40 protein-coding genes, 3 tRNA genes and 1 CRISPR repeat array are annotated in these 47047 nt (G+C 36.0%); of the genes, 24 read left to right on the forward strand and 19 right to left on the reverse strand.

Annotated features, from left to right (window positions below):
• Nucleotides 1-94: 94 nt before the first annotated feature.
• The 8 genes from ACFFHT_RS04150 to ACFFHT_RS04185 form a co-directional block, all read right to left on the reverse strand.
• Nucleotides 95-874, reverse strand: coding sequence for a glycosyltransferase family 32 protein (locus ACFFHT_RS04150; RefSeq protein WP_382373753.1), 780 nt, complete (start codon nt 872-874; stop codon nt 95-97).
• Between the two features lie 23 nt (nt 875-897).
• Entirely contained in the window at nt 898-1698 is an 801-nt protein-coding gene (murI, locus tag ACFFHT_RS04155; protein WP_382373755.1) for a glutamate racemase, read from the reverse strand.
• A 53-nt stretch (nt 1699-1751) separates the two neighbouring features.
• Nucleotides 1752-2243 carry a chorismate--pyruvate lyase family protein gene (locus tag ACFFHT_RS04160; RefSeq protein WP_382373757.1) on the reverse strand — a complete coding sequence of 164 codons (492 nt, stop codon included), beginning with the start codon at nt 2241-2243 and terminating at the stop codon, nt 1752-1754.
• Nucleotides 2236-4320: an ATP-dependent DNA helicase RecG gene (recG, locus tag ACFFHT_RS04165; RefSeq protein WP_382373759.1), complete on the reverse strand. Its 2085-nt coding sequence runs from the start codon at nt 4318-4320 to the stop codon at nt 2236-2238. The genes ACFFHT_RS04160 and recG overlap by 8 nt, the downstream gene beginning before the upstream one ends.
• A 6-nt stretch (nt 4321-4326) precedes the next feature.
• Nucleotides 4327-6468, reverse strand: a complete 2142-nt coding sequence (gene spoT / locus ACFFHT_RS04170) for a bifunctional GTP diphosphokinase/guanosine-3',5'-bis pyrophosphate 3'-pyrophosphohydrolase (protein ID WP_382369923.1) — start codon at nt 6466-6468, stop codon at nt 4327-4329.
• A gap of 28 nt (nt 6469-6496) precedes the next feature.
• Nucleotides 6497-6769 carry a DNA-directed RNA polymerase subunit omega gene (gene rpoZ, locus ACFFHT_RS04175; protein WP_065234884.1) on the reverse strand — a complete coding sequence of 91 codons (273 nt, stop codon included), beginning with the start codon at nt 6767-6769 and terminating at the stop codon, nt 6497-6499.
• Between the two features lie 71 nt (nt 6770-6840).
• Entirely contained in the window at nt 6841-7470 is a 630-nt protein-coding gene (gene gmk / locus ACFFHT_RS04180; RefSeq protein WP_382369921.1) for a guanylate kinase, read from the reverse strand.
• 86 nt (nt 7471-7556) lie between these two features.
• A complete protein-coding gene (locus ACFFHT_RS04185; protein WP_382369920.1) occupies nt 7557-8186 on the reverse strand; it encodes a MarC family protein in 630 nt (209 codons plus the stop codon).
• A gap of 53 nt (nt 8187-8239) precedes the next feature.
• Here ACFFHT_RS04185 and ACFFHT_RS04190 point away from each other — a divergent pair, with 53 nt between their 5' ends.
• The gene (locus ACFFHT_RS04190) at nt 8240-10144 is read left to right on the forward strand and encodes an ABC transporter ATP-binding protein (protein ID WP_382369918.1); all 1905 of its coding nucleotides are present in this window, start codon (nt 8240-8242) and stop codon (nt 10142-10144) included.
• Between the two features lie 46 nt (nt 10145-10190).
• Here the strand turns inward: ACFFHT_RS04190 and tsaD are convergent, their stop codons facing one another.
• The gene (gene tsaD / locus ACFFHT_RS04195) at nt 10191-11207 is read right to left on the reverse strand and encodes a tRNA (adenosine(37)-N6)-threonylcarbamoyltransferase complex transferase subunit TsaD (RefSeq protein ID WP_382369916.1); all 1017 of its coding nucleotides are present in this window, start codon (nt 11205-11207) and stop codon (nt 10191-10193) included.
• A gap of 206 nt (nt 11208-11413) precedes the next feature.
• On the opposite strand from tsaD, the gene rpsU reads away from it, so the two are divergent.
• The 3 genes from rpsU to rpoD all read left to right on the forward strand — a co-directional run bounded on the left by rpsU (nt 11414) and on the right by rpoD (nt 15461).
• On the forward strand, nt 11414-11629 hold the full coding sequence (gene rpsU / locus ACFFHT_RS04200; RefSeq protein ID WP_013745715.1) for a 30S ribosomal protein S21: 216 nt from the start codon (nt 11414-11416) through the stop codon (nt 11627-11629).
• 111 nt (nt 11630-11740) lie between these two features.
• Entirely contained in the window at nt 11741-13534 is a 1794-nt protein-coding gene (gene dnaG, locus ACFFHT_RS04205) for a DNA primase (RefSeq protein ID WP_382373761.1), read from the forward strand.
• A 49-nt stretch (nt 13535-13583) separates the two neighbouring features.
• The gene (rpoD, locus tag ACFFHT_RS04210) at nt 13584-15461 is read left to right on the forward strand and encodes an RNA polymerase sigma factor RpoD (RefSeq protein ID WP_382373763.1); all 1878 of its coding nucleotides are present in this window, start codon (nt 13584-13586) and stop codon (nt 15459-15461) included.
• Between the two features lie 140 nt (nt 15462-15601).
• On the opposite strand, the gene ACFFHT_RS04215 is transcribed toward rpoD, so the two are convergent.
• Nucleotides 15602-15871, reverse strand: a complete 270-nt coding sequence (locus ACFFHT_RS04215) for a hypothetical protein (protein ID WP_382373765.1) — start codon at nt 15869-15871, stop codon at nt 15602-15604.
• Between the two features lie 370 nt (nt 15872-16241).
• On the opposite strand from ACFFHT_RS04215, the gene ACFFHT_RS04220 reads away from it, so the two are divergent.
• From ACFFHT_RS04220 to cas2 (ACFFHT_RS04305), 18 genes are all read left to right on the forward strand, one after another.
• A complete protein-coding gene (locus ACFFHT_RS04220; protein WP_382373767.1) occupies nt 16242-18113 on the forward strand; it encodes a PTS mannitol transporter subunit IICBA in 1872 nt (623 codons plus the stop codon).
• A 56-nt stretch (nt 18114-18169) separates the two neighbouring features.
• The gene (locus ACFFHT_RS04225) at nt 18170-19324 is read left to right on the forward strand and encodes a mannitol-1-phosphate 5-dehydrogenase (RefSeq protein ID WP_382373769.1); all 1155 of its coding nucleotides are present in this window, start codon (nt 18170-18172) and stop codon (nt 19322-19324) included.
• 25 nt (nt 19325-19349) lie between these two features.
• Nucleotides 19350-19853, forward strand: a complete 504-nt coding sequence (locus tag ACFFHT_RS04230; protein WP_382373771.1) for an MltR family transcriptional regulator — start codon at nt 19350-19352, stop codon at nt 19851-19853.
• A gap of 130 nt (nt 19854-19983) precedes the next feature.
• Nucleotides 19984-22257: a type III-A CRISPR-associated protein Cas10/Csm1 gene (cas10, locus tag ACFFHT_RS04235; protein WP_382373773.1), complete on the forward strand. Its 2274-nt coding sequence runs from the start codon at nt 19984-19986 to the stop codon at nt 22255-22257.
• A gap of 9 nt (nt 22258-22266) precedes the next feature.
• Entirely contained in the window at nt 22267-22650 is a 384-nt protein-coding gene (gene csm2, locus ACFFHT_RS04240; protein ID WP_382373775.1) for a type III-A CRISPR-associated protein Csm2, read from the forward strand.
• A 27-nt stretch (nt 22651-22677) separates the two neighbouring features.
• On the forward strand, nt 22678-23373 hold the full coding sequence (gene csm3, locus ACFFHT_RS04245; RefSeq protein WP_382373777.1) for a type III-A CRISPR-associated RAMP protein Csm3: 696 nt from the start codon (nt 22678-22680) through the stop codon (nt 23371-23373).
• 15 nt (nt 23374-23388) lie between these two features.
• On the forward strand, nt 23389-24372 hold the full coding sequence (gene csm4 / locus ACFFHT_RS04250) for a type III-A CRISPR-associated RAMP protein Csm4 (RefSeq protein WP_382373779.1): 984 nt from the start codon (nt 23389-23391) through the stop codon (nt 24370-24372).
• A gap of 3 nt (nt 24373-24375) precedes the next feature.
• Nucleotides 24376-25929, forward strand: a complete 1554-nt coding sequence (csm5, locus tag ACFFHT_RS04255) for a type III-A CRISPR-associated RAMP protein Csm5 (protein ID WP_382373780.1) — start codon at nt 24376-24378, stop codon at nt 25927-25929.
• A 3-nt stretch (nt 25930-25932) separates the two neighbouring features.
• Nucleotides 25933-26856, forward strand: coding sequence for a CRISPR system precrRNA processing endoribonuclease RAMP protein Cas6 (gene cas6, locus ACFFHT_RS04260; protein WP_382373782.1), 924 nt, complete (start codon nt 25933-25935; stop codon nt 26854-26856).
• 65 nt (nt 26857-26921) lie between these two features.
• Nucleotides 26922-27212, forward strand: coding sequence for a CRISPR-associated protein Csx16 (gene csx16 / locus ACFFHT_RS04265; RefSeq protein ID WP_382373784.1), 291 nt, complete (start codon nt 26922-26924; stop codon nt 27210-27212).
• A gap of 13 nt (nt 27213-27225) precedes the next feature.
• Nucleotides 27226-28380: a Card1-like endonuclease domain-containing protein gene (locus ACFFHT_RS04270; RefSeq protein WP_382373786.1), complete on the forward strand. Its 1155-nt coding sequence runs from the start codon at nt 27226-27228 to the stop codon at nt 28378-28380.
• A 2-nt stretch (nt 28381-28382) separates the two neighbouring features.
• Nucleotides 28383-29558 (forward strand): CRISPR-associated ring nuclease Csm6, encoded by a 1176-nt coding sequence (gene csm6, locus ACFFHT_RS04275; protein ID WP_382373788.1) that lies wholly within the window; start codon nt 28383-28385, stop codon nt 29556-29558.
• Between the two features lie 114 nt (nt 29559-29672).
• Nucleotides 29673-30029 (forward strand): hypothetical protein, encoded by a 357-nt coding sequence (locus ACFFHT_RS04280; protein ID WP_382373790.1) that lies wholly within the window; start codon nt 29673-29675, stop codon nt 30027-30029.
• Nucleotides 30030-30115: 86 nt separating this feature from the next.
• Nucleotides 30116-30250 (forward strand): hypothetical protein, encoded by a 135-nt coding sequence (locus tag ACFFHT_RS04285; RefSeq protein WP_382373792.1) that lies wholly within the window; start codon nt 30116-30118, stop codon nt 30248-30250.
• A 91-nt stretch (nt 30251-30341) separates the two neighbouring features.
• The gene (locus ACFFHT_RS04290) at nt 30342-30482 is read left to right on the forward strand and encodes a hypothetical protein (protein WP_382373794.1); all 141 of its coding nucleotides are present in this window, start codon (nt 30342-30344) and stop codon (nt 30480-30482) included.
• Between the two features lie 8 nt (nt 30483-30490).
• Entirely contained in the window at nt 30491-30775 is a 285-nt protein-coding gene (gene cas2, locus ACFFHT_RS04295; protein WP_382373796.1) for a CRISPR-associated endonuclease Cas2, read from the forward strand.
• Nucleotides 30776-30784: 9 nt separating this feature from the next.
• Nucleotides 30785-31858, forward strand: a complete 1074-nt coding sequence (gene cas1 / locus ACFFHT_RS04300; RefSeq protein WP_382373798.1) for a CRISPR-associated endonuclease Cas1 — start codon at nt 30785-30787, stop codon at nt 31856-31858.
• Nucleotides 31859-31870: 12 nt separating this feature from the next.
• The gene (cas2, locus tag ACFFHT_RS04305) at nt 31871-32167 is read left to right on the forward strand and encodes a CRISPR-associated endonuclease Cas2 (RefSeq protein WP_382373800.1); all 297 of its coding nucleotides are present in this window, start codon (nt 31871-31873) and stop codon (nt 32165-32167) included.
• A 169-nt stretch (nt 32168-32336) separates the two neighbouring features.
• Nucleotides 32337-34226: direct repeats of the CRISPR family, unit length 37 nt; unit sequence GTTGAAAAACATTGCCCTGTATAAAAGGGATTAAGAC.
• Nucleotides 34227-34301: 75 nt separating this feature from the next.
• On the opposite strand, the gene ilvY is transcribed toward cas2 (ACFFHT_RS04305), so the two are convergent.
• On the reverse strand, nt 34302-35183 hold the full coding sequence (gene ilvY / locus ACFFHT_RS04310; RefSeq protein WP_382373802.1) for an HTH-type transcriptional activator IlvY: 882 nt from the start codon (nt 35181-35183) through the stop codon (nt 34302-34304).
• Between the two features lie 155 nt (nt 35184-35338).
• On the opposite strand from ilvY, the gene ilvC reads away from it, so the two are divergent.
• Nucleotides 35339-36817 carry a ketol-acid reductoisomerase gene (gene ilvC / locus ACFFHT_RS04315; RefSeq protein WP_382373804.1) on the forward strand — a complete coding sequence of 493 codons (1479 nt, stop codon included), beginning with the start codon at nt 35339-35341 and terminating at the stop codon, nt 36815-36817.
• 57 nt (nt 36818-36874) lie between these two features.
• Here the strand turns inward: ilvC and recC are convergent, their stop codons facing one another.
• The 4 genes from recC to efeO form a co-directional block, all read right to left on the reverse strand.
• The gene (gene recC, locus ACFFHT_RS04320) at nt 36875-40171 is read right to left on the reverse strand and encodes an exodeoxyribonuclease V subunit gamma (RefSeq protein WP_382373806.1); all 3297 of its coding nucleotides are present in this window, start codon (nt 40169-40171) and stop codon (nt 36875-36877) included.
• A 98-nt stretch (nt 40172-40269) separates the two neighbouring features.
• Nucleotides 40270-42003: an FTR1 family iron permease gene (locus tag ACFFHT_RS04325; protein ID WP_382373808.1), complete on the reverse strand. Its 1734-nt coding sequence runs from the start codon at nt 42001-42003 to the stop codon at nt 40270-40272.
• 1 nt (nt 42004) lies between these two features.
• On the reverse strand, nt 42005-43240 hold the full coding sequence (efeB, locus tag ACFFHT_RS04330) for an iron uptake transporter deferrochelatase/peroxidase subunit (protein WP_382373810.1): 1236 nt from the start codon (nt 43238-43240) through the stop codon (nt 42005-42007).
• Between the two features lie 72 nt (nt 43241-43312).
• Nucleotides 43313-44131: an iron uptake system protein EfeO gene (gene efeO, locus ACFFHT_RS04335; RefSeq protein WP_382373812.1), complete on the reverse strand. Its 819-nt coding sequence runs from the start codon at nt 44129-44131 to the stop codon at nt 43313-43315.
• Between the two features lie 74 nt (nt 44132-44205).
• Between efeO and ACFFHT_RS04340 the strand changes: the two genes are divergently transcribed.
• On the forward strand, nt 44206-44328 hold the full coding sequence (locus ACFFHT_RS04340; protein WP_382373814.1) for a hypothetical protein: 123 nt from the start codon (nt 44206-44208) through the stop codon (nt 44326-44328).
• Nucleotides 44329-44359: 31 nt separating this feature from the next.
• Here the strand turns inward: ACFFHT_RS04340 and ACFFHT_RS04345 are convergent.
• From ACFFHT_RS04345 to rep, 4 genes are all read right to left on the reverse strand, one after another.
• A tRNA-Arg gene (locus tag ACFFHT_RS04345) sits at nt 44360-44436 on the reverse strand.
• A gap of 66 nt (nt 44437-44502) precedes the next feature.
• Nucleotides 44503-44579: transfer RNA gene (locus tag ACFFHT_RS04350), tRNA-Arg, on the reverse strand.
• Between the two features lie 10 nt (nt 44580-44589).
• Nucleotides 44590-44682 (reverse strand) — tRNA-Ser (locus ACFFHT_RS04355).
• Nucleotides 44683-44832: 150 nt separating this feature from the next.
• Nucleotides 44833-46848, reverse strand: coding sequence for a DNA helicase Rep (rep, locus tag ACFFHT_RS04360; protein ID WP_382373816.1), 2016 nt, complete (start codon nt 46846-46848; stop codon nt 44833-44835).
• Nucleotides 46849-47047: the final 199 nt, after the last annotated feature.

A 47047-nucleotide genomic window follows, 5' to 3' on the forward strand; every position in this document is an offset into this window, starting at 1 on the left:
AGGTGCATTATAGTGATTTAAATACACCTTGCAAGTAGTTTTTTTAATTTTTTTTAAATTTTTTATTATTTGCTTATTTTTCTATCAATTACCTCTACCAAAGCCCAGTACCATGATGAATAGCAATCGTATTATCTGTAATAATAAATTCACCTTTATCATTTTTTCTTGGCAAAAAACTGTCATATGGAAAAAAATACATTCCATCATTTAATCTAAAGGGTTGACCATTTAACTTTACCCCATAGTGTAACTCTGTCATTCTAGATATTATTCGAGTATTAGCTATAATATGATAAATATCTCGAAAAGGTGTCAGCTTATACCAAGATAATGCTTTACCAATCCATGGATGAAATACTCTAGCACCAACTAATCCAATTGAAATTAATCTTTTCGACTCTACACATCCAAAAGCTTGACAGTTTAGTAATGGCTCTAATGGCTTAATTAATTCCATATCAGTATCTAAATAAATACCACCTTCATAATAAAGAGCATGTAGTCTAGCTACATCAGACACCATTGCCCATTTCTTTTGCCTTAAAGCCTCTTTCGCGAAAGGATACAAATCAATAGGAAAATTATCTTCATTCCATAATTTTATCCTAAATCCATTTTGAGTATGCCAACTATCCATACAATATTTTACTAAATCAGGATATATTCCCTTTCCAAACCAACAATAATGTAAAACTTTGGGGATTTGCTCCTGTTCAAATGATTTTATTTCATGATTAAAATCAGAGGCTTGCAAATATGATAATGGCTTAAGCAATTGTTCCACTTGCTCAGATTTTCTGCACCGTAAAAAATGTCGGTACAAATCAAAATAAAACTTTCTTTGCTGATGAAATGTATCTAAATTTACCATTTGCTCCCCTACTATAATTACAATTACAAAATACTGGTTAATAAATATATATTATGAAATCCCCATTCCCTAAACATTTTCCTTACATTTTCTTCATCAACAAAGGAAGCTGTACAATAAGCTATCTGTTCTTTATTTATTATTGTTGGAGTAAAAGGGGGCAATAAAGATGCTACACGTTTAGCAATCGCCTTTCCTGAATCAATAAAAAAACTCACTTGTGGTAAACAAGCTTTGAGTTCTGCTTTTAATAATGGAAAATGCGTACATCCCAAAATTACAGTATCCAACTCATATTCATATCGCCATTCTGCTACCGCTCGCATTACAGCAAAATGATCCGCTGGCTTACCATGTAATTTCTGTTCAGCAATTTGCACTAATTCCGTTGAACCTAAACGTTTAACTTCACAGTCTTGTGCATATTCATTAATTAAATCATCTACATAAGATCTAGTAATTGTTCCCTTAGTCGCTAATAAACCAATGACTTTTGTTACTGTTTTCTGAGCTGCAGGTTTAATCGCTGGAACAGTTCCCACGATAGGACAAGCAAAATTTGCTCGCATAGCAGGTAAAACAATAGTACTTGCCGTATTGCAAGCAATAACAATCAGATCTAACTCTTGTGTTTCAGCGATTTTTTTACAAATTGCTACACATCGCTGTTCAATAAATTGTTCTGGTTTCTCTGAATAAGGAAAGCAAGCATTATCTAGACAATACAAATAGTGGCAATGTGGTAATAAGGCTTTGACTTCTCGATAGACACTTAACCCACCTACCCCAGAATCAAAGAAAAGAATTGTTGGTATCTTTGCCATAAAATCATCAAAAATAGTATCATTTTATCTTGAAAGTGGTGATCTTATGCCTTTCACCAAAAATCCTCAAGAAAAAGCTCGCTAACTAACAAAGGATAATCTGCAACGGTTAATATAGAACGGCGAGCATATTTGTTTTCTATTTTTCCCCAAGCTAAGTCAGAACGTACTGCTGCCTGTTGAAATAACCATTCTCCTATTGGTTGATTACCTAATTGTTGAAATGCTTGGCGATATTGCTGGAAGGTATTGGTTGGAATAACCGTTCTTGCGAAGATCCATGCTTGATTATCTCCTGCCAAGATCACTTCTCGTAGCCAATATTGCTTATACCCAGCGAGTTCATCTAGATAAAATGGATGATGTTCTGTAATCCATCCTTCAAATAATGGGATAACAGTAAAAATCTTACAATGTTGTTTTAGTGCAGCTGTTAAAGATCCTGAAATTGAAAGCCATTGTTGCTGTGGATTTGACAATTTTTTAAAATCAGTCTGCCAATATATATTTTGCAGACAATCCCGATAATGTTGATAGTTAGGCATTGGAGTAAACCGTCCTTTGATCTAACCAACGCTTAATTAAACGTTCTACATCACTCGTTCCCAGACTCATTAATTCACTCGCACAACGCTGCACAGCAGGTAATAACCTTCTATCTCTCACTAAATCAGCGACGCGAAATTCTGCTGCTCCCGTTTGTTTTACCCCTAGCACCTCTCCTGGTCCGCGAATTTCTAAATCTTTTTCGGCAATCGCAAACCCATCATTACTGGTTCGCATAATTTCTAAACGTTGGCGAGAAATCTTACCTAGTGGTGTTTTATAGAGCAAGACACAAAATGATTCAATTTGCCCTCGACCTACTCGCCCACGTAATTGATGTAATTGTGATAAGCCTAATCGCTCCGCATTTTCAATAATCATTAAACTGGCATTCGGTACATCTACCCCAACTTCAATCACCGTTGTGGCAACTAACACATCTATCTCTCCAGCTTTAAAAATAGCCATGACCTCTTGTTTTTCTTGCGGCTTCATTCTTCCATGTACCAATCCTATCCGTAAACTTGGTAATGCTTTTTTCAGATCTTCAGCAAGCGCTTCGGCAGCTTGTGCTTCCAACACTTCAGATTCATCAATCAAGGTACAGACCCAATACACTTGCCTTTTATCGACTATACACGCGCGATAGACTCGTTGCACCAGTTCATCACGTCGATCTTCTGCTATCGCTACTGTTTTAATTGGCGTCCTACCTGGCGGTAACTCATCAATAATAGAAATATCTAAATCAGCATAAACGGTCATCGCAAGAGTTCGTGGAATCGGGGTAGCCGTCATAATCAGTTGGTGTGGATAAACGCCATTTTTTGCCCCCTTTTCTCGTAACATCAAACGCTGCTCAACACCAAAGCGATGTTGTTCATCAATAATGACTAATGACAACGAAGAAAACTCAACCTGTTCTTGGAATAACGCGTGTGTTCCTATGACAACCTGTACTGTACCAGTTTGGATCTGTTCTAAGATCTGTTGGCGTTTTTTCCCTTTGACTTTACTCGCTAACCAACCAACTTGAATACCAAAAGGCTCTAACCATTGTGAAAAATTATAAAAATGTTGTTCCGCCAAAATTTCTGTTGGCGCCATAATGGCAACTTGTTGTTGATTATCCAATGCTACTAAAGCAGCCAATAGTGCAACTAATGTCTTTCCAGATCCAACATCTCCTTGGATCAATCTCATCATAGGCTGTGTTTTTGCTAAATCTTGCTCAATATCTGCAACTACGCGTAATTGTGCATTGGTTGGTTTAAAAGGTAATTGTTGTAAAAACTGTTGTTTAATATCTGTATGATAATGCAATGCAGTGGCTAAATGTTGTTGTGTATTTTGTTTACTTTGTCGCATAGCTAAGTTATGCGCTAATAACTCTTCAAATGCCAAACGTTTTTGTGCTGGATGTTCACCTTTTTCTAATGTTTCAACTCGAGTTCCAGCAGGCGGGCGATGCAAAAATTGAATTGCAGATTTTAAATCATAACCACTGGGATTATAAGTCGCAGGCAATAACTCCTCGATTTCTCTTTTAGCCAATAATATTAATGCTTGATCAGTTAATTTACGCCACGAAGCTTGCTTCAAACCATCTGTTGAAGGATAAATTGGGGTTAAATTCTCTTCCATCTCTAACGGTTCATTGTGTTTGACAATCCGATATTCTGGATGATGCATTTCTGCCATAAAGCGCCCTCTTCTCACTTCACCAAATGCTTTCACTCTTGCACCAGTAATGAAACTATTTTTCATACCTGCATTAAAGTTAAAAAAACGCAGCATAATTTTTGCTGATCCATCTGAAAGCGAAACCATTAACATTGAACGCCGACCAAATTGAACCTCACAAGTCTGGACAATTCCTTCAATGGTGGCATAACTATCAGGGCGAAGATCTTTAATCGGTGTAATGTGAGTACGATCTTCATAACGAAGTGGAAAATGAAATAAGAGATCTTGAACAGAATGGATTCCTAAACGAGATAATCTTTCTGACATTGCTGCACCAACACCAGAAAGAACAGAAAGTGGCAAATGATCTAATAAATTTTCAGATTGCATTCAGGTTTATTCATTAATATTACGCAAGACATCTACTACACCAGATACCGCATTAATCTTACGGATAATTGTCGCCAAATGATTTTTATCTCGTGCCGTTAATACCACAAAGACTTGGTAAACACGGCCATCACGCTCTTCAGTCCAAATACTTTGGATATTACTACCTGCCGAAGTAATCACAGAAGTTAAGTTCGCAAATGCACCATGTTGATTGAGCATCTCAATACGCAATTCAGCTTCAAATTCAACACTATTCTCACTTTTTTCCCATTCTACTGGCATATAATGATCAGTATTTTCATCTCGATGATGGCGGATATTTGCACAATATTCATGATGAACAACTAAACCTTTACCAGGACTGACATAAGCAACTATTGGATCGCCTGGAATTGGATGACAACATTTAGCAAAATTAATTAATAATCCCTCTACCCCTTTAATTAATACACCCGAATCTGTTTCATGATAATTGTTATTACTTGGATTACCATCAGTATCAATTTCTAATTTTTCACCTAATAGACGATGTGCAATCACAACACTAATTTGGTTACCTAAACCAATTTCTGCTAACAAGTCATCTAAAGAATATAATTTTAGTTCGGTCAACAATGTAGATAGTTTAACAGAATCAATATCTTCTAATTTAGCTGGTGATAAGGCATGGAATAATTGACGTTTACCTAAAATAATCGCTTCATCTCGGCGTAAAGATTTTAAGGTTTGACGAATATTCGCTCTTGCTTTTGCTGTAACAACAAAATTTAACCACGTTGCACTTGGTCGAGCCGATGGTGCAGTAATAATTTCAACAGTTTGTCCCGACTGCAATGCCTGAGATAAAGCATAAGGTTGGCGATCTACTCTTGCCCCAATACAAGTTTGTCCAATATCTGTATGTACCGCATAAGCAAAATCAACTGGTGTCGCCCCAGCTGGCAACTCTACAATCCGACCTTTCGGGGTAAAGACATAAATTTCATCTGGGAATAGTTCAGATTTAACGTTTTCAATAAATTCAAATGAATTACCCGCACTTTGTTGTAGCTCAATCAAACTTTGTAACCAACGCTGTGCACGAATTTGCACTGTTGTGCTATCGTTTTTTCCACCTTGCTTATAAATCCAATGTGCTGCCACTCCCATCTCTGCCATTTGATCCATATCTTCTGTACGAATTTGTACTTCTACTGGCACTCCATGTGGCCCAATCATTGAGGTATGTAATGATTGATAACCATTGGCTTTTGGCACGGCAATATAATCTTTTACTCGCCCTGGACGTGGTTTATATAGACTATGCATCTGCCCCAAAACACGGTAGCAAGTATCCACATCTTGTACAATCGTGCGAAACGCATAAATATCCATAATTGAATGAAAGCGCTGTTCTTTCATTTTCATTTTTTGATAAATGGAATAAAGATGTTTTTCACGCCCAAAAACTCTCGCTTTGATACCTACATCATCAAGTCTACCTTTAATTTCATCAGTAATCCGTTGGATCATCTCTTTCCGATTACCACGTGCATTTTGGATAACTTTTTGTAATACCTGATAACGATGTGGATGTAACGCTTCAAAACCTAAATCTTCTAACTCATTTTTGATATGCTCTATCCCTAAACGATGTGCTAATGGGCTATAAATTTCTAACGTTTCTTTCGCAATTCGACGACGCTTATCAGGGCGTAATGCCCCTAACGTCCGCATATTATGCGTACGGTCAGCAAGTTTAATAAGGATAACGCGAATATCTTGAGTCATCGCTAAAATCATCTTACGAAAGTTTTCTGCTTCAGCTTCTTTTCGAGTTCTAAATTTTAATTTATCTAATTTAGAAACCCCTTCTACGATTTCAGCGACACTTTTACCAAATTCTGCAGTTAATTCTTCTTCTGTATAAGGTGTATCTTCAATTACATCATGCAACAACGCCGCCATCACGGCTTCGTGATCAAGACGCATTTCAGCAATAATTGAAGCGACTGCAACAGGGTGGGTAATATAAGGTTCACCACTAGAACGAGTTTGCCCTTCGTGTGCATCCCGTGCAATGACAAACGCACGTTTCACTAATTCAATTTGATCCTCAGGCAAATAACTTTTAATGATAGTATGTAAACTTTCAAATAAATACATAACTCGTTCTTCAGGTTGTTAAATGTGGTTATTCTACGTCAGCTAATAAAGACACCGCTTGTAATTCTGCGTGTTCTTGTTCTAACGCATCATGACGCTCTTGTGCGTCCATAATATCGTTGTTGATTAACCCTTCTTCAATTTCGCGCAATGCAATAACAGTTGGTTTATCATTTTCTTCTGGGACTAATGGTTCACGAACATGAAGTTGCAATTCGCGAGCACGACGAGCAGCTGTTAAAATTAAATCAAAGCGGTTACCAATTTTATCTACAGCATCTTGAACGGTTACACGTGCCATAATTCTCTCCAAAAAATTTTGTTAAATTGTTCAATAATCAATCAAGAAAAAGGTTGAATATGATACTAGAGCTAGTCTTTTTTCGCTAGTAGTTGCGACATTAATAATTGATAACGTTGTACTTGCCGTCCAACTTTTAATTTCTCCGCTTTCAAAATCACCTTAATTTCATTTAAAGCCTGATCAAAATCATCATTAATAATTAAATAATCATATTCATCATAATGACTCATTTCACTGATCGCTTTTTGCATACGTCCAGCAATCACTTCTTCTGAGTCTTGTCCTCGTCCGATCAAGCGACGTTCCAGTTCTTGAATTGATGGAGGCAAGATAAAAATACTTTTTGCACTCGGCACTTTTTTACGTACTTGTTGAGCCCCCTGCCAATCAATATCTAAGAATACATCAATGCCTTGTTTTAAAGAATGTTCGATCATCAATAACGATGTCCCATAATAATTCCCAAACACTTCGGCATACTCCAAAAACGCATCTTCAGCAATTAAACGCTCAAATTCCGTATGATCAATGAAATAATAATGTTTGCCCTCTTCCTCATTTGGACGTGGTTTACGAGTAGTATGAGAAATAGACACCTGCATTTCGTAACTTGGATGTTGTTGTAATAATGCAGAAATTAATGACGATTTTCCTGCACCACTAGGTGCAGAAATAATATATAAATTCCCTAAAAGCATAACTGATTCTCTTGACATTTAAATGGCAGTATTTTACCACTTTTTCTCTCTGATTAGTTCTCTAAAGAGAAAACTCTCTTTAACAACTAAGTTACAGTTGGCATCACTTCCATAAAAAAGGCTTTAATTCCACTTAAGATGTGATTTACAGCGATTGCTGCTAAAATTAATCCCATCACACGACTTACAATTGCTGCACCTGTCGTGCCGATTAAACGTTGAATACGATTTGCTGCTAACAATAATAGATAGGTAATTAATAATACTAATGCCATAATTGCCGCTGTCACAATTTGATCGGTAAAACTAAAACGATGATTATCTGTTAACAATACAATCGCCATCATTGCACCTGGCGAAGCGATCGATGGGACAGCTAACGGATAAACCGCTAGTTCATTAATATTGGAAGACAAACGCATTTCTTGTTCTGCTTTTCCTTCACTAAACACCATTGTCAAAGCAAATAATAATAAAACTAACCCCCCAGCAACTTGGAATGCAGTAAGTGGAATTTGCATTGCTTCTAATAAGAATTGCCCTGTTACTAAAAAGAAAAACAGAATTCCTGTCGAAATTAATACTGCATTACGTGCAATTTTTTTACGATCTGCCACAGGCAGGCCTATAGTTTTGGTAAGATAAACAGGAACAGAACCAATAGGATCGATAACTGCCCATAAAACAACAAATTGAACTAAAAAAGAATCAAACATTAAATAATCCTAAAATTTAAAAATAATAAACTTTATCAAGAGAATACCTAAAAATGTTAACTTTTACAAATTTGACTTTGAAACGTGGCATTACCACTTTACTTGAAAATGCCCATGCAACTATTATTCCTGGACAAAAAGTTGGATTGGTGGGAAAAAATGGCTGTGGAAAATCCTCTCTATTTGCCTTAATTAGAGGAAAATTATTACCTGAACAGGGTGATATTACTTATCCGAAAAATTGGGAGATCAGTTGGGTAAATCAAGAAACACCAGCACTAGAAATCTCTGCTTTAGACTATACCATTCAAGGTGATCGTGAATACTGTCGTTTACAACAAGAATTAGAACTCGCTAATCAGCAAAACAATGGCTATCAAATTGCTTCCCTACATTCTCAACTTGATACGATTAATGCTTGGACAATTCATTCTCGAGCAGCGACACTTTTACATGGATTAGGTTTTGAAGAAGCACAATTACAACAACCTGTAAAATCGTTTTCTGGTGGTTGGAGAATGCGATTAAATTTGGCACAAGCGTTATTATGTCGTTCTGATCTATTATTGCTAGACGAACCAACAAACCACCTTGATCTTGATGCAGTAATTTGGTTAGAAAATTGGTTAAAGAGCTATCAAGGCACGCTATTATTAATTTCACACGATCGTGATTTTCTCGATCCTATTATTAATAAAGTCGTGCATATTGAACAGCAACAGTTACAAGAATATACAGGCAATTATTCCTCATTTGAGCTGTTAAGAGCAACCAAGTTGGCACAACAAAATGCCCTTTATCAACAACAGCAACAAAAAATTGCCCATCTACAAAAGTTTATTGATCGTTTCAAAGCAAAAGCGACTAAAGCAAAACAAGCTCAAAGCCGAATTAAAGCACTTGAACGTATGGAATTAATTGCGCCTGCACATATTGATAGCCCATTTTCATTCTATTTTCCTGAACCAGAATTTTTGCCTAATCCACTTCTCTCTATGGAAAAAGTCAGTGCAGGTTATGGTGATAAAACTATTTTACAACAGGTAAAATTAAATCTTGTTCCGGGTTCACGCATTGGATTATTAGGCAAAAATGGTGCTGGCAAATCAACCCTCATTAAATTACTTGCTGGTGATCTTGCACCGCAAACTGGGGTGATTCAACTCGCTAAAGGTGTACAACTTGGCTATTTTGCACAACATCAATTAGATATTCTACGAGCAGAAGAAAGTCCTTTATGGCATCTACAAAAACTCGCACCAACTAAAACTGAACAAGAGTTACGCGATTATTTAGGTGGTTTTGCTTTCCATGGCGATAAAGTAAAACAAGCTATTCATTCATTCTCTGGTGGTGAAAAAGCACGTTTGGTTTTAGCCCTCATTGTTTGGCAACGCCCTAATTTATTACTACTTGATGAACCAACAAACCACCTTGATCTTGATATGCGTCAGGCATTAACTGAAGCCTTGATGGATTATGAGGGATCATTAGTTGTTGTTTCACACGACCGCCATTTACTGCGTAATACTGTGAGTGAGTTTTATCTGGTCCATGATCATAAAGTGGATAGCTTTAATGGCGACCTCGAAGATTATCAAAAATGGCTGCTCAGTTTAGAACCAAGCGAACCACTACAACCTGCAACATCAACGCCACCTAAGGAAAATGAATTTTTACAGCGTAAAGAACAAAAACGGAAAGAGGCTGAGTTTCGTGAAAAAACCGCACCATTGCGTAAGGAAATTCAAAAATTAGAGAAACAATTAGACCAGTATTCTACTGAACTGGCAGAAATTGAATCGGCATTAGCTGACAATGATCTCTATTTAGCTGAAAACAAAGAAAAATTAACCCAGTTATTAACTCAACAAGCAGATCTCAAAAAGAAACTGGAAATGGTTGAAATAGAATGGTTGGAAAAACAAGAAGTGTTAGAAAAGTGGCGAAATGAATAAATTTGCCTTACTCCGTTAGCTTACACACTAACGGAGCAAATACTTATTAGCCAATTTTCGCTAGTTCACTCATTCGCCAACGAGGACGAACCTCAACAGCAAGATCGGTTTGTTCTCCTGTTTTTAGTCGTAAAAAACCTGCATAAGCAATCATTGCACCATTATCGGTACAAAATTGTGGTGCGGGATAAAACACCTCGCCCCCCAACTTGTTCATCAAATCACCTAAGCGTTGTCTGAGTTGTTTATTCGCACTCACTCCACCTGCAATCACTAATCGTTTCAAACCTGTTTCATTCAATGCTCTTTGACATTTAATCGCCAAGGTATCAACGACAGCAGCTTGAAACGCATAAGCAATATCACAACGCGTTTGTTCATCTTGTGGGAATTGCACCACCGTATTGGCAGCAAACGTTTTTAATCCTGAAAAACTAAAATCAAGCCCAGGGCGATCTGTCATTGGACGAGGAAAAACAAAACGATCAGGATTCCCTTTTTCTGCTAAACGTGAAAGTGCCGCACCACCAGGATAATCTAATCCAAGTAATTTAGCCGTTTTATCAAATGCTTCTCCAGCAGCATCATCAATAGATTCACCCAATAATTGATAATCGCCCACACCATTCACACGAATTAACTGGGTATGTCCGCCTGATACTAATAAGGCTAAAAAAGGAAACTCAGGGACACGCTCCTCTAACATAGGTGCCAATAGATGCCCTTCCATATGATGGACACCTAATGCAGGCACATTCCACGCATAAGCCAATGAACGAGCAACCATCGATCCCACCAACAATGCTCCTGCTAATCCTGGACCACAAGTATAAGCGACTCCATCAATCTCTTTCGCTGTTAAGTTTGCTTCAGCTAAAGCAGCTTGGATTAATGGTGCTGTTTTACGGATATGATCTCGAGAAGCCAATTCAGGTACAACACCACCATAATCGGCATGTAAACTAATTTGTGTATAGAGTTGATTTGCTATCAAACCCTGTTTTTCATCATAAATTGCAACTCCTGTTTCATCGCAGGAGGTTTCAATACCTAAAACTTTCATCTGTTTGTTTTATCTCACTAAAAATTGCTCGGCATTTTACTCTTTTTTTTACCTGTTCTCTAGTTAACAATCATACATGACACAAAATAAGCACAATCCTCTCTTTACTTTTTATCTTGAAATAGATTAAAATTGCGACCTTTATTGAGTAAAGGTTATGTTATATAACCCTAAAAGTGTATAAATTTCATTGAGGTGATTGGCTCATGCCTGTAATTAAAGTTCGTGAAAATGAATCATTTGACGTTGCATTACGTCGTTTTAAACGTTCTTGCGAAAAAGCGGGAATCTTAGCAGAAGTTCGTAGCCGTGAATTCTACGAAAAACCAACAACTATTCGTAAACGTGAAAAAGCATCTGCTGCTAAACGTCATGCTAAGAAATTAGCTCGCGAGAATGCACGTCATACTCGTTTATATTAATCGATTCTTTTGATTTAAACGATATTTTAAAAACCGTGCTGCTATGATAGGAGCACGGTTATTTCTTTCTTATTAACCTGCAGAATTGTTGGCTAGCTTAAGGTAGATACGATGAAAGGACTCATTCCGCGTACTTTTATTGATGAACTATTAGCACGTACCAACATTGTTGATATTGTTAATTCACGCGTTAAGCTCAAAAAAGCTGGGCAAAATTATCAAGCTTGTTGTCCATTTCATCATGAAAAAACACCTTCATTTACTGTTAGTGCTAAAAAGCAGTTTTATCATTGCTTTGGTTGTGGCGCACATGGAAATGCAATTTCATTTTTGATGGATTATGACAAGCTAGAATTTGTTGAAGCTATTGAAGAGTTAGCTGCTTTACAAGGGGTGGATGTTCCAAGAGAAACCACATCAAATAATCAATATTCTGCAAGCCAAAATTATAAAAGTAAGCGAGATCTGCATCAATTAATGCAAGAGATTGCAATATTTTATCAGCAACAATTAACCCAAGCGTTACCAGCTCAGGCTTATTTACAACAACGTGGTTTATCTAGTGAAGTCATCGAACGTTTTGCGATTGGCTTTGCATCTGGAACAAATTCGGTACTTCGCCATTTTGGCCAATCTACTGAAGATCGCCAAAAATTATTTGATACAGGTATGATTAGCCAAAACGATTCTGGCACAACCTACGATCGATTTCGTCAGCGGATTATGTTTCCCATTCGAGATCGACGTGGTCGTACGATTGCCTTTGGTGGACGCGTTTTAGGTGATGAAAAGCCAAAGTATTTAAATTCACCCGAAATGGCGACTTATCATAAAGGTAATGAACTATATGGTTTATATGAAGCCTTAGAACAAAATGACAGTCCCGACTATTTACTGATTGTTGAAGGCTATATGGATGTGGTCGCTTTGGCTCAATTTGGTGTTACTAATGCCGTAGCCTCACTTGGTACAGCGACTACAGGCGAACAAATTCAAATTGCTTTTCGTGCAACTGAACAAATTATTTGTTGTTATGATGGTGATAATGCCGGACGTAGTGCCGCTTGGCGTGCATTAGAAAATGCACTACCACATTTATATGATGGGTACCAATTAAAATTTATTTTTTTACCTGATGGTGAAGATCCAGATACGTTTATTCGACAAATTGGTAAGGAAAAATTTGAGTCTTTTTTGCTTGATGCAATGCCGATGAGTGATTTCTTATTTCAACATTTACTTGCACAAGTTGATCTCAGCACCAAAGATGGAAGAAGTAAATTAGCGGCTTTAGCCGTACCATTAATCAATAAAATTCCAGGTGAAACATTACGTTTATATCTGCGTAATACCTTAGGGCAAAAGCTCGGTATCCTTGATGTGGCTTTATTAGAAAAAATGTTGCCTACTATGATTGAAAGTGCAACTGATAACGCATCTGAAAATCGTACAACGTTAAAAGCAACGCCTATACGTTTATTGATCGCTCTATTATTACAAAACCCAGAGCTTGCTGATAAACCAATCACACGCGTTTTATTAAGCAATCCGCAAGTATTACAAGATTTAAATTTACCAGGATTATCACTATTCCTCGAAATTTATCAGCTTTGTATTGAGAAAAGTGGTATTACCACTGGACAACTACTTGAATATTGGCGTAATAAGCAAGAAGAAAAAATTATTGAAAAGCTGGCTATCTGGGATCATCTGATAAAAGATGATAACATTGAGCCCACTTTTTATGGTAATCTTAAATACTTACATTCCAAAGTAATGGAAAAGCGCATTGAGGCGTTAAAAGCGAAAGATCGAACAGATACTTTATCGCTAGATGAAAAAAAAGAACTGATAGAACTGCTGGCAAACAGTCGAAAATTGCTAGCTTCGGTCTATTCTTCATAAGTATGTGAAGAATGATTTCTGCTAATCAACAATTATTGGATGTCAAAATATGGATCAAAATCCACAATCACAGTTAAAACAGTTAATTGCACAAGGCAAGGAGCAAGGTTATTTAACCTATGCTGAGGTTAATGATAGTTTACCAGAAGACCTCGTTGATGCCGATCAAATAGAAGACATCATTCAAATGATTAACGACATGGGGATCCAAGTTCTCGAAACTGCCCCTGACGCTGATGATCTTATGTTGAACGAAAATGTTACCGATGAAGATGCAGTAGAAGAGGCTACTCAAGTACTTTCTAGTGTTGAATCTGAAATTGGGCGTACAACAGATCCAGTACGGATGTACATGCGTGAAATGGGAAGTGTTGAATTACTTACCCGTGAAGGCGAAATTGATATCGCCAAAAGAATTGAAGAAGGCATTAATGAAGTTCAATGTGCGGTAGCGGAGTATCCACAAGCACTCGATCATTTATTAGCTCAATATGATCTCGTTGAAAAAGGTGAAGTTCGCCTTTCAGATCTTATTACTGGTTTTGTCGATCCAAATGCCGTAGATACAGAAGATTATTCTAAATTTATGAATGATGATGTTTCTGAAGACGATGAAGACAGTATTTCAACCGCTGGTAATGATGTTGATGACAGTGATGAAGATGAGGATAGTGAAGGTGATTCTGATAGCAGTTCAGAAGGTGATTCAGATAATAGCATTGATCCAGAAGTTGCGCGTGAAAAATTTACTGCATTAAAAGAACAACACCAAAAAACAGTGGAAGCTATCGCAAAATATGGTCGTGGCAACAAAAAAGCTCGTGATCAAATTAATGCACTTTCAGAAGTATTCCAACAATTCCGTTTAGTACCAAAACAATTTGATCTCCTTGTATTATCAATGCGTGACATGATGAAACGCATTAGAACACAAGAAAGACAGATTCAACGCCTTGCCGTTGAATATGCAAAAATGCCAAAAGGTACCTTCCAAAAATCATTTATTGGTCACGAAACCAACGATAGTTGGATTGAAAAAGCATTAGCGGCTGGTAAAAACTGGTCTGAGAAACTTAAAGAATATGAAAACGATATTCGCCTAGCAATCGAACAATTAAAACTGATTGAACAAGATAGTGGTTTAACCATTACACAAATTCGTCAAATTGGTGAAAAAATTTCTCAAGGTGAACTTAAAGCTCGCCGTGCTAAAAAAGAGATGGTAGAAGCTAACTTACGTCTTGTTATTTCTATTGCGAAAAAATATACCAACCGTGGATTACAATTCCTCGATCTTATCCAAGAGGGAAATATCGGTTTGATGAAAGCAGTAGATAAATTTGAATATCGTCGTGGTTATAAGTTTTCTACTTATGCAACATGGTGGATTCGTCAGGCAATTACCCGCTCCATTGCCGATCAAGCACGTACCATTCGTATTCCTGTACATATGATTGAAACGATTAATAAACTTAATCGTATTTCTCGTCAAATGTTACAAGAAATGGGACGTGAAGCTTCTCCAGAAGAGCTTGCTGAACGTATGGGAATGCCAGAAGACAAAATTCGTAAGGTCTTAAAAATTGCCAAAGAACCAATTTCAATGGAAACGCCTATTGGTGATGATGACGATTCACATTTAGGCGATTTCATTGAAGATAATACTTTAGAATTGCCTCTCGATTCAGCAACTGCACAAAGTCTAAAAGTGGCAACACATGAAGTATTAGAAGGTTTAACACCTCGTGAAGCAAAAGTCTTAAGAATGCGTTTCGGTATTGATATGAATACTGATCACACCTTAGAAGAGGTTGGTAAACAATTTGATGTTACTCGTGAACGTATTCGTCAGATTGAAGCAAAAGCGTTGCGTAAACTTCGTCACCCAAGCCGCTCAGAAACATTACGTAGCTTCTTAGATGAATAATTAGTTTTATTTTCTATAAGTAAAAAGTCGAGTTATTGCTCGACTTTTTTATTTCTATGCCTATCTAAACACATAAAAAAGGCTTCTTATCCGTTACGAATAAGAAGCCAAGAGGCACTACAGGAATAACTATTTATTTTTTATGCTGGAGTTTTTTGATCTTGAATAACTCCTTTTTTATGACTTACTTTTTTAGCATGATGTTTAACAGTTTTAACTTGTTTAACAGCATGTGCTTTAACATCTGATTTTGCTGCAACTTTTGTTGCTTTTGGCATAACTTGTTCTGCTTTTGCTGGAGCGGCTTGAGGTTGAACAGTTGCAGGTGTTGCATCTGCTTGTGCAACTGTTGCCATTGCTAATACTGAAGCAACTAAAGAACTCATAATAATTTTTTTGCTAACTAACATAATTGAATACTCCTCATAAAGTGTTTTTTTATTATTGGGCGGTCAACCGTCCTCCATCACGCTGCGCATATTAGTCCCGAATAATTAGCCGAAAATGAGTAAAATCTCACTCAATCACTAAAATAAAAAAATTTTTTGTTCATTTTTTGTCCTTACTCATTTAGGTTATTTTTAGAACTAAAAATTTGTGATCTAAATCACATTTTTTAATAGTTACAAATTTTTATGTGATCTACATCACATTTACAAAAAACAGGAGAAAAAATTTTATTTGAACTACATCACATTTTTGAGATCAAAAATTTCTCGTTTTTTAAACTATGTGTTAATTTTTGCACGAAATTTCTTCTCCATTATTGAGGATCAAATTATGGTTTCTACACAAACAAAATTACGCATACAAAATTTTGGTCGTTTTCTCTCCAACATGGTAATGCCTAACATCGGGGCATTCATTGCGTGGGGATTTATTACCGCACTTTTCATTCCAACTGGTTGGTTACCAAATGAAACATTAGGTAAGCTCGTTGGCCCAATGATTACTTACTTATTACCATTGCTCATTGGTTACACTGGTGGTCGTTTAGTTGGTGGTGATCGTGGTGCCGTTGTTGGTGCTATCACAACTATGGGTGTCGTTGTTGGTTCTGATATCCCAATGTTCTTAGGTGCAATGATTGCTGGTCCACTTGGTGGCTTTGCAATCAAAAAATTTGATAAATGGGTAGATGGTAAAATTAAAAGTGGTTTTGAGATGTTAGTAAACAACTTCTCTGCTGGTATCATCGGTATGATCTGTGCATTAATCGCTTTCTTAGCTATCGGTCCAGCAGTAAAAGCACTTTCTACTGCATTAGCCGCAGGTGTAGATGTCCTTGTTAAAGCTAATTTATTACCATTAACTTCTCTTTTTGTTGAACCTGCAAAAATCTTATTCTTAAACAATGCCATTAACCACGGTATCTTCTCACCATTGGGAATTCAACAATCTCAAGAGTTTGGTCAATCTATCTTCTTCTTAATTGAAGCTAACCCAGGTCCAGGTTTAGGCGTATTATTAGCTTATATGCTTTTTGGCAAAGGTTCTGCAAAACAAACTGCAAGCGGTGCAGCAATTATCCACTTCTTAGGTGGTATTCATGAAATCTATTTCCCATATGTATTAATGAATCCACGTTTAATTCTTGCAGTAATGGCTGGTGGTGTATCAGGAGTTCTAACACTCACGCTAACTCACTCAGGCCTTGTTGCTCCTGCTTCTCCAGGTTCAATCTTTGCTGTGTTATTAATGACACCAAAAGCCTCTATGTTTGGTGTAATCCTTGCAGTATTAATTGCTTGCGCAGTTTCATTCGTCATCGCTTCATTCTTCTTGAAATTACAAAAAACAGAAGGTTCACTAGAAGAAGCTACTGCACAAGTCAAGAATTTAAAATCTGGTTCAGCTGTTAATGTAAACAACGTTGAAATTAATTATGCAGGCTTGAAAAAAATCTTCGTATCTTGTGATGCGGGTATGGGTTCAAGTGCAATGGGTGCAAGCATGCTACGTAAAAAAGTAAAAGAAGCTGGTTTACCAGTTGAGGTAGCAAACTGTGCAATTAATGATTTACCAGAAGATGCTCGTTTAGTTATTACTCACCAAGACTTAACTTTGCGTGCAAAACAACATGTACCAAATGCGGTTCACCTTTCATTAACTAATTTCTTAGATAACAAATTCTACGATAATTTAGTCAATGAATTAAAAGCGGAACTTAACGCAAAAAAGTCTAATTCAGATAATAGCGAAGAAGTAAGTAGCGTAGGAACTTTTGCATTAGCGCCAAATCAAGTTTTCTTAGGATTAAAAGCTGCAAATAAAGAAGAAGCCATTCGTTTTGCAGGTGAACAATTAGTGAAAGGTGGTTTTGTTCAACCAAGTTATGTTGAAGCAATGTTAGAACGTGAAAAATTAGTTTCAACCTATCTTGGCGAAGGCGTAGCTGTACCACATGGAACGATTGAGGCAAAAGATGCTGTATTAAAAACTGGTATTGTATTCTGTCAATATCCTGATGGTGTTCGTTTCACTGATGAAGATGATGGTGTAGCTAAATTAGTTATCGGTATTGCAGCTCGTAATAATGAGCATATCCAAGTTGTATCTGCAATTACTAATGCCTTGGATAGTGAAGAAGCAATCAATACACTGACCACTACAGGTGATGTCGAAAAAGTGCTAGCATTACTGAAAGGTTAATAGTCGTAGGGAACGTAGTGATATCACTACGTTCTTTTTTATTTAGGAGATTTATAATGAAAGCATTACATTTTGGAGCAGGTAATATTGGACGTGGTTTTATTGGTAAATTACTTGCTGATGCAGGTATCCACGTTACATTTGCCGATATTAACGAAACCGTGATTAATTTATTGAATAAACAAAAATCTTATTCAGTAAAAATCGTTGGTGATGGTGCGAATCGTATTGAAATTGTAAACAATGTTGATGGTCTAAATTCGGCTAATCAAGATGAATTACTAGCTAAAATTCAACAAGTTGATCTTATTACTACTGCTATTGGTGCAGGTGTACTTAAAATTATTGCAAAATCTTTAGCACAAGGTTTACTTGCTCGTATTCAACAAGGTAATACCCAACCATTAAATATTATTGCTTGTGAAAATATGGTTCGTGGTACAACAAATCTAAAAGAACATATTTTTAGCCATCTTTCAGAACAAGAACAACAACTGGTAAGCCAATATGTTGGTTTTGTGGATTCTGCAGTGGATAGAATTGTTCCGCCAGTAGAAGCAAACGCAGAAGATCCGTTACAAGTTACCGTAGAAGAATTTAGTGAGTGGATTGTTGATGAAACCCAATTTAAAGGCGATATTCCAACTATTCCAGGCATGGAACGAACTGATAACTTAATGGCATTTATTGAACGTAAGTTATTTACTTTAAATACAGGACACGCTGTTACTGCTTATCTAGGTAAACTTGCTGGCTACCAATTCGTAAAACAATCAATTGATGATGAAAATATCAAACAACAAGTCAAAGCAGTTATGCAAGAAAGCGGTGCAGTTTTAATCAAACGTTATCATTTCGACCCTGCCGCCCACGCAGCTTATATTGAAAAAATACTAAAACGTTTTGCCAATCCATACTTACAAGATGATGTTGATCGTGTTGGACGTGAACCTTTACGTAAACTCAGCTATAATGACCGCCTTATCAAACCATTACGTGGCACATTGGAATATCAATTACCACATACAATGATTTGTAAAGCCGTTGCTGCAGCACTTTGCTATACCAATGCAAATGATCCACAAGCCGTTGAATTACAACAGACACTAGCAACTGAAGGTGTAATGGCAACTCTAGCCAAATATACAGGACTTGAAGATCAAGCAATCTTTGCAGAAATTGCACAAGCATATGCAGTATTAAACAAATAATTTTTTAATGTGGTAAAAGGGTCTAATGATCGAAGAGAAATTGAATGAAGTTACCACTGCACGTGGTTTAATTATCGCAGCAGTAACTATCTTTGATGAAGCCATTGATCATTTAATCAATCGCGTATTCCGTAAAACAGATTTTGTTGTCGAGTCTGTTATTGAATCTTTATTCGAACATTCAGGCCCTTTATTTGATTTTAAAATCCGCCTAAAAGTATTATTAGGGTTAGGTGTCATTTCAAAAGAAATTTTTGAAGATATTAATGCTTTTATTAAATTAAAAGATACCATTAATAATCAAGAACAAGAGGCATCTTTTAGCGATCCCATGTTCTTAAACTTTATCCAACATCTCCATTGCATTAAAGAATCTTTATTTATTAAAGATCCTCTACCAAAACAAAATTCTTCCGATTCTCTACTCGATCAAGTCAAAATTATCCGCTGGGAAAAAATGATCCGTTCTTATTTAATCCTTTCAATTTTGCATATTAATGAAGCATTGCAGATTGAGAGTCCTTTGTGATAAGAATTTTATAATAAACTTCCTTACAAAATTCTTAGAGCTAGCTCTCAGAATTACAAATTTGTAATTTTTTTGCTTACCCTAATTAAGTATTATACTTATACCCAATTTAACAAAAAGGGAGCAAAAAATGTCTGTTACTCAATCATGTCAAATTGCTTTTAGTTGCTTATATAAAGGATTGAAAGCAGCTGCACCAGAAATCATTAACCAATTACAAAATTATCTACCCACTGAATTTAAATCAAATATATCAGCATTATCAGATGAAGTTTTTAATAAAGCGATCAAACTTGCTTTTAATGCAGATATGTCTTCTCAACAAAAATATCACGCTTTATCTAGTTTGTTTGAACATATTCATATTGAGAACAATAAAACAGATACACATATAAGTCATTATTTCTATTCTGCTGCACCACTTTCAGCGGAAAGCATATTCCCTAAAGAGAGAAAATTAGATAGCAATGAAGATATTTGGCAAATTTTCATTCAACAACTAAATAAAATTCCTCAATCTCATAAACAAAATTTACCTTTATGGCTCGATCATTTTGATACAGCATTACAATGCTTTACTAGTAATATTCCTTCTCAATATCAGCAAGATATATCTCTTTATGATCAGCTTAAGACTATTACTGCATTAGCGACTTCATTAGCATTAAGTCAATCAGATAGTAATAAACCATTATTATTAATTCAAGGCGACTTCTTTGGCATTCAAGATTTTATCTTTTCTGATGGAAGTGAAACCAATAAACAAGCAGCTAAAATTTTACGAGGACGTTCTTTCCAAGTTTCACTATTCACTGAATTAGCAGCATTAAAAATTTTAGAAACCTGTGAATTACCAAGTACAAGTCAATTAATGAATGCAGCAGGTAAATTTTTAATCATTGCTCCCAATACTGATGAAATAAAACAGAAAATTAATCAGGTTCAAGCAGAATTAAATCAATGGTTTATTAAGCATACTTACGGTTTGGTGGGCTTAGGTTTAGCAATGAAAGCTATCAGCCAAGCGGATTTTTCAACAACGAATTTTAGTTCACTAATGAAGGCACTATTTCAGGAATTAGAGTGGACTAAATTACAACGTTTAGATTTAACTGAAAGCACCATTTCAGTGCAAAACGTAGAGTATCCTTTTGGTGTATGTCCATATAACAAATATTTTCCTGCTCGAGAAAAAAAAGAAGAAGAAAAAATTGAAAAAAGAGCATCATTAATTTCAGCTGATCAAATTGCGATTGGGAAAAATTTAGTAACAAAACATCGAATAATTGTGTGTAACGAAAATGCTGATATTTACCAAAACCAAGCAACACAGCTTTTACATCTGCCAATATTTGGTTATCGGGTTATTTTTACTGATACAGAAGAGATTACAGGGAAATTTAGCGCACCAGCAAAAGCTTTACAAATCAAACGGTTATGGGATTTTGAGTTGCCAAAAAATACTCAGCAAGAAATTTGGAATGGCTATGCCAGACGTTATATTAATGCTTATATTCCTTATTTTGACAATGATCAATTAGTGGATAAAGAAAAATATAAAAACGTTGAAGAAGATGGTGAAAAATATGCAATTAAAACCTTTGATTATTTAGCTTGTGAAGATCGTCAAGTGCTAGATGAGCATACAGGCTACGTTGGGCAAGCAGCATTAATGACCTTAAAAGGTGATGTAGATAATTTAGGCACTATTTTCCAAAAAGGTTTAGAAAAAGCAAATTTTGCCAAAATGTCTGCTCTTTCTCGCCAAATGAATCAATTTTTTAGCTTATGGTTACCTGCTTACTGTGCAGAACATAATCCTAATATGTACACCGTGTTTGCGGGCGGTGATGACTTCTTTTTAATAGGGCCTTGGTATTCTACACAAAAATTAGCATTTGATATGCAAGCTTATTTTAAACGCTATGTGGCTAAAAATTCAGATATTCATTTTTCAGCAGGATTGGTCATGACTAAAGTAGGAGTACCTGTGCCGAGAATGGGCGAAATGGCAGAAGATGCATTAGAACAAGCGAAAGCAGTTGAGGGTAAAAACGCTGTAACCCTTTATCAAATGCCGTTAAGTTGGATGAATGCGATCACATTAAATGAGCTAGAACGTGAAATTAAGCGCTTGGCACAAGAATATAAGATTTCGACTTCTTATTTGTATAGCTTAATTCATCTTGCCAAACAATCAGCAAGTGAGAATCTTGAAGATACAATGTGGCGAAGTCGCTTTTATTATCGTACCGCTCGTTATGTGGTTGATAAGCTTAATAAAGAAAAAAGAGAACGTGCATTAACAGAAGTTACCCATTCTCTTGGGCATTTAGGTATTGAACGTTATAAGGCACATTTTATTATTCCACTATTTAATTATTTTTATTTAAACCGTAAATAAGAGGTACATATGACACAGGATATTCAATTTGGCAAAAATAAATCGGAACTATTATTTTCTGATATTGCAGATCATAAAGCCCAAAAAATAAAAAGCAGTAAAGATGTGAATAAAACAACACAAATTCGTAAGTTTTATGATGAATTAGTGATGTGGAATGATCGCGTGCAACAAGCTACAGATAAACAGGAAAAATATCAAGAGTTAGTGCCATTTATCAAAATGTTAAAAGCGAAAGTTGCCTATGCTAAAGGACGAAAATATGTGAATAGTGATTTCAGTGACGTGTTTGACTGTGTGATTGATCAAATTAAAGACGTTGAAACGTTACGAGATGCAAAACTTTTTATGGAAGCGGTAATCGGCTACTGCAAACTTTATGAGCTTGAATAACTATTGGATTAAGGGAAGGATTGAAAAATGAAATTACAAAATATTATCGAAATTAAAGCAACACTTGTGTTAAAAACAGGGCTACATATTGGTGCAGGTGATAGCGAAATGCACATTGGTGGCATTGATAATTCCGTGATTAAAAATCCAATTACAGGACTACCTTATATTCCCGGTTCGAGTTTAAAAGGTAAAATCCGTTCGTTGTTAGAATGGCGAAGTGGGGCAGTACAAAGTAATCCTTTAACGCTTAAAGAGGCAACAGGGGATAATGCAGAGGCGGTGAAAAATATTTTACGCCTTTTCGGTATAAGTGGTGATGTGAAAAATCAAGAACAACAAGTGTCTGAAATTGGCGTATCTCGCCTTGCTTTTTGGGATTGTGAATTTACAGAAGCATGGAAAAAACGCTTAAATGATGAAAACTTACTTGCAACGGAAGCGAAAAGTGAAAATACCATTGACCGCATTACCTCAACAGCCGGCCATCCTCGCCAAATGGAACGCGTGCCTGCAGGGGCAGAATTTAGCTTTAAGGTAACACTTCGTCAGTTTGAAGATGATCCAGATCAGTTGCCAGAATTATTGCTTAAAGGTTTACGTTTACTTGAACTAGATAGCCTTGGTGGCTCAGGTTCTCGAGGCTATGGCAAAGTTGAGTTTAAAGATTTAACCATTAATGGTGAGAGTAAACAGTTAGTCGATATTAATCCCTTTGCATAATCAATTGGGGGCAAGATGAAACTTTATCAAATCACGATAAAACCGCTGAGTGCCTTTGGTACACCACTGGTGGGAGATACGCTATTTGGGCAACTCTGCTGGGCAGTGGTACATTGCTTTGGGCAACAGCGTTTGCAGGAACTGTTACAAGGTTATGCAGAGCAATCACCTTTTATGGTAGTTTCTGATGCTTTTCCGCATAACTATATTCCTCTGCCAACTTTGCCATCTGCTTTTTGGCAATGGGAAAGTAATGTAGATCGTCAAGCTGAACGTAAGAAATTAAAAAAGCTTGCTTATTTGCCAGTAAGTGAGGTAAATAAACCGCTTAATCAGTGGCAAGAATTGGCTTATTTAAAAGCACAGCAAGAGAAAGAGCATTCTCAAAAAAAGGTGGTATCAAAACAGACCTATATTCAATTTCACAATACCATTGATCGTCAAACGCAAACAACAGGTACAGGGCAATTTGCGCCTTTCACCACTTCACAAGTCATGTTTAAACCTGACAGCTTATTTGATCTCTATTTTGTACTTGATGAAGTACGATTAAGCTATCCAGAAGCACTTCAATTATTTGAATACATCGGACAGTTTGGCTTTGGGCGAGATGCTTCAACGGGTATGGGCAAGTTTGAAGTACAAAATAAAGAGTGCATACAAGCGGTTGATTTTAGTCGAGAATCTGCAAATGCCTATTTAACCTTAGCGAATAGTGCACCGCAACATTTAGGCTTAGATAAAACACACAGTTTTTACCAAATTACAACTCGTTTTGGACGACACGGTGGTGAGTTTGCTTTACACTCCAGCCCATTTAAAAAGCCAATTATTTTGGCAAAAACAGGGGCAATTTTCACGCCAACACAATGGCAAGAACGTCTGTTTTTAGGTAACGGATTAACGCAGGTTTCCTCTCAACAGCCAAATGCAGTACATCAAGGCTATGCACCTGTTATTCCTGTGATGTTAGATTTTGATCTTGAGAAAAAGGATTAGCCAATGACAACAAAATTTATGCAAAATTATCAGGTTTATCTCACCCCACTTAGCCCTATTCATATCGGTTGTGGTGAGGATTTTGAGCCGACGAATTATGTGATTGACGAAGGCGTGCTTTATCATTTTGAACCAAGCAAACTTTACCTATCAAAAGAACAAAAAACGGAATTATTAAATTTATCACAAAGATGTGATTTATTAGCTATTCAACGCTTTTTTAAGAAAAATGCTAAACAGGCTACTGAGTTTTCCCATTATATTGCCAGTGTAGGGGCTGGAGTGGCAGAAGAGTGGGAAATGCGTATTGGTAAAGTCGCACAGCGTGAGAGTAACAGTAATAAGGTAATTTCCAACTTAGCAATAGAGCGAAATGCCTATTTGGCTGGCATCAATGAGCCTTATATACCAGGTTCGAGCTTTAAAGGTGCATTGGCAACTGTATTATTGGATAATGAACATCGGAAAAGAGGCAATCCTGATACTAAGGAAAAACACAAAGATTTGCTGAAAAAATATCTTGGTGAGTTTAAGGATAGCAAATTACGTTTGGTAAAATTTAGCGATTTTATGCCAACTCAGCCAATACAAAGTAAAGTGTATTACAGCTTAAATTTTAAAAAAGAAATGAGTGAAAAAGGTATTCTTGGTAAAGGTGTGCCGCTTCGCAGAGAATGTATTGTGGCTGGGCAATTTCACGCATTTAAAAGTGAATTATCACTTTGGAAAGAGGCACCTTTAACAATAAAAGACTATTTTAAGCGCTTAACCGAGTATCACTTGCCGATTTTTGAAAAAGAGTGTGAGCGACTTGTGACTTATCGACTAATTTCGCCAGTTTGGGTTAATGGCGTGAAAACATTATTAGCCAATAATAATGTGGCATTAGTACGTTTAGGGAAAAATGGTGCTGATAGCAAAATTTACCAAGCGAAAGGAATGGCAAAAATTAAAATTATGACTGGTAAGGGTAGGGAAAATAAATACCTAGATCGTTCAACGACTGTTTGGTTAGCAGGGAATAACAAGAGCCAACAATCGGAGCTTTACCCTTTCGGTTGGGCATTATTAGAGCTGAATGACGGGCAGGAAAATGCACCATTAAAACAGTGGTGTGAACAGCAGTCTGCTAATCACACTTTTGATAAAGTGACGTTTTTCGCTCAACAAGCCGAAATTAAACAACAAAAGCAACAAGCATATGAAGCGGAATTGGCAAAACAACATGAACAAAAAAAACAACGCCTAGCTGAGGAACAAGCTTTACAACGACAATTAGCTGAAAGGGAAAAAGCATTAAATTTAGTAAATAAAAATCAACGACTTGTACTAGAAATGCTCAATACGCTTGCTGATATTAGACAGCCTTTACAAGGAAGCAATCGACCGCCAGAGTTTATACAGTTTGAAACGCTCTGTGAAACAGCTCAAACATGGAATGAGGAAGATAAAGCATTCTTGATTGAGAAAATTACACTAAATGCCGTAAATAATAAAATTACGCTAAGTAAAAAATCTTTTGACAAATTCAAAAAATACGGACTTAAAAAATCATAAAATATGGAAAAATTAAGTGTCTTACCCATCGCCCGTTACTGTTTTCAATTTCAGGTAACACAACCAATTGTGTTGCCTGACTATGCAGGATCTGCATTGCGTGGTGTATTTGGGCGAGCGTTACGCAAAATTTGTTGTATGACCAAGCAGCCAGAGTGTAAATCTTGCCCGCTTTACCGCACTTGCCCTTATACCAATATTTTTGAAACGCCTGCACCCGAAAATCACCAATTACAGCATTTTAGCCAAGTGCCAAATGGCTATATCATCGAACCGCCTGAATGGGGTGTGAAAGAGTATCAAACTGGCGAGATATTGCAATTTCATCTGGTTTTAGTGGGCAAATTAATTAGCCAATTGCCGTTAATCACTTTCGCTTTTAAACGGGCGTTAGAATATGATTTAGCAGGGGGGAAGGCAAATTTGACTAATCTATATCTTTCTCCAATAAATCAACCAGTACAATCTATCTTGGAAAATGATCGCATTATCGATCATCAAGATTATGTCTGCTTACCTAAGCAATTTTCATCACAAATGGAATTGGATTTTCAAACGCCACTTCGTCTGCAAGAAAATGGCAAACCACTGCGTGCTAATCAAATTACGTTAGAGCGTTTTTTAATTAGCTTAGCAAAGCGAATTTCTTTGTTAATGGAATTTCATGCCGTGCCTATTGCACTTGATTTTCCAACGCTTATCGCACAAATTCCTCAAATTAAATCCTCCCATCAATTACATTGGCAAGATTGGACTCGCTATTCCTCTCGCCAAAAACAGAAAATGACATTAGGGGGCTTAATGGGAAAATGGCAATTAGAAAATGTGTCAAGCGAGTGGGCAAAATTGCTTTATATTGGGCAGTGGCTACATAATGGGAAAAATACGACATTTGGCTTAGGGCATTATTACATTACAAATTTGTAAATGGGCATTTTGGCAAAAATTTGTACTAAAATGACCGCTTGTTAGATATAAAAGGAAATACAATAATGACAACATGGTTTATCTCAAGACATCAAGGTGCGATTGATTGGATTAAGCAACAAAATATCCAAATTGACCGCTTTGAAGCCCATTTAGATGTTGCACAAATCCAAGCAGGCGATACTGTTATTGGCACTTTACCTGTGCATTTGGCAGCTCAAGTATGTGAAAAGGAGGCAAAGTTTATATTTTTAGCAGTTAATGTTAGTGAGCAACAACGTGGTGCAGAACTCAGTGCAGGTGAGCTAAATCAGCAAGGCTGCCAGCTAATACCATTTCATATTCAAGCAAATTAATAAGGAAAAACGTATGCGATTTGATATTCATTTTTGTTTAATTTCAGCACAAGCAGCAGCAAATTTATTACCTGTTTCTAACCCTGAATTTCAGCCAAAAAGTGCAGTCTTTTTTGTATCAAATTCAATGAAAAAGAATGCAGGTTTTCTTAAACAAGTTTTTAAGGATAAGGGAATTAATGTAACTCTCGTTGATCTAGTTGATGAATTTGATTTTGCCAAAACGACAGAGCAATTTATTAACGAGGTTGAGAAGTATGAAAATGAGAATATTGCTTTAAATATTACAGGTGGAACAAAATTAATGTCGATTGCTGCTGTAGAAGCTTTTAATTGTTTAGATAAATCTATTTTTTATGTGGATACTGAACAAAATCGTATTTTATTTTTAAGTCGCGATGAGCAAAAACGGTGGCTACCGCCTTTACCACTTAATACTAAAATTAAATTAAAAGAGTATTTAGCTGCTTATGGTAAAAATTTGATAGATAACCCAAGTGCTGATGTTAATAAAGAATGGCTATCAGCATTTGAACCTTTTTTGAAAAACTATAAAAGCAACCACAATTTAATACCATTATTAAATAAGTTTTTATCTGAGAGTAATGGTTATTATTATACACTGGATAAAAAAGATATTAGGATAAAAAATTTGAATGCTTTTTTAACAGATTTGGATAATCGTGGAATAATTAGCTTTAACGGCGAAACAATCAATTTTAAACAAAGAAAAAATCATGAGTTTCTTCATGGTGGCTGGTTAGAAAATTATGTCTATACACAATTAAAAGAAATCAAAAAAATTGATGAAATAGTGCTAAATGCAGAAGTAGCTAATGAGAACTATCAATTAAATAAAAATGAGTATGTTGATGAGAATAAGGGAAACAAAAATGAATTTGATATTGTTTTTCTTGCCAAAAACAAATTACATATCATTGAGTGCAAAACACAAGTAATGACTAAAGAGGGTGGTGTGAAAAGTGAAGATATTCTATATAAATTAGAAACTTTAAAAGATTATGGCGGATTAATGACGAAAAAATGTTTAGTTAGTTATTGTGAAATACCGACAAGTGTTTCAAATCGTGCAAAAGCATTGAATATTAAAATTATTCAAAAAGATGATATTTATCGTATTAAAGAATTAATTCAAGCATGGATTTAATAATGCAAAACATCAACAAAAACATCTTACTCTCCGTGACTGGGATGTCGCCTGCAGTAGTAACAGAAACTTTATATGTGTTAGTTGTAGAAAAAGGCATTATTCCAACAGACATTCGAGTTATCACCACTTTACAAGGCAAAAACAAACTAATGAAAGTGTTGCTAGGTGAGGAGGGTGGACGTAAAGAAAGCCAAGGCGCGTTAGCGGAATTTATTGCCGATTATGGCGAGCAATATGGCTTTTCGCATATCCATTTTGATGAAAGCTGTATTGATATCATCAAAGATAAAGAGGGCAACCCTTTGCCAGATATCCGCACACCTGAGGAAAATCAGCTCGCCTCAGATCAAATTGTCGGACTAATGGCAACACTTTGTGCTGAGCCTGACAACGCTATTCACGTTTCCATTGCAGGCGGACGAAAAACAATGGGCTTTTTTCTGGGTTATGCATTGTCGCTGTACGGACGCAAACAAGATACCCTTTCGCATGTCTTGGTTTCGGAAGAGTTTGAAAATCTCGACGGATTTTATTATCCTAAACCTTACCCATATAAAATTTACAATAAAAAAGGAATAGAGCTTGACGCTCAAAATGGCAAAGTAATGCTAGCAGAAATTCCTTGGGTACAATTAAGTATGGGTATCCCATTGGCACTAAAAGATAATAAGTTATCTTATAGTCAATCTATTGAGCGGATCCAAGAATTACTTGCACCACCGAGCATCACTTTTTTAAATAATGATGCAGAATGTGCAGTGAAATTTGGTAAAAGAACGGTTATTCTCACTGCAAGAGAATATGCCTTCTTACTCTCTATCTGCTTATTTAAATTATCCAATAAGCCATATATTTATCTTGATTTAGAAAGCAGAGAGGAAAGTAACCCAATTATTCCTGTCTTTGACACTATTCGTAATAGCTTTGATACCGAGCCTCATCAAACTAATTTGATTGACTTAAAAGGTTTATTAAGCGATTGTCGCACAGGTATTCGTAAAAAATTAGAAATGGCATTTGGTGTTGATGGCAAAAATGAATTCTTAAATCATTATTTGCCTAAATCGATCAATGTTAAACAAAACCAATCTTTCTATGAACTCTCATTAGCTAATGAAGCCATTGATATTAGCCAAATTGAGCATTATCTCAAGAAAAAATCCCTGGTGATTTAAATAAAATTTCCTGAAAATTAACCGTCCTTTTGGCGTTTTTTACAAATTTGTAAAATCACTTTAAATAAATTATTTACGCTATCCTATGCTTATCAACCAATAGGAGATGAAGTAATGGCAATTTATTTAAATCAATGTAATACCACAAAAGCCACTCTTAATACTAATCCTTATCTAGATAGCGAAATTGAAGCTTTAATTGCAGGTTACATTGAAGTCACCGATGAAAATGCCTTTAATGGACGTTACTTTATTTTAAATGGCAGAAAATGGATTCATAATCTTGATGCTTTACGCAAAAAATTAAATGCTGAGTATGGTCATTACATTGATGATGAAGAATTAAGTGCTTTTGCACCAGAAGGTTTTGGCTACGATATAGAAAATTATTATTCACGTTTCCAAAATTCAAATAATTTAGCAAAAAATAAAGATTTCAACGAGTTAATTAAACAAATAAAAGTAAATTAACTTAGGATATTACAAATTTGCAATATCCCCCAAATAATAACAAAACAACTATACTTTATTTAGCAAACAAACATAAGGAGCAAAAAATGAATTCTATTATTTCTGACATTAAAGATATCTTAGTTGAAACTATCAAAGAAAGACCAACTCAAACCTTGATTACTATTCTTATTCTAGGTGGATGTCTAATTCTTAAGGAAATGGAAGAAAATAATTCCTAATAAATTATAGATAATTACAAATTTGCAATATCCCCCAAATAATAACAAAACAACTATACTTTATTTAGCAAACAAACATAAGGAGCGAAAAATGAATTCTATTATCTCTGGCATTAAAGATTTATTAACTGAAGCTATGGAAGAAGCTCCAAAAGAAACACTTGTAGTTATTCTTACCATATCGGTAGCTTGGATGATACTTAACGAGAAAATAGATGAAAATGATTCGTAGGTAATACTATGAACACCCAACGCACTCGTTACCTTGTTGCTTACGATATTGCCGATCATAAACGCCTTTATCGTATTCACAAAAAAGTAGAATCTTATGCAATAGGTGGACAAAAATCATTTTATGAGTGTTGGTTAACCGAGCATGAATTAATTCATTTCAAACAAGAGGTAAGAAAATTAATGCAATTAGATGAGGACCGATTATTTATCTTCCAATTACATACAAATACCAATCCCATGCTTTATGGTAAAGCACATATACAATCAACAGAACCTTTCCTACTAATATGAGGAGAATTTATGTCCAGCTTATATATCGATCGCAAAGGAATGGAATTAAAACTTAGTGGCGATACGCTTATTTGCTATGAAAATAACGAACGTATTGGAACAATTCCGCTTGCTCCAATAGATCGAATCTATTTAAAAGGTGATGTCAAATTACAAACTTCACTTTTAGCAAAACTTGGCGAAAAAAATATTGGTATTATTTGCCTATCAGGAAGAAAAAACATACCAACGTTATTTATGTCACAACCACATAATGATGCAGCTCGTCGCATTGTACAATATGAACTCGCCAATAATGAGACCTTTTGTTTGCAATTTGCAAAAAAAATAGTACAACTAAAAATAATTACTCAAAAAAATTGGTTATGGCAAGCAGGAAATATTACACTAGGTAAAAAATGCCTACTTATCCCCAAAGCAAAAGAGTTAGATCAGCTCATTGAACAAATTGACTATCAAACTACACTTTCCTCATTAAGAGGGATTGAAGGACGTGCTGCCGCAGTTTATTTTTCTGCATTACATTTATATTTACCATCATCTTTAAATTTTACTGGACGTAATCGCCGACCTCCAAAAGATCCTTTCAATGCGGTTATTTCTCTTGGTTATACTTTACTTCATAGCGAAGCAGTTCTAGCAAGTTACGGTGCTGGACTTGATCCTTATATAGGCTTTTATCATGGTATTGATTATGGACGAGAATCATTGGCTTGTGATCTTATTGAACCATTACGTCCTTTAATTGATAACTGGCTTTTAGGTTGCTTTAAACGGAATATACTCCGCCCAGAACATTTTTCCACCACACAAGAAGGGTGCTTATTAGGCAAAACAGGGAGAATATATTTTTATCAAGAATATGAAAAAATAGTAAAAAATTGGCGAAAAATCTTAACAGAGAATTGTTTTGATCTGATTAGATTAATTAAAATGAGTAATCTCAATAATTCTCCTCAACGTCGTTCTAACCGATATTCACAAATTACTAGTGATCAGTTGGATAAAACTTGGCAATCATTACTTGACTCTTATACATTTAATCTACACACAATGCTTGCTCACTTTGAATGGTCTTATTGAGAAGAATATATCATGCAATATTTAATTGGATACGATATTTCGGATGAAAAACGTTTACAACGCATTTATAAAAAAATGGTGAAATATGCTACCCCAATCCAATATAGTATTTTTTTATTTGAAGGAACTCAAAATGAGTTAAACGCTTGTATAAACCAAATTCTAGAAATTTTTAATCAGAAAGAAGATGATTTAAGGGTTTATCCATTACCAAAATATGGCAAAAAATGGCAATTTGGAAAAAGTGTATTACCTGAAGGAATTATTTGGACAGTATTACCACAATCCTTTAGTAATCCAATAAACTAATTGATCTTTATAAAAAGGGGGTTAAAATTACTACCGTTCTCATATACGATAAGAAACACCTATTTGATTATTTTTTATACAAAGCAAAACTTAACTATGTTCACTTTAAATTTTGTTGTAAACATTGTTTATAGCCCATTGATTTTAAAGAAAAATAATCACACCTACAGTTGAAAAACATTGCCCTGTATAAAAGGGATTAAGACAACATCAACGGGATCGACCTTCTCAAACGCTTCATGTTGAAAAACATTGCCCTGTATAAAAGGGATTAAGACTTTATTGTTGATTTTCTTTTTCGCAGTACTCAGTTGAAAAACATTGCCCTGTATAAAAGGGATTAAGACTTAATTAAAAGTTACTTTTTTCTATCTTAACTAGGTTGAAAAACATTGCCCTGTATAAAAGGGATTAAGACTACTGAACGACCTGGTGTTCTTGCAAGCTTACGATGTTGAAAAACATTGCCCTGTATAAAAGGGATTAAGACGGTTGGAAAATTACATCTTCTTGAAAAAATGTATTCGTTGAAAAACATTGCCCTGTATAAAAGGGATTAAGACATCACTAATAATTGCTAAAGCTAATTTATTACTATGTTGAAAAACATTGCCCTGTATAAAAGGGATTAAGACAGGAAGAACCAGCTTCTACCATAGCGTTAGTAGAGTTGAAAAACATTGCCCTGTATAAAAGGGATTAAGACTGTTTCTCCTTATTAGAGTTAAGTAAATTGTGTGTTGAAAAACATTGCCCTGTATAAAAGGGATTAAGACTGTTAATCCAAAGACAAAAGCGGTTGCTAAGTTGAAAAACATTGCCCTGTATAAAAGGGATTAAGACTTTCTTTTCTCTCTCCATCCTTCCATATAACTTCCAGTTGAAAAACATTGCCCTGTATAAAAGGGATTAAGACTACCGCAAATTTGTTGAGGTCTTTTGATAATTGGTTGAAAAACATTGCCCTGTATAAAAGGGATTAAGACCCCTCACTGCTTGGGCTTCATCGGGGAACTCAAAAGTTGAAAAACATTGCCCTGTATAAAAGGGATTAAGACTCAGTAAAAGCTAAATTTTAAAGAACGTGGTATGTTGAAAAACATTGCCCTGTATAAAAGGGATTAAGACAATAGACGTCGTTCCACACGTCTTTTGTGGCTGGGTTGAAAAACATTGCCCTGTATAAAAGGGATTAAGACCAATGACGTAACGGGTGTTACGTACGACGATAACGAGTTGAAAAACATTGCCCTGTATAAAAGGGATTAAGACCTAACAATTCATCCAAGGTGGAAAATATTGGTTTGTTGAAAAACATTGCCCTGTATAAAAGGGATTAAGACGCACCATATTTTAAACAGTAGATCACGTCTTGCGTTGAAAAACATTGCCCTGTATAAAAGGGATTAAGACTACACTTTCTGCATTAATCGCATTTGGAGTACTGTTGAAAAACATTGCCCTGTATAAAAGGGATTAAGACTCACGGCTGGTACGTACTCCTCTACGAAGCCTTTCGTTGAAAAACATTGCCCTGTATAAAAGGGATTAAGACCCATTCACTAGCATAACTACTACCAGCTTCTACTAGTTGAAAAACATTGCCCTGTATAAAAGGGATTAAGACCCACATAGGCGTAGCCTTTAGAGGCTACGGATCCCGTTGAAAAACATTGCCCTGTATAAAAGGGATTAAGACAGACCTGAAAATTTCCATCGATCTTGTACTGATGTTGAAAAACATTGCCCTGTATAAAAGGGATTAAGACATATAAACTTGTCCGTGAGTTTCAGCGTAGGTAGTGTTGAAAAACATTGCCCTGTATAAAAGGGATTAAGACTTTTCCTACTTCTGCTTTATCGTTACTCGGTTGTTCGTTGAAAAACATTGCCCTGTATAAAAGGGATTAAGACCTTTTTTAATAAGGCTTCTATGACTTTAAATTGTTGTTGAAAAACATTGCCCTGTATAAAAGGGATTAAGACTACATCACCCTCACGAGGGTAATGATATCCATATATGTTGAAAAACATTGCCCTGTATAAAAGGGATAGAGAAGATAAATGTACCAATAGTTAGGATTGTGAATACATATCGAAAGTCCACTTCTTGTATGAAAGTAACTAGATACCTTTATCGTACCAAACTCTGCCAAAATGCATTCACTATTGGATTATGTAAATTCTTTTGATGAACACAAACACCTAAAGATAAGGAATCTATACTAGGTTGGATATTTAAATAGGTAATTTGTGTATTCATAGGATTATGTGCAATCACAACATCTGGCAATAAGGCTAATCCAAAACCCATTGCTACCATCGGTACAATGCCTTCATGTCCTGCTACCGTGGCATAAATTTTAGGGTGCTTAATGCCTTTTTGAGCAAACCATTGCCCAATTTTTTGGCGAGCAGGACCTTCCACTGGGACGATAAACGGGATCTCTTGCCAATTAATCGGTTGTTGCTGTAATAACTGGTTGGCAACACACGCCACTTTTGGTGCAATTAATGAGAATGGCAAGCTATCAATCTGATGAAAAATGACATTTTCTGGTAATTGTTCAGGTTCACCTGCAATCGCAAGATCCACTTGCCGACTTTGTACTTGTTGTACGGCTAATGCGGGATCGCCTGTTTTTAGTTGAATTTCTACTTTTGGATATTTCTGTCTAAATGTGGCTAAAATCTCTGGTAAATGGCTATAACTTGCTGTTACCGAACAAAACAGACGAATCTCCCCAACTAAATCCATGGTATTAGGTTGTAATTGTTGCTGTAACAACCGCCATTCCTGTAATGTTTTCTCAGCAAACTGATAAAATTGTTCCCCTGCCGGGGTTAATTCAACTGAACGGTTATCTCGCCAAAATAATATGGTTTCCATTTCTTCTTCTAGTCGTTGAATCTGACGAGAAAGCGTGGAAGGACTAAGATGATTTAATGCCGCTGTTCTCGCAAAATTTTTACTTTCACAAAGGTGTAAAAATAATTTTAGTTGTTGGAAATCCATTATTACCTGCCAAAAAGAGAATTTGTTAAAAATATTGCATATTATGCAAGTATGAATTTCAATAATATCAATTTACGCAATAAAAAAAAGTCTTATACTCACATTATCACAATTTAGTAAACACAATTCATTGATAACAACTCATAGGAGTATTTATGGCTAACTATTTCAATACCTTAAACTTACGTCAAAAATTAGATCAATTAGGTCGTTGCCGTTTTATGGATCGCAGCGAATTTGCAGATGAAGCAAACTTTTTAAAAGGCAAAAAAGTGGTGATTGTAGGTTGTGGGGCACAAGGTTTAAACCAAGGGTTAAATATGCGTGATTCTGGCTTAGATGTCAGTTACGCATTGCGTAAAGAAGCGATTGCAGAAAAACGAGCCTCTTTCCAACGTGCTTCAGAAAATGGTTTTGTCGTAGGTAGCTATGAAGATCTCATTCCACAAGCAGATTTAGTGATTAACCTTACTCCAGATAAACAACACAGCAGCGTTGTAAAAGCAGTCATGCCATTAATGAAACAAGGTGCTGCATTAGGTTATTCACATGGTTTAAACATTGTCGAAGTAGGCGAACAAATTCGTCCAGATATTACCGTCGTTATGGTGGCACCAAAATGTCCAGGTACCGAAGTGCGTGAAGAATATAAACGTGGCTTTGGGGTACCAACATTAATCGCTGTTCACCCTGAAAACGATCCAAAAGGTGAAGGTATGGCAATCGCTAAAGCCTGGGCTGCAGCGACTGGTGGTCATCGTGCTGGTGTACTTGAATCTTCATTTGTGGCTGAAGTGAAATCCGATTTAATGGGTGAACAAACTATCCTATGTGGAATGTTACAAGCAGGTTCATTAATTTGTTATGACAAATTGGTTGCTGATGGAAAAGATCCTGCGTATGCCGCACAATTAGTGCAATACGGTTGGGAAACGATCACTGAAGCATTGAAATTAGGTGGTATCACTCTCATGATGGATCGCCTTTCTAATAGTGCAAAATTACGTGCATTTGAACTTTCTGAACAGATCAAAGGCATGTTAACTACACTATTCCAAAAACATATGGATGATATTATTAGTGGTGAATTCTCTGCAACTATGATGGCCGACTGGGCAAACGGTGATAAAAACTTACTGACTTGGCGTGAAGAAACAGGTAAAACTGCCTTTGAAAATGCGCCTAAATATGAAGGCAAAATCAAAGAACAAGAATACTTTGATAATGGCGTGTTAATGATTGCTATGGTGAAAGCAGGGGTAGAACTTGCATTTGATACTATGGTTTCCAGCGGTATTATTGAAGAATCTGCTTATTATGAATCACTCCATGAATTACCGTTAATCGCCAATACTATCGCTCGTAAACGTTTATACGAAATGAATGTGGTGATTTCAGATACCGCTGAGTACGGAAACTATCTCTTTGCTAATGTGGCAACACCAATTATGCGTGAAAAACTTGTACCACAATTACAAAAAGGTGATTTAGGCGAAGCTGCTCCTACTGTGGAAATTGATAACATTACCTTACGTGATATTAATGATGCCATTCGTAACCACCCAATTGAAAAAGTGGGTCAAAAACTTCGTGGCTATATGAAAGATATGAAACGTATCGTGGTAGTGGGTTAATACCCTCTTAACTAACTAGCTAAAGCCCTATGTTCTCCATAGGGCTTTCTTATCCTCTTATTCTGCATCAATATGAGCAAATAATTGATTAAACCAACATTCAAACTGTGCTTTAATCGCGACATAATCTAACTCAGAAGTTTGTACTAATAGTCGTTCCCAATATGGACGTTGATTGTATTGATCAACTTTAGCCAATTCCTCAAGCAGGGTTTCAATCTGATAATTCTCTTCACTGAACAATTTTTGCAGTGTTGCTAAATCATATGTTGGAACTAAACAAATTTGTTGCTCGGCTGCAAGATAATCTCGGATATAAATCTGTAATTGTTCTGATGCTTGCTCTGGAGATACTGGCGTTAATACAAATGAACTCACTTCACCATTCTCTAATCCAAAATAAAGCGAAGGGGATATTGTTCCTTCCATTGATAACAATAAGTGGTAAATCCATATACGAATCTGTTCTTTTGATCTAATTTTCCCAACTCGCCAAGCAACATATTGTTGTTGGTAAAGTTGGTCAATCTGCCCTTGTAATACTATTTTTTGTTGTGCAAACGTAAAAAAATGCTCAATTTTATAGGAAGTTGCTGGGATAGCACGATATTTCTCAATGGATTGCCATAATACAGAACAGCTCTGTTCTAATTCATCTTGTTGTAAGAAAGTAAATCCACCTCTTGGTAACATTCCCTCTCGTTTTGCTTTTTCAAATTCACCATTCCATTGAGTTAAATCCTGCTGCAATAAACGTTCCTTTAAACGATATTGAGATAATTGATCCAACGAAAAATTTTCACTTTCAGCTAAATTTTCATACGATTGATTAAGATAAACACCTAATCTTTTTTCAAAGAAGTACCTTTGTGGATCAATAACAAACTGGATTAACTGTTCTAACTCAATCGTTTTTATTGATTCATTTGTTATCTGATTATGTAATGGAGCAATAAAAGATGTCTGCTGTTTTAGAGAATTTTGTGCTTTTGCCACTTCTGCCCATTCTTGTGCATATGAAAAGTGTGGTGTAGTAAAGTTATTAGCACTAAAAATAGTCGCTGGATAAGAAAATTTTAGTTGCTCTAGATCTTCTGGTTGTCCCAGATGCTGTTGTAAGTAATCTAATAGTTGCCCCACCAATACCGATGGTTCATAAGCAGTATTATCTATTACGGAATAGCCTACATAGCTGATATAAAGTTTCTCTCTTGCCGATAATAATGCTTCAAGAAAGAGATAACTATCATCTTCCCGCCGAACACGATCACCTTTTTGTGGTTGATACTGCATCACATCAAAACTGTTACTCGATAGCTGGCGAGGAAAATCGCCCTCGTTCATCCCTAACAAACAGATAACTTTGAAAGGGATTGCTCGCATTGGTAGTAACGTGCAGAAATTGAGTTGTCCCATCAAAAAATGCACACTATTTTCTTGTTCATTTAATTTTGTTTTGAGCAACTCACTAATGATGTCCGCATCTAACAGATCTTGATAGCCACTTTGTAATGCAGAATCTAATATCTGATGAACCGTTTGTTTTAGCAATGCCACAACTCGATTCTCTGCTGTTGCAAAGAATGTTTCAATACATAACAAAATAACAGTTCGCCATTGTTCAATCGATAATGTTTGATGTAACTGTTGATACCACGTTTCTAAAGCCTCAATAAAATTCGCTAATTTACCTGCTATCTTTGCACGTAAGCCATTACTATAATCAAACCCAACAGTATCCTGCCATACGCCAGCTTCATTTTTTAACGCATAACCTAATAACAAGCGTTCAATGCCATTTTGCCATGCATTATAGTTAGGAACTTCTCCATCATATTTAACTAAACCATAACGCACTCCAGCTTGTGCTACCCATTCCCGCAGCGTGTCTAGCTCTTCTATTTCCAATGAAAAACGTTGACGAATACATTCTACATCCAATAATGACAACACATTTTCCACAGAAAATAACGACTCTTTTAAGGTAAAAAACTGCAAAAAGGTGGCAATAACTACATCACTTTCGGTGATTTTACGGTCAGAAATTGCAAACGGAATATGGCGTTTATCGGTTTGGTGATATTGAGAAAAGACAGCTTGGATATAGGGTGTATAACGATCAATATCCGCCACCATCACCACGACATCCTTTGGTGTTAAATTCGGATCTTCCGCAAACATGGCTAATAAATTATCATGCAAAACTTCTACTTCACGCATTGGGCTATGACAAGCATGAAAACTTAAGGAGTTATCGCCTAGTTGATAATGTAGAGAATTTGAATCTGTATAATTTAATTCTAAAATTTCTCGTTGTAATTGTTGCAACAATCCATTGCCCTCAGGTGCAAGATAGAGTTCCACTTCTTGTGGTTCTAACTGAGTTAATGAATATAAAAAATCTCGACCAAGTTTTCCCCAAGCAGATAATAAGGGATGCCCAATCGTCAGTGATTCATCATAGATTGTTTTTATTATCTTTTGTTCTATATCGGCTTGCTTTAATTGTTTGATTTTTAACTTTTCTATATAACGATGATCAATAATATCTCCCCAATAATAACGACTAGGGCTATTAAAAAAGAGATGAATATCGGTATAGTCGCTTAATGCTTTCAATAACGTTAAGAACATTGGAGGAAGCGCTGAAATACCAAAAACACAAATACGTTTTGGTAAATGTTTCGGGCGAAACCCTTCTGACAACTGCTGCAAATAGGTTTGATATAAATTTGCACGGTGCCAAACCATTTCACTCTCACTACTCTGCTCAATATCTTCTACCAATTTCTGCCATAAAATCGCTTGCCAAGCTAAATCTTGCATAATGGTGGATAAAATTGGTTGATAGCGAACTGCAATTTGTTCGACTATTTTTTGCTGTAATGGCGTAGCTTCGCCTGCTTCCCATTGGTTGATCCAATCAGGTCGATATACTAAATATTGGTCAAACAGATCGGCTATTTTTTCCGCTAATTGAAACAGTTTTAATTGAGAAAAATTATCGCTTAAGTAATCACGCAAACTTTTAAAGGCAGGCAAATCTAATAAAGTGGGTAAAATACGCATTAAGCGCCAAACTAACGCCTCTTTGCTAAATAAATTTTGTTCACCTACAGTCGGAATACTCTCTTTATACAATGACCAAATAAAACTTGATGGCATTGGAAAGGAAAAATTTGCCGCAATGCCAAAATGGTCGGCTAATTGAATTTGTAGCCACTGTGCCATGCCTGGGCTTTGGACTAAAATAATGTTGCTAGCAAAAGGATCGGGTAATGGTTGTACTTCTAATAAATGAATTAATAACTGTTTTTGATATTCCAACTGATTTGCGTAATAGACCGTAAACATAATTTTTCCTTACCTTTAGAGCAACACGCAACATTGTAAACGAATATGTGAATGACCTAAAGCAAAGGGAGCTAACAAAGCTCCCTTATATATTATGTTTATGCTGTTATCACCTCGTGTCGATGCTGTAACCATCTCTGCAACAATAAAATTACCCCAATATAAACAAATTGAGCAATGACCGTTTCTAACGTTGCATAAAAACCTAACCACTCTACATTTGGCAAGCCATCAAGAATCGTGGTTGGCAAGATCTTAGTTAATTGTAGGGCATGAACACTGACACCAAGAATCTTAAAGCCTAAAACGTATAACACGACAGTTAAAATCTTAAACATCGTCGGCACAGGTAATTTCACCGAAGTTTTTAAAATAATTACCGCTAAAATGGCCAAAATAACAACGGCAATTCCCACTCCTAAGGCAAAAGATTCGGTACTAATATTTGGCAAAATTCCGACATAAAATAGGATTGTTTCCGCTCCCTCACGAAAAACAGACAAGAAACTTAACGCAAACAAAGAGATAAAACTGCCTGTGGTTAAGGCTTTACTCATATGTTTTTTAATATAAGCCTGCCACGCTTTTAAGGAAGATTTACTGTGTAACCAAGCACCTATGGTTAAGATCATAAGTACAGCAACAATCCCTACGCCACCCTCAATAATTTCTCGATTCGTTCCTGAACTGGTTGTTGGGAATAAACGCTGTAAAGCAAAAGCTGCTACTAAACTGAGGAGCAATCCTGCTACGACGCCACCACTCACCCACTTATAACCTTGAGGGCGATTCGCTACCCGTAATGCACTCACTAATGCCATCACGACCAATAATGCCTCTAGTCCCTCACGCAATAAAATCAGCATCGCATCTAATGCCGTATAGCTTGCTGCTGGATTAATCAGTGCTAATTGATCGATAATTTGCTGCAAATTAGCTTGATACTTAACTTCTTGTCCTTTCGCTAAAATTACAGGAATTTCACTTTCAACTCGGGTATAAAGTGAACCATTTCTGGTACTCACTTCTCCTTCAATACTTGGCCAGATTTCAATAAAGGTCGTAAGTTTTGTTTGAGCAGTTGCATTATCTTGCTGTTGGAAAGCCTGTAATCCCTCTTGTAAAAGCGTTATACCATCACTTAATTGATAATTGCTCGTCACTGCTTCTGTTGTTTTTCCTGAAAGAAAATCAGTAAATTGATCAGCAATTTTTTGCGTATGTTGTTCTACACGTTGATAATCTAAGGGTTCAGTTTCAATCGCTACCCGCAATAATGCTAATGATGTTTCAATTTTGCCGTAATAGCTCATATCCACATCACGCACTAAACGTTCATTCTTCGTCCAAATACCATTAAATAAACGATATTGCTGTTTTAGTATCGTAATATCTGGTTGTGCTTTATTTTCCGCAACGATTGTTTGCCAATGTGTGAACGCTGGCACAATGCGCTTTTTAAAACGTTGCTTTTGTTCGTTCACATCTAATGGATGTTGTTCCTTATCAAACGCTAACATCGCCGAAGACAGTGCATTAAGCTGTTCTATTTTTGTCGTTTCCAGTGCATCAGTTAGTTTTTCTAAAACCACTTGTCCTGCTGGTGAGGTATGTTCAGGAATAGCCAAAAATTGCTGTTTAATTTGCTCAATATCTTGTTTCGCTTGTTCAGGATTACTCTCCTTCACTGCACTCATCGCATCAGAAAGCTGAATAAACAGTGGACTTAAATTAAATTTGGTGTCTGCCATTGCCGCCATAACAAATAGCAGAAAGCAGCAGATTAATCCTTGTAATCCTAGTTTATAAGCCGAGAAAAACTGCTTTCTCATCTTATGCTCCTAATAATGCTTGACCGATAAATTCACCTTCTTTCACACCTGGGAAACAGGCAAATAATCCACTCCCAATATGGGTAATATATTCATTTAAACGATCTACATTGCCTAACGCATTTTGAATCGTAATAAACTGTTCTGGATCTTTTTGGTAACAAATAAACAGTAACCCACTGTCAAATTGTCCTGTGCGAGGGTTGATACCATCGGAATAAGAATATGCACGACGCAAGATCTGTTTTCCTGTTTTATGTGCTAACACCGAATGTGAATCTTCTGGAATCATTGGTTTGCCATGATGATTTTTCTTCGCTAAATCTAATGGGGCAAACTCCTCTTTTTCCCCAATCGGTGCACCTGTATCTCGATGGCGACCAAATGTACGTTCTTGCTCTTTATAACTGGTGCGATCCCACGTCTCTAAATGCATCACAATTTTACGCACAATCAAATAACTACCGCCTTTTAACCACGTTGGCTGATCGATCCAGACATGTTTTGCTGTATCTGTTAGTGTATTAGCATTAGCTGTCCCATCTTTGAAACCAAATAGATTTCTTGGTGTATCTGTTGGTTTATCCGCAGAAATAAAGCCTGATTGACTCCATTTCATCGTGATATTGGAGCGTGCTACTCGAACTAATTGACGCACCGCATGAAACGCAACTTGTGCATCATTGGCACACGCTTGAATACAAATATCACCACCCGTAAATTCTGCTTTTAATTGATCACGTGGGAATAATGGTAAGTCAGTAAATTCTTTTGGTGTTTTATCTTGTAGCCCTAATTTTTGTAAGAATGTTGGTGAAATACCAAACGTTAAGGTCAAACCATATGCGGATAGATCATCTGCTTCGCCTGTATCGGTTGGTGGAACAAAATGATTTTTAGAATAATCTTGAACATTTTTACCTTGTGTTAAACGTGCAGAATATGCCGTCCACGTTTTAAACATTTCTCTCACTTCAGTTAAATTATGCGTTGCTAAATCTAAAACTAAGAAATAAACATAAGTTTGTTGTGGTGTAAGAATGCCTTGTTGATGTTCACCATAAAATGGATATTGCACATCAGATAGACAATGCTTATCTCCTACTTTATTTACTTCTGATGTTGCTTGTACCGTTAGACTTAAGCCTGCAACTCCACTTCCAATCATTAGTCCTGATTTTTTTAAAAATTGACGTCGTGCATTATTCATAGTATGTTTTTCTTCAATATGTTTCATTTTTATATATCCCCCAAAACGGAAAAACCACTGTTCCGAAAAACAGTGGTTAATAATTAGTGATGATTAAAATTAGTTTGCTTCATCTAGGATAATACCCATTTGTGCAAGTGGTTCACCTAATTTATTTACCGCTTCACCTAAAATACGAGTATCTTCTTTTGAAAGTTCTGTATAAGCTTTGTAGTCGTGTTGTCCTACTTTGTATTTATCTAATAAGCTATTCACATTAGCAAATTGCTTATCTAACTCTTTCACTAACTTAGCATCTTTCTTTTCCAATCTTGGCTTCAGGATTTGATAAATTTTTTCTGCACCTTCCACATTGGCTTTAAAGTCATAAAGGTCTGTACGCGAGAAAATCTCTTCTTCACCTGTAATTTTACTAGTAGAAACTTCATTTAATAAATCTACCGCACCTTGTACCATTAAATCACCGGTAACCTCTACGGTTGGTACTTTAGCACGTAATTCTTTCACATCATTAAGTAACTGATCGGCAATCTCTTCCGTGCCTTTAGTGGTATTTTCTGTCCATAAGATTTTTTCGATTTTATGGAAACCTGTCCAAATTTGATCTTTCTCTAAATCCGCTTCGCGCGCATCAATACGAGGATCTAAATCACCAAAACTTTCAGCTATAGGTTCTGAACGTTCATAATACATTCTGATTAATGGATATGCTTTTTTTGCCTCTGCTAATTTTCCAGCTTTTAAATCTGCGACAAATTGAGTTGTCCCTTTAACAAGCTCATCAATTTGTTCAACAACAAATTCTTGATATTGTTTAGTTTCTTTAGATAAATCAACTGGTGCAGCAAGGAGAGTATTAGAAAAAAGAACAGTAGATGAAATGATTGTTGCTAACGCAACCTTTTTAAAGTTAAGCATAGATTACCCCATATCAGAATATAAATAAAAATAAATCTCATATCGGTTGAGTAAGTTATGGCAAATAAGAATTAATGTCAATAACAATTAGTAAAAAAATAATAAATGGCAAATGGCAAATGGCAAATGGCAAATGGCAAATGGCAAATGGCAAATGGCAAATGGCAAATGGCAAATGGCAAATTATTAAAACTTAAATAGGGAGAAAAAGAAGTAATTGATTTGAAATGGCGCATCCGAGAGGATTCGAACCTCTGACCGCTCGGTTCGTAGCCGAGTACTCTATCCAGCTGAGCTACGGATGCGCTGAAAAAAGGATTTTTAACCAACCTTACATCTATTCGATAATTTACTCTAGAGTAATAAGTAAATGGCGCATCCGAGAGGATTCGAACCTCTGGCCGCTCGGTTCGTAGCCGAGTACTCTATCCAGCTGAGCTACGGATGCGTCGAATAAATGGCGGTGAGAGAGGGATTCGAACCCTCGATAGAGTTTTAAGCCCTATGCACCCTTAGCAGGGGTGTGCCTTCAGCCTCTCGGCCATCTCACCTCGTTCGGTTGAGACGCTATAATATGGATTTTAGAGAATAAGTCAACGCTTTTTTATGAAAAAAACAGTTTTTGAGTTTGATTGAATGGATTATCATCAAAATATCTACTTTATAACCAATCTAACCTTATATTCTCTCGTATTCTCTTTTTACTTATCCATTAATAATGCCTTTAAATTCGCAAAGCCAGCTTGTCGCTGTTGTTGTTTTTGCTGTTCAGTTAATGGGACTTTATCTTTTTCCCACAATAAATCATCTTGCGGTAACTCTAATAAAAAACGACTTGGTTCAGTATGAATTATTTCCCCCATTTGGCGGCGTGTTTTGCAACGAGAAAAAGTTAATTCTTTTTGTGCTCGAGTAATACCAACATAAGCCAGACGGCGTTCTTCTTCGATATTGTCATCATCAATTGAATTTTGATGCGGTAAAATTCCTTCTTCCATTCCAATTAAATAGACATAAGGAAACTCTAATCCTTTAGATGCATGCAATGTCATTAGTTGTACTTCATCACCACTTTCTTCATTTTCATTACGCTCTAACATATCACGCAACGTTAAGCGCAATACAACTTGGGCTAATGTCATTGGTGGATTAAATTCATCTCCCTCTAACATATCATGAACCCATTGCAATAACATTGCGACATTTTTGCTCTGAATTTCTGCTGCTTTAGGATTATTTGCTTGCTCATATAAATAAGTTTCATACTGCAAATGTACAAACATTTCTCGGATTGCTTGTTGGGGATCACTATGCTCTACTTGATCAGATAGTTTCACAATCCAATCTGCAAATGTCTGCAATGCAGTATATGCCTTAGGTGTAATTCGTTGTAACAATTCAAAATCAAAAATCGCTTCAAATAAAGAACAGTGTTTCTCTTTGGCTAATGTTCCCAATTTCTCTAATGTAGCAGTTCCTATCTCACGTCTCGGTGTATTCACAATACGAATAAAAGCAGAATCATCATCCTGATTAACTAACAAGCGTAAATAAGCCATCACATCCTTAATTTCCATCCGTGAAAAAAGTGATGTTCCACCTGAAATCTTATACGGAATACGATTTTGCATTAATACTTTTTCTAACAATCGAGATTGATGATTACCTCGATATAAAATTGCATAATCACGATAAGCCGTTTTACGCAAAAAACGATGTGTAATTAATTCTGCAACAATTCGTTCAGCTTCATGCTCTTCATTCTTTGCTTCAATAACCTGCAGCGGTTCACCTTGTCCTAATTGCGAAAATAATTTTTTCTCAAAAACATGATCATTATTATCAATTAAAATATTGGCACAATGTAAAATTCGTTGCGTTGAACGATAATTTTGTTCCAGCTTAATTACCGACAAATTAGGGAAATCATCTCGTAAACGACTAATATTTTCTGGTTTTGCGCCTCGCCAAGAATAAATAGATTGATCATCGTCCCCAACTACGGTTAATCTTCCTCGTTGTCCAACTAATAACTTTATTAATTCATATTGGCTAGTATTGGTATCCTGATATTCATCAACAAGCAAATAATCAATTCTTTTCTGCCATTTCTCACATATTTCTTGATTATGACGCAACAAAAGTGTTGGCAACATAATTAAATCATCAAAATCCAATGCATTGTAGGCGTGCATTTGTTCTGTATATAATTGATAACATTCTGCAAAAGTACGCTCTAATGGTGTTTTTACTAACTGCAACGCTTGTTTAGGCAAAATAAGATCATTCTTACACATCGAAATATAATTAATTAACTGATTAATCTTTTCCTTATCGCCTAAAAAAATCGTTTCTGTTAATTCATTTAATAACGCTTTCTGATCATGTTCATCAAATAATGTAATACTAGCTTTAAGTCCCAATGCCCTATGTTCACGTTTAATTAAATCAAAACCTAATGTGTGAAATGTTGAAACGATTAAACCTTTACTCTTTTGACTACCAATAGAATGAGCAACACGTTCTCGCATTTCTCGAGCGGCTTTGTTAGTAAAAGTCACTGCCGCAATATGTTTTGGTGAATAACCACATTGCTCAATGAGATAAGCAATTTTATTAATAATCACACGTGTTTTTCCTGAACCAGCTCCTGCTAATACTAAACACGGTGAATCAATTGTTGTAACTGCTTGTTGTTGTTGTGAATTAAGCTTCATTGGAATTAAAGTAAAACATTAGGATGAAAGAAGTATTAACTACTAAAAAATCATTACTATGATTACTCATCATCAATAATAAATTTTTTCGACAATAAAAATAAGACCCGCCTAAATAGACGGGTCCTTTTCTCTTTTCAGTTTCTTATCAATTACTTGATAATGCTTGCTACCACGCCAGCACCTACTGTACGACCAC

The organism is Gallibacterium melopsittaci (assembly GCF_042433085.1).
GTDB classification, from domain to species: Bacteria; Pseudomonadota; Gammaproteobacteria; order Enterobacterales; family Pasteurellaceae; genus Gallibacterium; species Gallibacterium melopsittaci.

Bases quoted from the DNA above. Each gene is read 5' to 3' on its own strand.
- ACFFHT_RS04150 (WP_382373753.1), bottom strand. From the start codon at position 874: ATGGTAAATTTAGATACATTTCATCAGCAAAGAAAGTTTTATTTTGAT.
- murI (WP_382373755.1), bottom strand. From the start codon at position 1,698: ATGGCAAAGATACCAACAATTCTTTTCTTTGATTCTGGGGTAGGTGGG.
- ACFFHT_RS04160 (WP_382373757.1), bottom strand. From the start codon at position 2,243: ATGCCTAACTATCAACATTATCGGGATTGTCTGCAAAATATATATTGG.
- recG (WP_382373759.1), bottom strand. From the start codon at position 4,320: ATGCAATCTGAAAATTTATTAGATCATTTGCCACTTTCTGTTCTTTCT.
- spoT (WP_382369923.1), bottom strand. From the start codon at position 6,468: ATGTATTTATTTGAAAGTTTACATACTATCATTAAAAGTTATTTGCCT.
- rpoZ (WP_065234884.1), bottom strand. From the start codon at position 6,769: ATGGCACGTGTAACCGTTCAAGATGCTGTAGATAAAATTGGTAACCGC.
- gmk (WP_382369921.1), bottom strand. From the start codon at position 7,470: ATGCTTTTAGGGAATTTATATATTATTTCTGCACCTAGTGGTGCAGGA.
- ACFFHT_RS04185 (WP_382369920.1), bottom strand. From the start codon at position 8,186: ATGTTTGATTCTTTTTTAGTTCAATTTGTTGTTTTATGGGCAGTTATC.
- ACFFHT_RS04190 (WP_382369918.1), top strand. From the start codon at position 8,240: ATGTTAACTTTTACAAATTTGACTTTGAAACGTGGCATTACCACTTTA.
- tsaD (WP_382369916.1), bottom strand. From the start codon at position 11,207: ATGAAAGTTTTAGGTATTGAAACCTCCTGCGATGAAACAGGAGTTGCA.
- rpsU (WP_013745715.1), top strand. From the start codon at position 11,414: ATGCCTGTAATTAAAGTTCGTGAAAATGAATCATTTGACGTTGCATTA.
- dnaG (WP_382373761.1), top strand. From the start codon at position 11,741: ATGAAAGGACTCATTCCGCGTACTTTTATTGATGAACTATTAGCACGT.
- rpoD (WP_382373763.1), top strand. From the start codon at position 13,584: ATGGATCAAAATCCACAATCACAGTTAAAACAGTTAATTGCACAAGGC.
- ACFFHT_RS04215 (WP_382373765.1), bottom strand. From the start codon at position 15,871: ATGTTAGTTAGCAAAAAAATTATTATGAGTTCTTTAGTTGCTTCAGTA.
- ACFFHT_RS04220 (WP_382373767.1), top strand. From the start codon at position 16,242: ATGGTTTCTACACAAACAAAATTACGCATACAAAATTTTGGTCGTTTT.
- ACFFHT_RS04225 (WP_382373769.1), top strand. From the start codon at position 18,170: ATGAAAGCATTACATTTTGGAGCAGGTAATATTGGACGTGGTTTTATT.
- ACFFHT_RS04230 (WP_382373771.1), top strand. From the start codon at position 19,350: ATGATCGAAGAGAAATTGAATGAAGTTACCACTGCACGTGGTTTAATT.
- cas10 (WP_382373773.1), top strand. From the start codon at position 19,984: ATGTCTGTTACTCAATCATGTCAAATTGCTTTTAGTTGCTTATATAAA.
- csm2 (WP_382373775.1), top strand. From the start codon at position 22,267: ATGACACAGGATATTCAATTTGGCAAAAATAAATCGGAACTATTATTT.
- csm3 (WP_382373777.1), top strand. From the start codon at position 22,678: ATGAAATTACAAAATATTATCGAAATTAAAGCAACACTTGTGTTAAAA.
- csm4 (WP_382373779.1), top strand. From the start codon at position 23,389: ATGAAACTTTATCAAATCACGATAAAACCGCTGAGTGCCTTTGGTACA.
- csm5 (WP_382373780.1), top strand. From the start codon at position 24,376: ATGACAACAAAATTTATGCAAAATTATCAGGTTTATCTCACCCCACTT.
- cas6 (WP_382373782.1), top strand. From the start codon at position 25,933: ATGGAAAAATTAAGTGTCTTACCCATCGCCCGTTACTGTTTTCAATTT.
- csx16 (WP_382373784.1), top strand. From the start codon at position 26,922: ATGACAACATGGTTTATCTCAAGACATCAAGGTGCGATTGATTGGATT.
- ACFFHT_RS04270 (WP_382373786.1), top strand. From the start codon at position 27,226: ATGCGATTTGATATTCATTTTTGTTTAATTTCAGCACAAGCAGCAGCA.
- csm6 (WP_382373788.1), top strand. From the start codon at position 28,383: ATGCAAAACATCAACAAAAACATCTTACTCTCCGTGACTGGGATGTCG.
- ACFFHT_RS04280 (WP_382373790.1), top strand. From the start codon at position 29,673: ATGGCAATTTATTTAAATCAATGTAATACCACAAAAGCCACTCTTAAT.
- ACFFHT_RS04285 (WP_382373792.1), top strand. From the start codon at position 30,116: ATGAATTCTATTATTTCTGACATTAAAGATATCTTAGTTGAAACTATC.
- ACFFHT_RS04290 (WP_382373794.1), top strand. From the start codon at position 30,342: ATGAATTCTATTATCTCTGGCATTAAAGATTTATTAACTGAAGCTATG.
- cas2 (WP_382373796.1), top strand. From the start codon at position 30,491: ATGAACACCCAACGCACTCGTTACCTTGTTGCTTACGATATTGCCGAT.
- cas1 (WP_382373798.1), top strand. From the start codon at position 30,785: ATGTCCAGCTTATATATCGATCGCAAAGGAATGGAATTAAAACTTAGT.
- cas2 (WP_382373800.1), top strand. From the start codon at position 31,871: ATGCAATATTTAATTGGATACGATATTTCGGATGAAAAACGTTTACAA.
- ilvY (WP_382373802.1), bottom strand. From the start codon at position 35,183: ATGGATTTCCAACAACTAAAATTATTTTTACACCTTTGTGAAAGTAAA.
- ilvC (WP_382373804.1), top strand. From the start codon at position 35,339: ATGGCTAACTATTTCAATACCTTAAACTTACGTCAAAAATTAGATCAA.
- recC (WP_382373806.1), bottom strand. From the start codon at position 40,171: ATGTTTACGGTCTATTACGCAAATCAGTTGGAATATCAAAAACAGTTA.
- ACFFHT_RS04325 (WP_382373808.1), bottom strand. From the start codon at position 42,003: ATGAGAAAGCAGTTTTTCTCGGCTTATAAACTAGGATTACAAGGATTA.
- efeB (WP_382373810.1), bottom strand. From the start codon at position 43,240: ATGAAACATATTGAAGAAAAACATACTATGAATAATGCACGACGTCAA.
- efeO (WP_382373812.1), bottom strand. From the start codon at position 44,131: ATGCTTAACTTTAAAAAGGTTGCGTTAGCAACAATCATTTCATCTACT.
- ACFFHT_RS04340 (WP_382373814.1), top strand. From the start codon at position 44,206: ATGTCAATAACAATTAGTAAAAAAATAATAAATGGCAAATGGCAAATG.
- rep (WP_382373816.1), bottom strand. From the start codon at position 46,848: ATGAAGCTTAATTCACAACAACAACAAGCAGTTACAACAATTGATTCA.